Origin of the sequence: Chitinophaga sp. sic0106, assembly GCF_019219075.1 — a bacterium.
Classification (GTDB): domain Bacteria; phylum Bacteroidota; class Bacteroidia; order Chitinophagales; family Chitinophagaceae; genus Chitinophaga.
Genome location: NZ_JAHUWJ010000011.1, coordinates 173,015 through 229,436, shown reverse-complemented (window position 1 = coordinate 229,436; position 56,422 = coordinate 173,015). Strand labels below are relative to the sequence as shown.

Here is a 56,422-nt window from a genome sequence, read left to right as displayed (position 1 = left end):
GCCGCCAGCTTCCTTCAGATTCGCAGTCGCCCGCGACACCCTTGCTATTGGCTAACCCTTCCTACTACAAAGTGGGTTCGGGACTTGCACCCTATAGCAGATCGCCATGCCTGGCGCACACAAAAAAAACCGCCCCGGGAGTCCCGGGGCGGCTTATATAATATGCGTTGTGTTGCAAATTAGTGTTTTGCAGCAGTATCAACAGCAGCAGCAGCAGCTGAATCAACAGCAGCTTTAGCAGAATCAGCAGTTGCGTTAACAGCAGCGTTTGCAGCGTTAGCAGCAGAGTCGATAGCTTGAGTAGCTTCAGTAGCAGTAGAATCTACAGCTTTCTGCTCAGCGTTACCACCACAAGCAACTGCGAAAATACCGAAAGCGGCAACCAGGAAACCAAATTTAATTACGTTCTTCATCGTACAATAATTTAGGATGTTTTTTGAATGATTTAACCTTTATACCGGGATCACCCAAAAGGTAACCCAATGTTTTAAAAATTTTTTTTTCGGTACTTTGGGTTACCAAACGCCTTTTAACTGTATTAAGAGTGAAGCAAATTCAAGACATAGCAAAAGATAGGGATTTATTGCTGGGGTTGGCAAAAAGTGATGGTAAGTCATTGGAAATCATCTATTCAGATAATTTTCCGGTTGTATTACGCATGATTTTACAGCATAACGGAACCGAAGACGATGCCAAGGATGTATTCCAGGAAGCCATCATTATATTATATGAAAAGGCCTGTAAAGGAGACTTTACACTCACCAGCCGCCTGAAAACTTTCCTGTATTCTGTTTGCCGCCACCTCTGGCTCAAAAAACTACAGAGCAACCACGGCCTGTATGCCCTCCCGACGGAACTGGAGGAAATCATACCTGCCGAAGACATTGTAGACGACCACGAGGCTAAAGACGAACAGTTCCGTATCATGGAAAAAGCTATGGACAGCCTGGGGCAACCATGCAAAACTATTTTGGAAGATTATTACCTGCACAAACATTCCATGCAGGAAATAGCGGACAAATTTGGCTACACCAGCTCGGAAAACGCCAAAAACCAAAAGTACAAGTGCCTCATGCGACTCAAAAAAATGTTTTTCGATAAATACAATACATCATTATAAGCAGCAGCCATGAAAGAAGATATGTTTCTCATCAGTGAAATAGAGCGTTACCTCGAAGGGGAAATGACTGTGCAGGAGAAGGCTGCCTTTGATGAATTGCGTAGAACAAACCCACAGATCAACCGCCAGGTAGAAGAACACCAGCTCCTCATCCAGGAACTGGACCACCTCGGTAAACGTAAAGATCTGCAGGCCCAGATGGATCGCATCCACCAGCAACTGGATATGCCGGCCATCCGTACCACCGTTCAGGAAGCTACCCAGGCCAGCAAACGCGCCCGTATACGCCGCCGCACCATCGCCAACCTGGCAGCTGCCGCCTGTATTGCCCTGGTAACCTCCATTTCTACCATCGCAATTATTCAGAACAGCAGCCGAAACAAATCTACCGCCCAGTATGAAGACGTCAGACGCGTGCTGAACAACATCCAGCGCTCTCAAAACGCCCTCATCAACGATATTAAAGATAAAAATAAAGCACCCCTCAATCCAGGTACCTACGGCGGTACAGGTTTCGCTGTTTCCGGCAACGGTTACATCGTTACCAACCTCCACGTAGTGGCAGGTGCTGACTCCATCTACGTTCAAAATACCAAAGGCGACGCCTATAAAGCAGTCAGCGTATTTGAAGACATCTCCAGCGACCTGGCGGTGCTCAAAATTGCCGACAGCACCTTTAAAAGTCAGCCATTACCTTACGCCCTCAAACCTCAAAGTATCACCCTCGGTGAAGAAGTATTCACCATGGGCTACCCAAGGGATGAAATCGTTTATGGTAAAGGATATATTTCCGCCAAAACCGGCTTCAACGGCGACACCACCGCCTACCAGGTATCTATCCCGGTTAATCCGGGCAACAGCGGAGGCCCGCTCCTGGATGCCAAAGGTGATATCGTAGGTATTATCACCGGCAAACAAACCACCTCCGACGGTATCGCTTTCGCAGTGAAATCCGCCCACCTGAAACGCCTGCTGGATGAAATGCCGAAAGACAAGCAATCCAAAAAAGAATGGGCACATAAAAGTAAACTGGAAGGAATGAATCGTGTGGACCAGATCAAAAAAGTAGAAGAATTTGTATACCTTGTAAAAGTATACAACTGATAATTCGATAACTGAGTAATGAAAAATAAACGAAAAGGTCCTGCAACGTTGCAGGACCTTTTCGTTTATGTGTATCCGGTATATTCTTTAAAGCAACACGTTTCCGTAGTAATACATTTTATCAGGATTACGGTGGAATAAGTTTGCAGCCATTAACCTATAGCGGTAGCTGCATCAAAAAATCGTTGTGAAGCCGCTTCCAGAGAAGTTTTAAGCTCACCCTTCTGCATACCGGCTGCTGCCACTTTTAATTCCCGGCCCATTACAAATAATACTGTTTCATCAAAAGGACCTTTGGGTTTTGGAGGAATTTTAACCGGGCGTGGGCAAAGTTCATCTGTGAGCTGGGTAACAAACTTAGCGCCTGCACTACCACCCTTTTCCTGGGCCTGTGTAATCATATCACCAGCCACCGCTTTTGCAAATATCTCTTTCGAAGAGCCAATAGTTTGAACCGGACCACGGGGGATAATTACATCCCAGATAGCAGGATTATGCAGCGCCGCAAGTCCCAGCGCACCATATTTACGCACCACGTTCTCGATGGTCCATGGAACAGGTTCAGGATCTAAACGCATGGTGGTAAACTCACCATTCACAAAGTTGTGGGCTACTGATTCCAGCAAAGCGCTTTTTGAGGAGAAATCTAGGTTTGCCATTGTAGTATAATTTGGGGTATTGAAATAAATTCACCACCCAATTTGTCGGCATTAACATCTCCCAGGGAAACAAAATTTAAAAATATTTTCGCAATAACACCACTACCAGGATGAGGAAAAACAACCCGATCAGTACATAACCATACGGAAACCCTTTTGGTGCGGGCCCTTTCACAGCAGCAGCATCCCCAATCAATACCGCGGAAGCCCAATAATAGGGCAATTGCCGGTCCCGTTCCTGTCCATCCAGATAAGCCAGTTTGGCCTGTTGTAAAGCTATATCCTTAGGCATACCATGTGCCAGCGCATCGTGGAGCTTTTCTGTGAGTTCATATGTAGCATTGTTATCGATCTTCCACAGCGAGGTGATTACCGCCGGTATACCTGCCATGCTGAAGGCCCTGCCCAGGCTCAGCACCCCCTCTCCCCTGGCCAATTTCCCTGTACCTGACTCACAGGACGATAGTATGATCAGCGCGGTAACAGTGTCTTCCAATAACCCTATTTCAGGCAAACGCAAGCTGGTATCCGCCAGGTAAAGCACCGGCTCTGTACCTGCCGCGCTGGCATGGGTATACAACTGTACCACACTGCTGCGCGGTAACTGCTCCAGGAAATTATCCCGGTTAGCTTTGGTACCGGTTAAAACGCGTCCTTTATTATAGTCTTTCCGTATCCGGCCCACCGATGCTGCTGCACCAGGCAATGGCTGCAACTGTAAGTCCGCCGCATATTCCACCGGCGCTATTCCCAAAAAAGGATACACTGCCCTGCCCATGGCCCGCTGCTGCTTCAGCAAAGAACCAGCGGCATACGTGTAACTAAACGCATGCTTACGCAACAGGTAACTGTTATGCGCCAAAGTATCCGTTAACAAGGCTTCGAAGGGAATAAAATATTCATCACCGGAAATAATGACCCTTTTGCCTGGTAATTGCAGCGGCGCAAACAACTGCTTGTACACTTTGTATGACAACTCACGATAACGACTATACGCCGTTGTAGTAAATGCCCGCTGATCCATTGTTTCAAGCAAATCTTCCACGTCCTTTTTCACATAAGGCAATTTGTATAAACGTGCTCCCTGCACAGTAACCTGCAGCACGTATGCCAAGCTGTCGGCCATAAAATAGCTCACCAGCTCCTGATCCGCCGCCAGCAACTGCTTACGGATCAACGCAGGCGTGGCTGCGCTGGTATCATACTTATACCGGTAATATCCCGGGTGCCGCTGTTCCAACCCTGCAATAAACCGCTCCAACCCTTTCTCTTCCCGGAAAAGTTGTTGCGATGCCTCCTCGTATGCCGGCGTACCAGCCGTTTCCATGGCAAGCTGCTGCTGCATGGCATTCACGCGGATACGCAGTTGCTGCTCCTCCGCTGCCGCTGCCGCTGGCAACAGCCGGCGGGCACCTAACTCATTTAGTTTATCATTCAGCAATACGGCGCGACTCTTCTCAAAAAAATGGCAGGCTGCGTTAGCATCCTGCAGGAGGTAACTTACCTCTATCGCCTGCGCATACATCTTACGCGTGCGGTTACGCCAGTACAGCTGGGTCGGCTCCCCGGATTGTTTCCAGCGCATCAGGTCCACTGACAAGTCTGCAATCATAAACGTTTGTAACGCCGCCTTCCCCCATTGCTGCTCCCCGGTACTGCGGTAAATTTCCATTAACGATTCAGCCTTATTACTCAGCAGCGTGTATACGAAGTAGTTATTGTTTACCAGGCGAAGCCGGTCATAGCCGGGATTCGCAGTGATAGCCGGGTCCTTAAAGTTAACCGGCAGTGTAGTAAGTCCCAGCTGGTAGTTGACCAATGCCTCCCGGTACTTTTTAAGGTTCCAGCAGGCGGAGCCAATATTATTATATACACCTGCCAGCACATAGGGATCAGCCGATTTTATGGCAAACTGCACGCCTTGGCGGTAGCATTGCATGGCCTGCGCCGGCTGGTGGATGTCCAGGTAAAAATTACCCAGGTCGAGCGTATTCCTGGCACAGTCGCTCCAGCGGGCAGCTGCTTCATTCCAGCGCAGCACCTGGCGGTACCAGCGGACCGCTTCCTTTTCCTGCCTGAGTTTTCCACAAACCGCCGCATATACGGTATAACAAACTATTTTGTAGACTTCTGGTGTAGTGGGCGTGAGCATAGCGATGGCCTGGCGAATCACGCCACCGGCAGCGGTATCTTCCAGGGCAACCATGGCCTGTGCTTTCTGTGCCATCAGCGCTATTTCCGACAAACTATTCCTGACGCTATGCGCCACCCTGTAGCCCAGTTCGGCAATGTTTTTTGCCTGCTGGTATTGCCCGTTGTTGTAAAGTGAAAAGGCTGATCTTTCAAATGCCAGCAGTGCGATAGCTGTTTTCTCCGGAAAGCGGATACCTAAAAGGATGCAGCTGTCGAAATAATGATACGACTCCTCATAGAGATACAGCTTATCGTAAAACAGTCCCAGGTTGAAGTAGCTGTTGACCAGGAAAGGCTCCTGCCGGTCTTTGGCGGTGCTATTGACGGCAATGGCATCTTTCGTATAGGCAATAGCGTTATCCCACGATTGCTGCAGGTGATAAATATTTCCCATTCGGTGAACGATGCGTGCATACACGCTGTCTTTCACCTTATAACAACGTTTTTGTATGGCCAGCAAAGAATCCAGCTGATGAATTTTACTATTGTTGTCATCAGCACTTTGCTCCACCGCTATCACAGCCTGCATCAGGGTTTGACGGGCAGGGCACTGTGCGCCGGCATGGAAATAAGTAGCCAGGCAGCAGATTATCATCAGCTGCCTGCGCATCATCGCAATAGTATTTATCAGGTTATGCCTTATATACTACTGTTTAGTTGTGAATAATATATCTGCCTTCTTTTACTTTCTCTTTAATCATTTCGTTTTTTGATGCACTCACTTCCCTTGCGTTAAGGAAAGTTTCTTTCTTCAGCTGAGGAACATACATACTCACCGGACACATAGCCGCAATCCGCCCGGTGACTATAGCCGTAGCAAATGAGGAGCCTGATATGTAGCTGTTATTCAGCATCAGCGGTACCCTGAATTGCTGCATTCCATTTTCTGAAATATCCGCTTTCACACCAATATCCACATATCGCGAAGCGAAGTTTTGCGTAGGACTTACAGCCGTATCATTTACCGTGGTAGCCACTATTACGTTGCTGCCGATGTTATTAAAACAGGCCGGGTACATGTTATGTTTAGTGAGGTCGCGTAAGTCGGCCTCGCTGAGTCCTGCTTTAATGGCGCTATCATCAGCGGCGGCAGAGCGGTTACCTGCGGAGGTAATGAACAGGATTCCTTTTTGTGCCAGCACGGTGGTGATCATTGAATCCAGTGGCCGGTAAGGATTGGATTTGTACCCGCTGTAATAGCCCCAGGAGGCATTGATTATGTTAGCCTGGTGACTCACGGCGTAACCGATAGCACACATGGTACCAAACATATCTCCTTCTGCTTTTTGGTCGTGCGTTTTCAGGATCATCAGTTGGAGTGCGTTAGCGCTGTCCCGCTGGAATTCATTCAGGATAAACAGCGCGATGTGGCTACCATGGCGGCCCGGATGATCGTCTCTGACATCTGCATTATTGTTCGCAAAATTCCAACCCACCACATCATCTTTCATGCAGTTGCCATCATCATCGTTGTTATTGCCAGCCGTTTCAAGCGGGTTTTTCCAGGTGTAGCCAGCGTTCAGTAAGGCTTCATCCAGTCCGGTGTCAAGAATGGCTACCCGCACCGGTGTGCCTTTGTTGTTGAACCGGCGGGATACCATTTTTGTAATCTGTGCAGGCTCCTTAGCATCCCTGTCAGGAGGCATCTGGAAGATGAAATTCGGTGAATAGTAAGAAGAGGTGTCTTCGCCCTGACCTTGGGAGCCGGTACCGGTAGTAGTGCCGCCTCTTACCGGGTCAGCGAAAACGTAGGTTTCAATGCCGGGTGCATTCCAGAGTTCCACGGGCATGTCTGTACAGTTGGGGCATCCCTTTACCTGTATCTTCGTAGTATCGATACCGTAGTGGTGCATACTGTCTTTTATGCGGGTACGCTCCGCAGCAGTGGGGGTATGTTTAAAGATCAATACCAATTGGTTCTTGCGGTATGGTGGCGATGCATAGGCGCTATCCGTACGCGTAATTTTAGTAACAAGCACTGGTTCCTTACAGCGACGCAGCAAAAACAGTACAATGATAATCGCAATTATCAGCAATAGTAATAGCAGATTTCGAGGTTTCATGATTAAAGTTTGTTCAGCCAGTCGGTAGCGTATTTGCTGCCGGGCAGCTGGTTGTTCTTAACTTCCAGTAATAACTTTTTGGCGAGCTGTAAGTCTTCAGGGGTGCCGCGTTGTAACAATGCCAGTGCTTTGTAAAATGGTCCGGGGTTGGCATACAGCGGGATCTGTGTTAGCAGATCAAACTGCGCGATTGCCATATCATAACGTTTGGTAACAAGGTATACGATGCCAAGGTATTTGATGGCATCTGTTTTTACAGATGCGGTGTTGGTCAGCGTGGTGAATATTTTTTCGGCGGTATCATAGTCACCTTTATTATAGGCGGCAATACCGGTTTGCAGGCTATCGCCTTCACTGCTCATGGTCACACTTAGTTCACGCAGATTTTCTTTGATATAGCCGTCCGCAAGTTTTGACGGTGCTGGTGATTTGCTGAAATACAACCAGCCGGCAATTACCAGCAGCAGCAACGTGGCTGCTGCCGCCAGGTAGCGCCCAACGGGACGTTTAACCGCGACCATGCTCACCGGCATTTTTTTAAAAGCTGCCGCTTTATGTTGATGTACTTCTTCTTTTATTACGCTGCGGGCACTGAGGTAGAAAGCTACCTCCCGGGCAAATTCCTGGTCAGTAGTGCAGCGCTGTTCAAACGCCGCTTTTTCTTCCGGCCCTAATGCTCCGGTAAAGTAATCATCGATGTAATGTAGTTGCTCATTCATAACCAGGCATTTTTTCCCTTAATTTATCCAGGCATCGTCTTCTGCTTACTTTCACGACTTCAGCGGAGTTATAATGCAGCATGGCAGCAATTTCACGATCAGGGTATCCATCTTCAAACAGCAGCAACAGCTCTTTACATTTTTCACCAATTTCCGCCAGTTTTTGACGCAGGAGGGTATGGTTGTTATGGTCTATCAGCTGCTGCACCGCATTTCTGGCATTATCCGGAAGCATCATCATCATGCTGTCCAGGTCGTAGGTGTGATGAACCCGCTCTTTATTAGTCGCGCTTTTCCGTTTCAGGTCAACACATTTATTATAAAAAATCTGGGAAATATAAGTTTTGAGAGAGGCCCGGTGTTCAAATTTGCCGGCTACCACGTTGTCTATCACAGAAATAACTGCGTCGGAATAGGCGCTGGCACTGTCATCCATGGTCAGGTTATATTTACGTTCTCCCTCCCTGGTGAGATAGAAAAAAGAGGTATAGAGCAGTTCTTCAAAAGAACGTCTTGTGGGGCCGCCCAACTGTAAGCCTGCAAGGATTTCTGCGTCCCTGCTACTATTTACTGTTATGGGTATCATACAGGTTAATAAATAAAGAATTGGGGAAAACTAATATACGTAAAAAAAATTCATCAATGTTGTTTACCTCGGGTTTAATCTTTCGACTAATACTTATAGTTAACACAGTTTGTAACCCCAAAAACCTCCTTGTAGGTATAACCCCCAAAAAGAAAAGGGTGATCAATTCGCTTGATCACCCTTCTTATTTAAGCCTGTGGCCTTATTTCTTTATCCAGTTTTTATATTTATCTGTTATCCAGTACAGCAGGTCGTTGTTTTCCAGGCTGCGCATGGTTTCATATGAAGGATAGTTGTCACGCATAAAATGTTGCAGGGAATCGCCTGACAAACCAGTTACCCGACTAACCAAGGCAGGGGTATAACGGGAATCGATATACTTTTCTTTCTCCATGGTTTCGTAATTCTCTTTAAACTGGCGTTTTTGTTTTTCTTTTTTAGAGAATCGGGTAATCGGGCTGAACACTATCCCGGCACCTTCCGGCGTATTTCCCCCGGCAAGCGGCTTGTTGGGCAGGTCCAGCAGATAGCCGTATTGATCCCGGCGGGCCATGGAATCCAGCTGATATGGGGAATATTTAGCACTGATATCTACTCCTTTGAGGAATTTACTGGTCACCGTCATCCGGATATTGATGGTTTGACTGCCGGATGTGGCTGTTACCAGCACGGTATCCGATACATATCCTACAAATGTAACCGATAAGCGGTCGCCCCGGGAAGCATTAATACGGTAAAAGCCTCCCTGGTCCGTCACCGAGTGTTTGCCGGTAGTGAGGTTGGTAACAGTAGCGTACGGTAATACCAGCCTGTTTGTATCGGACACCACACCGGTTACTACCACCTGCGCCTGCACGAACTGCATGGTCAACATCAGCATACAGCCTAAGGCCAAAATGCGGGCAATTTGCTTTATCATCTATTAAGGTTTTAAATCCTGACGGTTATCTACTCCAATCAACATATCAGCTACTCCATATGTTCAGGTATATCTCTCTACAATATTACAGTTTTATGAAAAACAAAAATCCTTCCAGTCTGGTGACCGGAAGGATTTTTTATGCATGAAAATTTTGTTTGATTTTTTAATGACCTGCAGTACGTCGGCATCCACAAAACCGCACACCTCTTTATCCAGCGGTCACTTTAATGCGGGTATCAAACTGCTGCGATGCACCAGGGGCCAGTTCTACCAGGCCTAAACCATTGTTGAATGCATTAGGCGCACCACTCAGGTTTTCGATGGCGATACTTTTGCGATGCGGCGGTATATAGACCTGCAAAATCGGATACTGTGCGGAAGGATAGAAGCTGATACTGATATTCTTCACCGGATCGCGCAACACTGCCAGTGGCTGTGAAGCAGCAAAATCCAGCACGAAGGAATTATCCAGCTCCACTCCCTGCAGGCCTTTACCCGTTCTGAACTCGGTAAAAGGCAGCACTTTTCCTGTAGGGATCAGCTTCTCATCAAATTCTACAATCTGTTTGGAAGCAAAGGTGAGCACCAGCTGATCCACCGGCGTGCCGGTAGAAAAATACGGATGCCAGCCGTCCATCAGGGGCATCACTGCGTCACTTTTACTGGTTATAGTAGTGGTGATCTGCAGCTCATTATCCGGGTGCAGGGTATAAGTGGCCGTGCAATCGTAAGCAAACGGGAAACCTGCATCTTCCTGATTATAACTATATGCAAGGGTAACAGTAGCCTTTGCCTCATCCGCCTCCTGGGATACCACTTTAAAAGGAGCATTGTACAGCAGGCCGTGGATGGCATTTCCAGGAGCAATGGTTTTTTCCAGCGTATAGTCTTTACCGTTAAAGCTATACCGGGCATCCTTGATCCGGCAGGCGTACGGACTTAGTTTTACATTCTTGAAGCTGTTTTTAAGATCCTGCTGCATATCTGCCAGGTCTTTATAGCTGTCGATCAGGTTGAGGGTGTTATTGCCCTGTTTCACCTTAAACGTGTGCAATAAAGCACCATGTGCCGGAATAATTCCTACGGCAGTACCGCTTTTTCCGTCTGTCAATGCCACAATATCAAAACCACCTTCCTGTAATGAAAGTATACTAAATCTCATTGTTCCTGTTTTATTTGCATACAAAATAGTCAAAAAAATCAGATGGCGTTATTGATAATATTCTCCAGCCATTCCTGACGGCCGCTGGTCAGTTTAGGCTCACCGTTAGCTGCTGCGAAGTTGCGCAGGTCTTCCAGGGAGAGTTTACCGCTTTCAAATTCCAGGCCTTTACCGCTGTCGAAAGAAGCGTAACGGTCTTTACGGAATTGCTTATATGGAGAATTTGCCAGCACTTTTTCTGCGATAAGCGCCGCTCTTGCGAACGTATCGATACCGCCGATGTGTGCGTGGAAAATATCTTCGAGGTCAGTAGAGTTACGACGGGTTTTGGCATCGAAGTTAACACCACCACCTGCAAAGCCACCGGCTTCGAGGATGATGAGCATACTTTCGATGAGCTCATTCAGGTTCATCGGGAACTGGTCGGTATCCCAACCATTCTGCGCATCACCGCGGTTAGCATCGATGCTACCCAGCATACCTGCGTCAGCGGCTACCTGCAGCTCATGCTGGAAGGTATGGCCGGCGAGGGTGGCGTGGTTTACTTCGATATTGAGTTTGAAATCCTTATCCAGTCCGTACTGGCGCAGGAAACCGATTACGGTAGCGCTGTCGAAATCGTACTGGTGCTTGGTAGGTTCTGCTGGTTTAGGCTCGATGAAGAATGTACCTTTAAAGCCTTGTTTGCGGGCATAGTCGCGCGCCATACCGAGGAAGCGTGCCAGGTGTTCCTGTTCACGTTTCATGTTGGTGTTCAGCAGGGTCATATAACCTTCACGGCCACCCCAGAACACGTAGTTTTCGCCACCCAGTGCGATGGTAGCATCCAGTGAGTTTTTCACCTGTGCGCCCGCATAAGCCACCACTGCGAAGTCAGGGTTGGTAGCGGCACCATTCATATAGCGAGGGTTGCTGAAAACATTGGCGGTACCCCACAGCAGTTTTACACCGCTGGCGGACTGTTTTTCTTTTGCGTAAGCAACGATCTGCTGCATACGGCTTTCATATTCGGCAATGTTCGCACCTTCATCTACCAGGTCCACATCGTGGAAGCAGTAATAAGGTAAGCCCATTTTGGTAATGAACTCGAACGCGGCATCCATTTTATCTTTTGCGCTTTGTACAGCATCAGTGGCTACCAGCCATGGGAAGTTTTTAGTACCAGGACCAAACGGATCTCCACCGGTGCCACAGAAGGTATGCCAGTAGGAAACTGCAAATCGGAATAATTCCTTCATGGATTTGCCGGCAATAATTCTGTTTTCATCGTAATAACGGTAAGCCAGTGGATTGTCTGACTGTGGTCCTTCAAATTTGATCTTACCGATCCCTTTGAAGTATTCCTGGTTTCCAAGTGTAATGCTCATAACTATGTTAAATTTTAAAATTTACTTATTATCTGCCAGTTCTCCGAGTGAGAGACGCTGTTTGAGAGCGTAGAGCCACTGGCCATATGATTCGCGGTATTGTGATTGCAGTTTCGCCTCTGGCTCAATAACGGCCAGGCATTCCATTCCGCGGAAGGCATTCTGAAGATTGAAATACCCTGCTCCTACGGCTGCACCGCGGGCTGCCCCCTGGGCGCCATCTGTGTTATATAATTCTATTACTACGTTTGCGGTGTTAGCGAAGGCTTCGCGGAAGAGCGGACTAAGGAACATGTTTGCCTGTCCGGCACGCACGCGGTGAATGGAAGATCCCATTTCTGCCATGATATCCATGCCATAGTTCAGGCCAAAAACGATGCCTTCCTGAACGGCGCGCAGCATATGCTCCCTGCCGTGCAGGTTGAAGTCGAGCTGATTAACGGTGGCGCCTACACGCATATTGGCGAGTATTCTTTCGGCACCATTCCCAAACGGGAATACCTGTAGTCCGGCGGAACCGATGGGCGCTGTTGCTGCCAGCTCATTCATTTGCGGATAGCTGAGGTCCCCTACTACTGATTTCAGCCAGCTGTTGGCAATACCGGTACCATTGAGGCACATGAGCACGCCATTGCGTACGCCGCCGCCTTCGTTGTTTACATGCACAAAGGTATTCACCCTGCTCTGCTGATCGTAGGCATGCTGGTCGGTTACGGCATATACCACACCGGAGGTACCGGCGGTGGTAGCTGCTTCTCCCGGTTGCAGCACGTTCAGCGAAAATGCGTTGTTGGGCTGGTCACCGGCTCTGTAAGTCACCGGTGTACCTGCTGCGAGACCGAGTGTAGCGGCGGCGGCGGCAGTAAGGTTCCCCTGGTCACCGAAGGTAGGAACGATCTCTGATAACAGGGAAGCGTCAATATCATAGTGGTTCAGCAGGTCTGCCGCAATGCCCTGGGCGGTAAAGTCCCAGAAGGTACCTTCCGACAAGCCGGAGGCGGTGGTGCAGGCTTTACCGGTGAGTTTCATCCCAATGAAATCACCCGGCAGCATCACTTTATGGATACGTTCGAATACATGCGGTTCGTTTTCCTTTACCCAGCGCAGCTTGGAAGCGGTGAAGTTACCCGGAGAGTTGAGCAGGTGGGAAAGACAGTATTGCTCTCCCAGCTTATTAAAGGCCTGGCGGCCTATTTCCACGGCGCGACTATCACACCAGATAATAGCCGGACGCAGTACTTCCTGGTTTTTATCTACGCATACCAGTCCGTGCATCTGGTAGGCGATGCCGATACCTTTTACGGTAGCGGGTTCAAATGCAACTTGTTGTTGGAGGATTTTGGTGGCGTTGATGACTTCCTGCCACCAGCTTTCGGGGTCCTGTTCGGCCCAGCCGGCGTGAAGCACCTGCATGGGCATTTCACGGGAGGGACTGATGGCACTGGCCAGGCACTTACCACTATCAGCATCCAGCAATGCTGCCTTTATTGATGAAGATCCAATATCGTAGCCTATGAAATACATATCTTATTTTTTACAATGGGCAACAGGTTTCCGGTGAGGGGGTGTCGATAGCAGCGTGAAGAAAAGGGAGGGCTGACGCCTTCAGCGTCGGCCGGAGTGTAGGGCCGCGTGTATGCGGCCCTACGGCCTCCCTGCACTACTATGGACACCACCCTTGCGGATGTTATATCTCTCTATAAAAAAAACTACTACCAGTATACTGTGTAGAGTGCCATCAGGATACCGCAGATCAGTACAGCACCAACGGTAAAGCTAATGGACGGCTTGAACATGCTTGAATCGATGGCCAGCCCTTTAGGGTTATTTGCACTCTTAGGATCTGCCAGGGTAATGATGATCATACCGATTACACAGATTACAAACACAAGACCCATACGGTCGAGGAATGCCATTTCGTAAAGACCTGAGTCAGGATTCAGGATCGCCCAGCCGCTGTTGTAGAGGAACTGGAGGTCCATAAAGGCCGGCAGGAATTTGAAGAAGAAGGACAGCAGCAAACCGCCGATCATGGCGAATAACGCCGCGCTGCTGGTTGTGCGTTTCCAGAAGAAGCCAAGCGCAAACATGGCAAATACACCCGGCGATACGAATCCGGTATATTCCTGGATGAACTGGAAGCCTCCTTTTTTATCGATACCGAGGAAGTTGGAAATTACGATCGCGATCACCATGGTAACTACCACGGCTGCACGACCTACGTTTACAATCTTTTTCTCGTCCGCTTCCTTATTGAAGATTTTCTTATAAATATCCAGTGTGAAGATGGTAGAGATACTGTTGGCTTTACCTGCCAGTGAAGCTACTACTGCAGCTGTGAGCGCGGCGAAGGACAAGCCTTTCAGACCGGTAGGCAGCAGGTTTAACAGCACCGGATAAGCGTTATCCGCATTCAGGGAGCCATCTTTCAGCATTTCTGTCTGGAACTGCCCTTCTTTCCACAGCACGTAGGCTGCGATACCAGGCAATACCACGATGATAGGCATCAGGAGTTTCAGGAAACCTGCGAAGAGCAGACCGTTACGGGCTGTTTTGAGGTCCGCACCCAGCGCACGCTGTGTGATGTACTGGTTACAACCCCAATAGTTCAGGTTTACGATCCACATACCCCCTACGAGTACACTGAGCCCGGGTAGGTCGAGGTACTTGGGATTTTCCTTGTGGATGATCATGTGGAAATGGTCGTTGGCATGCTGCGTCATCAGCTTGAAACCGTTGAGTACGCCTTCGCTGCCGAATTGCTTGGATACCAGCTGGAGCGCCAGGTAGGTAGTAGCCAAACCTCCCAGGATGAGGAAGAACACCTGGATCACGTCCGTATACCCGATTACCTTCATACCTCCCAGCGTGATGATAATGGCAAACACCGCAAGGCATACCATACATACGTAGAAGTTAATACCGGAGATGGTAGTAATAGCCAGGGCTCCGAGGTACAGGATAGACGTCAGGTTTACCACCACGTACAGCAATAGCCAGAACACGGCCATGATGGTGGCCACCGTTTGGTTATACCGCTTCTCCAGGAACTGGGGCATGGTGTAAATCTTGTTCTTGAGGTAGATGGGCAGGAAGAATACAGCCACCACAATCAGGGTTGCTGCTGCCATCCACTCGTAGGTAGAAATTGCGAGCCCGATATTGAATCCGTTGCCGGACATACCGATAAATTGCTCAGCAGAAATGTTAGATGCAATAAGCGAAGCGCCAATTGCCCACCAGGTAAGAGATCCTTCCGCCAGGAAAAAGTCTTTTGAGTCTGTAGTGGCTTTCTTTTTCTTTGTGTAGATGTAATACCCATAGCCTGCTACGATGATAAAGTAGATCAGGAAAACAAGGTAGTCCATACCGCGAAGAGTGTGATTCATAACGTTCAAACGTGGTTGTTAAAATAAATAGCGGAACAATTTAGCAATTTAAATGTAATTTTTACCCTTACCTACGTGTTAAAAAAGTAAAAACCGCAGTAAATATTCCTGCGGTTTTTTTGCGGCTTCAAAACTATCATTTTCCACCACATATCAAAGGTCATTAACAAAAAATGCAACATTTGATACCCATATCATTTACTGAATGATACCTTTCAGCGCCACTGTATGGCCTTTGGCCGGATTTACCGTTACTGATTTTCCATTATACGTGACCGTTACCTTCCCACCGGTGGTGCTCTTAAGGCTTGCTGATTTCAACTGATGGTTTTGCCAGGCCATGGTAATTTCATACCCTCCACGGGCCTTTATACCACTTATGTTACCGGCAGCCCAGGCGGCGGGCAGGGCGGGTAATAATTCGATAGTACCGTCTCCGCTTTGCATCAGGGCCTCGGTGATGCCTGCGGCGCTGCCAAAGTTACCATCGATCTGGAAGGGCGGATGGTCGTCGAACAGGTTACTGTAGATAGATTTTTTAAACAGGGCCTGGATGTTTTCGTAGACTTTTTCCCCATCGCGAAGGCGGGCGTAGAAATTAATGATCCATGCACGCGACCAGCCCGTGTGTCCGCCACCGTGAGAGAGGCGGTAATCCAGCGTTTTACGGGCGCCGGCAAACAGGTCAGGGGTGGCGGTGTTAATCTGGTTGCCGGGATACAGGCTAAACAGGTGGGATATATGCCTGTGGCCGGGCTCGGCTTCTTCATAATCTTTAATCCATTCCATAATGCGGCCATCTTTGCCCAGGCGGGTAGGCGGCAGCTGGTTTACGACCTGCTGCATGCTGTCGGCAAATGACGGGTCTTTTCCCAGTATATGCGCTGCAGTGATATAGCGGGTCAGGAACTCGCGTATAATCTGGTTATCCATGGTAGGGCCATAGGTCAGGGATTGTCCTTTGCCGGTATTTGGGTCGACAAAAGAGTTTTCCGGGGAATACGCCGGCGCTGACACCTGGTATCCTTCGGGGCTCTTCACCAGGAAATCCTTGATGAACCGGGCATGGGATACCATTGCCGGATAGGCTGTATCAGCAAGGAATTTAATATTACGGTTGTAGTCGTAGTGATCCCAGAAATGCATCAGCGTCCAGGTGGTACCCATGGGGAAGGTGCCGTAATGCATTTCGTTTTGCAGCCCGGTTTTACCGAAGGCATCGGTGGCGTGGTGGAGGGTCCAGCCACGGGCGCCATACATTTTGGCGGCGGTGATTTCTCCCTCTGGCACTATGTTATTGATGAAGTTTACCAACGGAGATACGGTTTCCGGCAGGTTGCCGGTTTCTGCCTGCCAGTAGTTCATCTGCAGGTTGATGTTGGTATGGAAGTCCGACTGCCACGGTGCGTTGATATGATTATTCCAGATCCCCTGGAGGTTTGCCGGCAGCTTACCTGGTGCCCGTGAGGAGCCGATGAGCAGATAGCGGCCATACTGGAATAATAAAGTTGTGAGGTAGGGATCATACGCCCCTGCCTGTACTTTTTTCAGCAACTCGTCGGTAGGCAGGTTGTCGGTTTTGCCGGTAAGACTGAACTGCACACGGTTCATGAGCGCGGCATGGTCCTTTTGCTGGTCGGCCAGCAGCTGGGCGTATGCTGGCAGTGGCTTTGCAGCTGCTTTATCCAGCAAGGCTTTCGGGTCGATGCTATCATCAAAGGTCAGGTGAGTGAAATCGTAGTTGGTGGCAGCATCGATGACCAATACCAGGGAAGTAGCGTTGCTGACCTTCAGGCTGTCGTTTACGGCATGAATTTGCCCGCCCTGGTTAGTGACGGTCACCGATCCGGCAAATTTCATATGCTTGCCTTCAGGCCCCTGGTTCGGGTCTTTATCGTCAATCTGGCCGGTCAGGAGAATCCTGTGGGTCCCATCGGTGCGGGTGGTGCAGTCTTTATACTGATTGCCGGCGCCTTTGGAATCATCCGGCCTGGTAAGGAACAAGGTGGTATTGATAGTACCGCCTTTGCCGGCACTCAGCTTTATCACTATTTTATTTTCCGGGGCAGATGCGAAAACCTGCTGCGTATAGGTGACACCGTTACTACTGTAACTGCTCGTGATAACGCCGGTGGTGAGGTCGAGCTCCCGTTTATAGTTTGTGTAGTTGCTATTCCCATTCAGGAAGTTCACGTTCATGAAGGTTTGGTACGACCTGAAATTGCGCAGGAGCATATTTGAATTTTCTGCGGCCACAGCCAGCATGTTGGGTCTGGCGAGCTTTACGGCCTCCGCATTTTTGCCGGCGAAGAGGAGCTGCCTTACGGAATCGAGTACACGAAGACTGTTAGGATTAGCGTCGTTATAGTGGACACCGGCCCACAGGCTTTCCTCGTTTACCTGGATTGTTTCCGTTTGCGGATGGCTGTACACCATGGCGCCGAGTCGGCCGTTACCAACAGGCAGGGCCTCCATCCATTTGGTGGCGGGCTGCTTGTACCATAGCTTAAGGGGAAGTTTTTGTTGCGCGTACGTGGAACCGCTTGCCAATAGGGCAATCAATAATATCTTTTTCATGTGTGGCTAATAATATCTTGCTAACAAAATAGGCAAAATAAAAAGCCAGCGCAATAGGGAGTGAAAAGGGTATCAGGATGAGGGAGGATAGGATCAGAGGCGAGAGACCATCCCTGCCAGCACCTCTCCTACTTTAGCCCCAATGGCTACGCCCATTCCACCCATTCTCACCCCAAGTATCACATTAGGAGAATAATGTTGGATAATAGGCTGTTTAGTTTTACCAAATGCCATAATACCCGTCCAGCGGTCGGCTACGGTGAATGGTGTATCTGGCAAAATAACGGTGCGCAGTAATTCTTCCAGCTGATGTTGAATACGGTCGTTATACTGAAATTCTGTAGTAGATTCTCCTGAGAAGTCCAGCTGGCGGCCACCTCCGAAGAGTACACGTCCTTCTAACTCTCTGAAGTAATAGAATCCTTCTTCGAAATGAAAGATACCTTTGAAGCGGAGGTTGGGGATAGGGTTGGTGATGAGCACTTGTCCGCGACCGGGCATCAGTTCTTCCACATCGGGTAACAGTTGTTTGGTGAAAGCGTTGGTGCAGATGATCAATTTGCGTGCGGAGAAAATCAGTTCTTCTTTGAGAAGCGCATGTGGCACTACAACATTTACGCTTGTGCCCAAATCTTCTATTCGTGCAACGTCTGCACCTGTTTTAACTTCAACGCCTAAACGAAAACATAAATCAATTAGACTGCGCATCATTTTACCGCTGTGTAATTCTCCTTCGTAAGTATTGCTGACCACAGCTTTTACCACATTCCGGTTGAACCCGAATGCAGGGAGCTTATTGTCTGCCATGGTAAAAGCTTTTTGCGGGAAGAAGTTACCCAGAAGGTTATTAACGGTGTCCAGTTGCCCGAGCGCCCATTCGTCGTGGGAGGTGATGAGCTCATAGCTGCCATTTTCCGTGTAGCCGATCGCGTTATCACCTAAGCGCTGCCGCAGCAGTTGCAGCCCTTCGTAGCGGAGTTGTACCAGCTGCAGCACTTCTTGCTCCGGCATGGTTTGCAGGTCCGCCAGTATTTCTGTGAGGCTGCCGATGCAGGCAAAGCCTGCGTTTTTGGTACTGGCGCCGGTGGGCAGGATGGCCCTTTCCAGCACCAGTACCCGGGCATTTCCGTCCGCCTCTTTCAGACTGATGGCAGTGGATAATCCCACGATACCGCTGCCCACTATAATGTAATCGTATTGCAGCAGGCTTTGCTTCTCCCAATAGCTCAACATAATTACAGATTTATACAGTACCTACCGAGCCGCCATCCACGCGGAAAACGGCGCCGGTAATAAACGAGGCCTGATCGGAAGCCAGGAAGGCGACGATGCCGGCAGTTTCTTCCATGGTACCGGCGCGGCCAAGAGATTGATATGGCCGGTTGTCTTTCAGGAATTTGCGGGCGGCTTCCTCCTGACTGATGCCCGCATCTGCGGCCATTTTATCCAGCATATTATCCAGTAATGGCGTGCGGATAAAAGCCGGGGAAACGGTGTTTACCAGGATATTATCCTTTCCATAGTTCATGGATAAAGTTTTGGAATAGTTATTCAGTGCTGCTTTGGTGGCGTTATAGTGTCCCATCATCGGATCGGGCTGTACAGCATTTTCCGAAGAGATGTTGATAATCCGTCCGCCTTTTTCCTTCAGCATCACTGGAATTACGAGGTTGGTGAGTTCCACCACGCCAAAGAAATTGACTTCAAAGATATAGCGCCATTGGTCCAGCGTGATGTCGGCGATGGGTGCAAAGGTATCGATGGTGCCGGCGTTGTTCACGAGTATGTCGATACGGCCATAGCGGTGCAGGGCAGCCGCTACCAGTTGCTCCAGGTCTGCTTTTTGGGCCATATCGGCTGGTACGGCGGTAACATCGTAGCCTGCCAGGCGAAGGGTGGCGGCAGTGTCTTCTACTTCATCGGCGTTGCGGGCGCTGATCACCACTTTTGCACCTTCTTTGAGCAGGGATTCCGCGATGGCTTTGCCTATTCCTTTGCTGCCACCGGTAACGATGGCTACTTTTCCGTTTAACTTCAGATCCATTTTTTTCTTTTGAGAGATGATATTCTAAGCTACTGAAATTTTTCCTTTTAGAGGCCCCCTTGGGGGAAGCAGGGCACCCGCCCTGCTTCCCCACGGTATAGATAGTTATGAGCTGACCTAATTGTGATAAAATCAGCGTTAAGTGCAGGCCCTTCGGCCCTGCACTTAACGCTGTTAAAAACCAAAAGGGATTACCACTTTAAGCGGCAATCCCTTTTAATCAATCAGCAGTAAAAAAATCGTCTTACACGAGATAACCGAACAGGTTATCATCTTTATTAAGTTCAGTAAAGTTCAGGTTATACTTGCGGAAGTTGGCGATGAGTAGATCGTAATCTTCCTTTTTGCCCAGTTCAATGCCAATCAGTGCCGGACCTGCTTCCTTGTTATGCTTCTGGATGTATTCGAAGCGGGTAATATCATCGTTTGGACCGAGGACATGGTTCAGGAAGTCTTTCAGTGCTCCCGGGCGCTGTGCGAAACGTACAATAAAGTAGTGTTTCAGGCCTTCATACAGCAGGGATCTTTCTTTGATTTCCTGCATACGGTCGATGTCGTTGTTGCTACCGCTGATGACGCACACTACTTTTTTGCCACGGATTTCATCGGCAAAATCGTCGAGTGCGGCAATAGACAAGGCTCCTGCCGGTTCCACTACGATAGCGTCTTCGTTATATAATTTGAGGATGGTGGAGCAAACTTTACCTTCGTTTACGAGGTGCATTTTTTCCAGTACTTCCTTACATATTTCATAGTTGAGGGTGCCTACACGTTTTACGGCTGCGCCGTCCACAAATCTTTCGATATCGCCGAGGGTAACAGGGCTACCGTTTTCCAGTGCGCGGAGCATGGAGGGTGCACCTTCCGGCTCTACGCCGATAATACATGTATGAGGGCTGTAGGTCTGAAAATAAGTACCTACGCCGGCTGCGAGGCCGCCGCCGCCTACCGGTACAAACAGGAAGTCGATATGTTGCTGATCTTCCAGAATTTCCACGGCTACGGTTCCCTGGCCTTCGATAATTTTCGGGTTATCGAACGGCGGGATAAAGGTCATACCTTCTGCTTTGGTGAATACCTGTGCTTCTGCGGAGCAATCATCAAAGGTATCTCCTACCAGGCGTATTTCGATGTTATCGCCACCGAACATACGTACCTGTGTAACTTTTTGTTTAGGTGTAATGATAGGCATGAAAACCACGCCTTTAATATTCATTGCTTTACATGCATAGGCAAAGCCCTGTGCATGGTTACCGGCGCTGGCGCAGGTAACGCCTTTTGCCAGCAATTCGGCAGGAAGGCTGCTAATCAGGTTATATGCCCCACGCAATTTATAAGAACGTACAATTTGCATATCCTCTCTTTTCAGGTATACATCGCAGTTATAGCGGCGGGAGAGGGTTGCAGAATAAGTGAGCGGCGTGCGGTTAACAACTGGTTTAAGTTTCACAGCCGCATCCAGTATATTTAGCGGGCTGACGCCCAGGGAAGTATTGGTGGACATAAAATAGAAAAGATTTGAAAACAGGTTGCGGAAAGTTCCGCAACCTGTTATATGATATTAGGCGTTGTTAGGGCGCAGTTTGCGTACTGCTGCACCTGCCTGCCACATTTCGCTTTCGCGCAGTTCTTTCAGTTCTTCGTTCAGTTTCTCGCGGTAGTCAGCGGTACTGTTGGAAGCGATAGAACGTGCTGCTTCTTTACCTTCAGCAACTGATTGATACAGTTCGTCGAATACAGGCTGGGTAGCTGCTTTGAACTTCTTCCACCAGTCGAGCGCACCGCGCTGAGCAGTAGTAGAGCAGTTAGCATACATCCAGTCCATACCGTTTTCTGCTACCAGTGGCATCAGAGACTGTGTCAGCTCTTCAACAGTTTCGTTGAATGCTTCAGATGGAGAGTGACCGTTTTTACGCAGTGTTTCGTATTGAGCAGCGAAGATACCCTGGATACAACCCATCAGGGAACCACGTTCGCCGGTGAGGTCAGAGAATACTTCTTTTTTGAAATCTGTTTCGAACAGGTAGCCGGAACCAACGCCGATACCCAGTGCTACTACGCGTTCTTTAGCGCGACCAGTTGCATCCTGGAAGATAGCGTAGCTGGAGTTCAGACCCTGACCAGCCAGGAACAGGCGGCGCAGGGAAGTACCAGAACCTTTAGGAGCTACGAGGATCACATCTACGTCAGCAGGAGGAACGATGCCGGTCTGCTCTTTGTAAGTGATACCAAAACCATGAGAGAAGTACAGTGCTTTACCTGGAGTCAGGTGTTTTTTCAGCGTAGGCCACAGGGTGATCTGACCAGCATCAGACAGGAGGAACTGAATAATAGTACCTTTCGCAGCTGCTTCTTCAATGTCAAACAGTGTTTCGCCTGGTACCCAGCCGTCAGCAACAGCTTTATCCCAGGTTGCAGAGTTTTTACGTTGACCAACGATAACGTTGAAGCCGTTATCTTTCAGGTTCAGTGCCTGGCCTGGGCCTTGCACACCGTAACCGATAACTGCAATCACTTCGTTTTTCAGCACTTCCCTAGCTTTTTCCATAGGGAATTCTTCTCTGGTTACTACTTCTTCGAGTACGCCGCCAAAATTGATGGTTGCCATGTTGTGTTTTTTTTTGCATTGGCCTACAGCTACTGCGGGAGGCCAGGTGTGAAATTGTGAATGAATATTATTTTTTCCGATTAATAGCTGGCTACTGATTTATCCAGTTCTTTGAGATGTTCATGGAAACGACGGCTCCACTTGACAATCGCTACGCGCCCGCTCTTAGTATATTCTATCAGTCCATACGGCTCCAGCTTCTTGATGAAATCTGTCAGCTCCTGCTGATGTCCTGTTTTTTCTATTACGAAATAATCGGCAGTGATAGTGAGGATACGCGCGTTATTCTCGCGGATCAGCTTCTCTACATCTCCTGCGGTATGCAGTGCTTTGGTAGAGATTTTATAGAGTGCCAGCTCCTGGTATACCACCTCATCTTCTTCGTGTACAAATGCACGGTGAATCTCAATCAGTCGCTCAATCTGGCCAACTACCTTGTCCAGTTTTTCGCGTGTAGACAATACCGTTATAACGAATTTGAATACGCCAGGGATTTCTGTTTCAGCAGTGGTGAGACTGGTGATGTTGATCCCGCGACGGGTGAATATGATGGTGATACGGTTGGTGATACCAATACGATCCTCTGTATATACCGTAACTGTATATTCCTTTTGCATAATGTTGTTGTGAATTTCTGATAAACAATACGGGTGTTACTGCGGGTACTACTCCAGGCGGATAGTGGAGACCGGTGCTCCTGCAGGTACCATGGGGAATACGTTGTCTTCTTTTTCCACCACTACTTCCAGCAGATAAGCGCCTTTGTGTGCGAGCATCTCGTCAATTGCTGCGGCGAGATCTTCCCTTGCTGTAACTTTTTTGCCAGGGATAAAGAATCCTTTGGCAATCTGTATAAAATCAGGATTCACCATTTCGGTGGAGGAATATCTTTTATCAAAGAACAGTTGCTGCCACTGCCTTACCATTCCCAGGAAGTTGTTGTTCAGGATCACCATTTTGCAGCCGATTTGTGACTGATAAATGGTACCCAGCTCCTGTAAAGTCATCTGGAAACAGCCATCACCTACTACAGCGATTACTTCTTTTTCCGGAGCTCCCATTTTGGCGCCCATGGCGGCAGGGATGGAGAAGCCCATGGTACCCATACCACCGGAAGTGATATTGGTATTTGGATTTTTGAAGCGGTAGTAGCGGGAAGCGATCATCTGGTGTTGACCAACGTCTGTTACCAGGATGGCTTCGCCATTTGTTTTTTCGGAGATGAGACGTACGGTTTCTGCCATCTTGATCTCACCGGATTCCGGATAAAGTTCGCGGTGCTGTACCTTATCATATTCTTTTTTATGGCCGAAGCGGAACTCTTCGAGCCAGGCGTCGTGCTTTGCCGGCATTACCAGCTGTGAAAGGGCGCTGAGCGCTTCTTTCGCATCTGCCAGGATGGCGATGTCAGCAGGAATGATTTTATTGATTTCGGCGGCATCGATTTCGATGTGTATCACTTTCGCCTGTTTAACGAAGGTGGTAACGTCGCCGGTTACACGATCATCGAAGCGCATACCTACTGCGATTACGAGGTCGCATTCGCAGGTGAGCATATTAGGTGCGTAGTTACCGTGCATTCCTAACAATCCACCGTACAGCGGGTGGTCCACCGGAACGGCGGAGAGGCCCAGCAGTGTGGAGGCGATAGGAATCTGTGCTTTTTCTGCCAGTGATAACAATTCATTTTCTGCACCGGAGAGTAATACGCCGTGGCCACAGAAGATGTAAGGTTTTTTAGCGCTGTTGATCAGTGCTGCGGCAGCGGTAACGGCTTCATTATCCAGTTCAGGTACCGGTTGGTAGCTGCGGATAAATTCGCATTTATTGTATTCGAATTCGAAGGTACCTACCTGGGCATTCTTGGTGATATCTACCAGCACAGGGCCTGGGCGGCCGCTGCGGGCGATATAGAATGCTTTGGCGATGGCGCCTGGAATGTCTTCCTGGCGGGTGACCTGTATATTCCATTTAGTGATGGGCATGGTGATGCCGATCACGTCTGTTTCCTGAAAAGCGTCGGTACCGAGTAAGGTTGCTGCCACCTGACCGGTGATGCAGACCATAGGGGTACTGTCCATATAAGCATCTGCCAGGCCTGTTACCAGGTTGGTAGCGCCGGGGCCGGAGGTAGCGAAGGCTACACCTACTTTGCCGGAAGCGCGGGAATACCCTTGCGCGGCGTGCGTAGCACCTTGTTCGTGCCTCACCAGGATATGATGCACCTGGTCCTGGAAGTCGTACAGGGCGTCATAGATTGGCATGATTGCACCACCGGGGTAACCGAAGATGGTTTCTACCCCTTCAGCGATCAGGGAGCGGATAACCGCTTCTGAACCGGTGATTACAGGTTTAACGGCTGACCGCTTATCTGCCTCTGTCTCAGGCTTCATCGGTAACACATCCTTCTGTTGCATTTTTTACAAGTTTTGCGTACTTAAATAAGATTCCGTTGGATGCTTTCAATGCAGGCTGTATCCAGCTGGCGCGGCGTGCGGCCAGTTCTTCATCGCTCACTTCTACATTGATGGTATTGTTCACTGCATCTATTTCAATGATATCGTTGTCCTGAACGAGTGCGATGGTACCACCTTCAAAGGCTTCAGGGGTGATATGCCCTACTACGAAGCCGTGGGTACCGCCGGAGAAGCGGCCATCGGTGATCAGTGCCACGCTTTTACCGAGGCCTACGCCCATGATAGCGGAGGTTGGTTTCAGCATTTCCGGCATGCCTGGTGCACCTTTAGGGCCTACCTGGCGAATTACTACTACATCGCCTGATTTTACGCGGCCTGACTGGATACCGGCGATGAGTTCGAACTCACCATCGAATACGCGGGCAGGGCCTTTGAATTTCTCACCTTCTTTACCGGTGATTTTGGCAACGGAGCCTTGGGTGGCGAGGTTACCGTATAATACCTGGATATGACCGGTTGCTTTGAGCGGTTTCTCCAGTGGAACAATGATATCCTGGGAGCTGAAGTCGATATCGGCGATTGACTCCAGGTTTTCAGCGATGGTTTTACCTGTTACGGTGAGGCAATGGCCATGGAGGCGACCGGCTTTCAGCAGGTATTTCATTACCAGAGGTACACCACCGATGTTGTGAAGATCTTCCATGAGGTATTTACCACTTGGTTTCAGATCTGCGATCAGTGGGGTGGTGTCGCTGAGGCGTTGGAAATCTTCCAGTGTAACGCTTACACCTACGGATTTAGCAACGGCGATGAGGTGGATGACAGCGTTGGTACTTCCACCCAGTGCGATAACGACGGTGATAGCATTTTCGAATGCTTCTTTGGTCATGATATCGCGTGGTTTAATATCTTTTTCGAGGAGCAGGCGGATGAATTTACCAGCTGCCTGGCATTCGTCCTTTTTTTCCTGGCTCAGCGCGGGGTTGGATGAGCTGTAAGGCAGGCTCATACCGAGTGCTTCAGCGGCGGAAGACATGGTATTAGCGGTATACATACCGCCACAGGCGCCGGCGCCAGGGCAGGCATTGTGTACGATGCCTTTAAAGTCTTCTTCAGCAATGGTACCAGCCATTTTCTGGCCCAGTGCTTCGAAGGCGGAGATGATGTTGAGGTCCTGACCTTTCCATTTACCTGGAGCGGTAGTACCACCGTAGATCATGATACCTGGGCGGTTGAGGCGGCCCATGGCCATGAGAGAGCCAGGCATATTTTTATCGCAGCCCGGCACGGTGATTACAGCATCATAATACTGTGCACCAACAACAGTTTCAATAGAGTCAGCAATCAGATCGCGGCTAACGAGGGAGTAACGCATACCCGGGGTACCGTTGCTAATACCGTCGCTCACGCCAATGGTGTGGAAGCTGAGGCCTACCAGGTCATTTGCCCAGACGGCGGCTTTCACCACTTTTGCGAGGTCATTCAGGTGCATATTACAGGGATTGCCATCATAGCCCATGCTTACCACGCCCACCTGAGCTTTTTTCAGATCTTCGTCTGTCAGCCCGATAGCATGCAGCTGCGCCTGAGCAGCTGGTTGCGTAGGATCCTGGGTGATCGTTTTGCTGTACTTGTTCAATTCCATTGCTGTTGTTTTGTTAGTGTAGATTACCAACGGTTTATAGTAATCCTATTTTAAAAGTTGGTTTAAAATTAGAAGGTGAAAGTGTGATAGTCAAACTAAGAATTCATCTAATACCGGTCTTCAAATTTGGCCTTCTTGCCCGCAAACCCTTATTGGACAGGGATTTTCACTTTTCGGTTTTACGGTCTTCAAAAAAAACAGAAGGCATTCAGTACGAATTATAAAGCTAATTACATTGACTGAAGTACAGTTAACAGTATGAGGCCGTTAAAACTCCGGTGTGTTCATACTCAATGCCTTCTGTAGAGAGATTTATGCTAATTGTTCAGCGCGTTCGAATTCTTTTTCCAGCACTTTAGCTTTATAAGCCTGCTGGAGCAGTTTACCGAGGGATTGCGCCCATGGTTTGCCGAAAGGCTGACCATCCAGGGAATCCAGACCTACTACTTCTGCAGCGGTACCGCAGAACCAGGCTGCGTCAGCTGTTTTCAGTTCGTCGATGGTAAAGAGTTTTTCTTCGAGCGGGATGTTCAGTTCGTGGCAGAGTTCAATTACGGTAGCGCGGGTGATACCGGGGAGGATGGAGCCTAATGGCGGTGTGAATACCTTGCCGTCTTTTTCAAAGAAGACGTTGGCACCAGGGCCTTCAGCAACGTATCCTGCCTGATCCAGGAGCAGTCCTTCGTCGTAGCCTTTGTCTTTTGCTTCCTGGGAGGCGAGTATCGAGTTTACGTACAGGCCTGCTGATTTGGATTCGATTTTGAATGCTTTCGGATTCGGACGCTCAAAGGAGGAGGTCATGATCTTCAGCAGTTTTTCACCGAGGTAAGCACCCCATTCCCATGCGCAGATGAGGATATGTGCTTCAGACGCACCTTTCAATGTCATGTTTGGCGGACAGAAAACCAGTGGTCTGATGTACGCTTCTTCCATGTTATTCAGCTCCAACACCTTGTAAGTAGCTTCGATGAGTTCTTCATTCGTCCATTTGAACGGGATGTGGATTAATTCGCAGGAGCGACGGAGACGGTCGTAGTGTTCTTTGGCCTTGAAGATTTTTACTTCACCGCTAGCGGTTTTATAGGCGCGGATGCCTTCAAAAACTGCGTATCCATAGTGGAGAGACTGGCCGTACAGGTCTATTTTAGATTCGGCTGCTTTACGGTATTCACCGTCGAGGAAAAGAATGGTGTTGTCGTTGTAATAGCTATACATAAAATTGAAATTATTAGCATCGTCAAATATGATCCCAAAAAAAAAGCCTTCCTCTTTGCGGAGGAAGGCGTATTTAAGTGTGTTATATGCACGTGGACCTATCCTCCGAAATGGTGGCTAATAATGACAACGACAATAATCACGACCTTCGTGATAGCCCAGTTCAACTGTGCTACGATGTGATTAAGTTTTATATTGTCTTTATTTACCCACATGGAGGCTAGTGATATTTTTTTCTATCGATACAAAAGTATGGGTGGTTAAAATAAAAAACAACAAAGTGTCAAATATTTCGTCAAAAATTAATTGCTATAAGGGTTTTTGAAAATATTCAAAAAAGAAGTCAATTTGTTAGGCACATTCTAAACAAATCACAAAATCGGTAGACATATAGCAGTAGTTTTTTTGTGTAAAACTGACCTTAATTTCTCATTTCGGGGCTTTTGCTGCGTCAAAACCCCGGCATCGGGCACGCCTCTACGCCCCCTGGCCCTAAACCGGGCGACCTTTTGAGGAACCTCATGAAAGCAGAGCGATGGCTATGGCGGTATTTGCATGCGGCTGTTGCCTGGTGGCGGCTAAAAACAGGAAAGCCGTTCCCTGAGCGGAAACGGCTTTAAAATAGCTTCATTTCTTTTGTTCACTTTTCTAAACCTGTTCACTGACGAGCAAGCATTTGTTGATGATAGCCTGCAATACATCTTGTTTTTCGATCAACCGCTGTAATAGTATCAGCTGGTTTTTTGCGCGATCAAAATTGTTTGTCGGATACTTGATTGGGTAGTAGATGTCACCATTGAGATAATCGGTGAGGAATCGTATACCTTGCATGTAGATCATGAACTTTCCAGCGAAGAACAGTTGTTCTTTTTCCACCGTTGTTAAGGTGCCGCCTATTTCTCCAAGGTATCCCTGCATGAGTGCTTCGAAATACGCTTCTCGAATAACGATCTGGCTGAAATCTCTTTCCTCTTCTGAAACAGGGCAAACATAAGTTCTGATCATGTCGCCAAGGTCGGAGATAATTTTACCGGGCATCAGTGTATCCAGGTCGCAAACACATATACCTTCGAATGTATCCTTGTTGAGTAATACGTTGTTGATCTTGGTATCGTGGTGCATCAGATGGTCCCTGAATTCCGGATTTGTTTTCAGCTGCTCGTACGTTACTGCGATGTCGGAGTAGCGGAGGAATTCTTCAATCATCTCTTCTGCTGCTGCTTTCCTGTCTTCGGCGGCGTTGCGGATGGCTTCCTGAAAAGCGGCGTAACGCAGCGTAAGATTGTGAAAGTTTGGAATAGAAGCTTTAAACGGTTTCAGGTCGATGCCCGTAAGGTAATTAGCCAGGCGTCCAAATTGTTTGGCTGCCTCATAAGCCTGCTTCGGGTTATCTGCCTGATCCACCGTCACGGAATCGGCAATAAAGGGAATCATTCGCCAGTATTCGTTGTCCATCACATACAGCTCATCGCCATTTACGGTGGGGATAGGCGTGATGAACAGATACCCCGGATGATGAATTGCCAGATAATCAGCTGCCATTCTTTGATTTGCGGCGATAATTCCTGGTTCCCTGAATACGTTCACGTTGATTTTTTGTAGAACGTACCGCTTGCCATCCTCTTTCTTTTCGAGCAGAAAAGTGTTGTTGATGTGTCCTGATCCAAATCGTCGGACATTTAATCCTTCAGGCTCAAGTCCGAAAGCCTGAAGGATTAGCTTGTTGGGCATTATTTCCATAAATTGTTGGGATATGCTCCTTTGGCAACCAGCTCATTGAGGCTAGCCTGTACGCCTGGTGCATCCTCTTTGTAGGTTACACCAAACCACTGAGCACTGGTTGGCAGCACTTTCACTTTACCCTTGCCGCGTTTGATGAACTCATCGGCTACAATAGGAATGAAAAATTCTGCTTTTGGATTGCTCCGACTGTTCTCCAGGAACTCATAAAACAGGTCCTGGCTTAAGTCGAATACGCTGGGATCAAAGCCCCAGAAGTTCATAGACACCGGTGTTTCAGCAGAAAGCGGATGTTTGCTGCCATCAGCTTCTTCATAAACGATAACGCCGTTGTCGGAATAGATTTTTGTACGCTCGTTGATGGCCGACAGGAAGCCTGCACCATCCACTGCGCAAACGCCGCGGGATACAGAACCGTGCTCACTGATAGTTTTGCCCAGTTCATAGCCCACTACGCTGTATATATCGGCTTTTGCCTCCCCTTTCAGGAAATCAGCCATTTTCACGAATGCATCTGCACCATAAAAGTCATCGGCGTTAATTACCGCAAATGGCTCGTTGATGGCCTCTTTTGCACATAAGATCGCATGTGCCGTACCCCAGGGCTTGGTTCTGTCGGCAGGTACTTCATACTTGCCAATATAAGAATCCATATCCTGGAACACGTAATCTGTAGCCACACGGCCTTTCAGCTTAGGCTCAAATATCTCTTTGAATTCTTTTTCAAAGCTCTCGCGGATGATAAATACTATTTTACCAAATCCTGCGCGTATTGCATCATAAATAGAGTAATCAATGATAGTTTCACCGCTGGGGCCAAATTGCTGGATTTGCTTCAAACTGCCATAACGACTGGCCATACCGGCCGCCAAAATCAATAAAGTCGGTTGCATTTGTTTGTTTTAGATTTATAGTTTTCAATTATTTACCTGAAATAATCGGCGCTAAATTTAATCAATACTTCCTATTTTCACAGTTTCTTTTTGTGTTTAACACATATTTCAAAGACTAATTTAATAAGGAACAATGAAGAGACTGATCTTGCTCGGTGCCTGCGTCCTGCAGCTTTGCGTGAACGCAAACGCACAACAGAAAACGAATCCGGCCGACATCCAGGAAAAAATGCAGTGGTTTGCCGATGCGAAACTGGGCATCTTTATCCACTGGGGTATTTATTCCGTTAAAGGTGTTGACGAATCCTGGTCGTTCCACAACAAGAAAATTTCCTATCCTGATTATATGGCTCAGCTAAAAGGATTTACTGCTGAGAAATATAATCCCCGCGAATGGGCCGACCTGATCAAGGAATCCGGCGCCAGATATGCAGTGATGACTACCAAACACCATGATGGCGTGGCGCTCTGGGATAGTAAATTAAGCAAACTGGATGTGGTAAACAGTACACCGGCAAAAAGAGATGTGCTCACGCCCCTCTACGCCGAATTGCGCCGCGATAGCATCAAATGTGGTGCCTATTTTTCATTGATCGACTGGTCGCACCCTAATTATCCGGGCTTTTTGAAAGATAGCAGCCGCTATGACGCCAGGAAAGATCCGGCCAGATGGCAGAAATTCCTGTCGTTCTACGAAGGCCAGATGGCAGAAGTAATGAATAACTTCAACCCCGATCTGTGGTGGTTCGATGGCGATTGGGAACATTCCGCCGAAGAATGGGAAGCCCAGAAAATGCGTACCATGCTCACCACCCACAACCCTAAAACCATTATCAATGGCCGCCTCCAGGGTTATGGCGATTATGATACACCAGAGCAGAACTTCCCGGTGAGCCGCCCTGCGTACCATTGGTGGGAACTCTGCATGACCATCAACAACAACTGGGGCTACCAGCCACAGGATACCAACTGGAAAACACCTTTCGAAATCATCACCATATTCGTAGATGCGGTGAGCAACGGCGGTAACCTCCTGCTGGACATCGGTCCAAAAGCAGATGGTACTATCCCGGCAGAGCAGGTACACGTGCTGAAAGAGCTGGGTGCCTGGAACAAGAAGAATGGCGAAGCGGTGTTCAACACCATCGGAGGCCTGCCACTGGGGCACTTCTACGGTCCTACTACCCTCTCCAAAGATTCTGCTACCCTCTACCTGTTCCTCCCTGGTAAAACCAGTGGCCAGGTAGTGATCAAAGGGCTTGACAATAAAATACAGGATATTTCCGTAGTTGGGAACGGTACCAAACTGCAACATAAAGTTGTAGGTAAAATCTCCTGGAGCCCTGTACCAGGACTGGTTTACATTGATGTACCAGAGAATGTACAGGATAAATATGTGACCGTACTGAAAGTAAAGCTGGATAAACCAGTGAAGCTGTACAGAGGTAAAGGTGGATTCCTTAGCGGAGAATAAGATAATTTTTGCTGCCACCATTGGTGTCAGCTGTGGGGTTCCGCGCTGTGCGCGTATTCCCGATAACAGAAAAGGCGCAAGGGTAACTCCCTTGCGCCTTTTCTGTATTTTCGCAATTATGCCGGATTATAGTAAAATAACGCTTGACACCATTCGCACATCTGCCATGCCGGCGGCCATCAGTGCGGCCATGCTGCGGCTGGATCAGCTGCACCCGGAGATTTCAGGCAACAAGTGGTTTAAGTTAAAATATAATCTGGAAGATGCCAGCGCCGCCGGGAAAAGCGCCATCGTAACCTTTGGGGGAGCCTACTCCAACCATATTGCAGCCACAGCAGCTGCTTGTAGAGACGCTGGCCTGCGCGCCATCGGCATTATTCGCGGTGAGGAAATGCGGCCCGACAGCAACGCGACCCTGCGCCTGGCCACGGCCAACGGTATGGAGTTACGGTTTGTATCCCGGGAAACCTACAAAGTTATTCAGCAACCTGCAAACCCGCTATACCAGGCGCTGGCGCAGGAAGGATTCGTGATACCGGAGGGTGGGCACAATGCCGCAGGTGCCAAGGGCTGCGAAGATATACTCCGGCTGCATCCAACATCTCCCTATACCCATATCCTATGTGCCGTAGGCACAGGCACCACACTGGCAGGGATCATTAACAGCGCGGCCCGGCATCAGCAGGTGCTGGGGATCAGCGTACTCAAAGGTGCCGCATACCTGCAGCAGGAAATAACCACCCTCCTGCTTCCCGGGCATACCGCCTCCTGGCAGCTGCTAACGGAGCACCACGGTGGCGGCTATGGCAAGTTCACCAGCGAACAGCTGACCACCATGAACGAATTTTATCAGGAAACCCGCATCCCCACGGATATCATTTACACAGGAAAACTTATTCAGGCATTTAATACTTTGTTAAAAACAAATTATTTCCCGGATGGCAGTAATGTGCTATTAATCCATACTGGTGGCCTTCAGGGCAACAGTTCCGTGGTGCCGGGCACGCTCGCTTTTTAAAAAGTGTTCGTTATATTTGACGGGTAGTGTATTTTTGCCAACTTTAAGAGATAGGGTTATTCAAGTATGAAGCAGATCGTGCAATTTTCAATTGCTTTTGGAATATTTATTTTGACAACCATCGGGGTGAGCGCGCAGAGCCAGGAAGAAATGATGCCACCGGTATTACCGGAGTTCTCTGCCATCATCAAAACCGGCAAAATATCCCTGGACTGGATTTCAGGATTTCGGGATGTGAAAGAAATTGGCGTACAGCGCTCGCTGGATAGCGTCATTAACTTCAGCACCATCGGGTATGGCAATAAAGATACGCGCGGCACCTTTCAGGATAACAAACCCCTGCCAGGCACAAACTACTACCGACTGCTGGTAGTATTCAACAATGGCCGTTTCTTCTACACTAAAACAATACTGGCGCAAACCGACAGCTCCTTCCGGGCCGACATGAAACTCCAGTACGCCGATATCAAGGACGCCGCCAGAGGTCTCCGCAGCAAAGAGCAGGAAAACAGAGAACCGGAAAGAGTGGTTTGGCACCCTTCCAACTATATTTACACCACTGCGGATGGAAATGTGAACATACGCCTGCCGGAAGCGCCGAAGAAAAATTATAGCGTTAAATTCTACGAAACCAACGGCGCTTTTATTTTCGATATTGAAAAGGTGAAATTACCATTTCTGATGCTGGAAAAAGCTATTTTCCTACATGCAGGCTGGTTTAACTTTGAGTTGTTTGAGGATGGGAAGCTGAAGGAGAAATGGAACTTCTTTATACCACTCAATTATAAGATGTAATTTTTTTTATAGGAGATGGAAAGCCGGCCTGGGCCGGCTTTTTTTGTGATGGTAGAAAAATAAGTCGTTATAATTAGGGCTCACTCAAACCGATGATACAGTATTTCCTTTCCATACTAGTAGTTTACTAAGAGCAATGAGTATTAAATATGGTATTTACTCCGTAAAAATTCAGGAGTCTCATACGGCATAATTTTAATAATGCTTACGTCTGCAAATTTGATATCAGAAAGTGGAATACAATGCTTAATGGTATGAAAAATTCTTCGTTGGTCTGAGATCATTAACTCCACGGGATGCATTTCTGATCTGGGCCTTGGCGATGGTAATAGATCAGGGTGCTTCTTATGAATTATGTTTGCCAAAAATTTTATTTTAAAGGCCGGCAATAACCGGCCTCATAAATTGATTAATTATTGTAATCATAAAACTGGCTGTCGCATATAAGTGGTTGCTCATCGTCAGGAAAATACCAGTCCAGAGTTTTATAAAATGCGTCCATCACATATTTCCCTTGTGGATTCTTTACGCCAGTTATCATTGATGCGTAAAAGCGGTGCTTATGATGGTGCTCAGTTGTATCATATTTGACAAAGTCTTGGTTACGGGGCATGAACCAATTATTAAATAATCGGTGTCTGGCCTGCGCAAGTCCATCATTGTTATCGCAGATGTATACAATCGAAGCATCTGGATGCTTTGCAAGAAACTGTATTAAAATGCATTGTATTGTTGGAGAAACCAAGCGATCCTTTGGATTTCTACCTCCGTTTAACTTTGGAGGCTGTCGGCTAATTTTTAACATTTTAACCGGCACCTCATTCTGGTCATAATCCATCAGCATGAAGTCTGTATAATGCAAACTATACAATACGAACGAATTTGTGCAAAACATTGAACTATCAATGTCTCCACTTATTGAGTAAGTCCTCTGGGCCTTCATAACCGTCAGATTTAATAAAGCTTAAGTCAGTAAATTTGATATCAGTCAACATAGACAGCGGTATACAATTTGCTACTGCATGATCTATTCTTCGCATATCCCAGATGGCTTGTTCAAAAAGCGTCATCTCCTCGCGCGGGCGTGGCAAGGGCATGGGGGTTGGTTTCCTATTGGAATGCACTTCTTTCATAAACAATGTTTTTAGTAGTTAAAAATTATTTTACGCGTAATTGATTCAGATGGGTCATGCGTCAAACGGGGTCAGATGATTGCTGCCAGTAAAGCTGCAATCCGACTTAGTCGTATTTTTCTCCAGGGTTGTGGAGATGATAGTGTTGCTGTATTGGGTGTAACATAATACATAAACAATGTTATTTTTTCATATCCCGAAATAACAAAGAAAGTTCAATAGCAGTTGTTAATAACTTGTTAATACATAATATTTATATCATTGATTTTAAATTGATTATAACACAATCAAGTTGACATTCTGGGAGTTATTTTGATAATATTAATAGTGCAAAAAAAGGATGCCGGACGTTTATGCCTGTAGTTTTTCCACGGCCACCTTCGGTGTCCGTGTGGTGGTGCCGCGCTGCGCGCGGCTGCCAGCATTAAGGCAAGTAAAGTAAAATGTGAAATCAGCAGCAGTAGCAACTTTCAGGGTAGCTGCTTTCAGGAAAATATGGCACAAAAATATTGCAGGAGGCCCATGAAGGCCTGGCAGGCCAGCAATACTGCAAGTAAGATAATATGTAGAATCAGTAGCAGTAGCCGCTTTCCGCGAAGCATCTCCCGGGAAAATATAGCAGAAGAAATATTACAGCAGTGCCGTTACGGTGCAACAAACGGTGCATTAACATCTCCCTAAATAAAAAAACAGCATGATAAACCAGTTACGGTAAAGTAAAACACGCCCCAATAGCTACACGAGATCCGCATTAAACACATCCGCAAAATGCTTTGCCAGGCGGACTTTCACCTCTTCTACATCCACTTCACGGCCCAGCTCCTGGCTTAAAGTAGCCACCTGCTTGTCCTGTATGCCGCAAGGGATAATATTCCCGAAATAAGAAAGCGGCGTATTCACATTCAGCGCAAAACCATGCATAGTCACCCAACGGCTGCAACGCACGCCCATAGCGCAAATCTTACGCGCCCTACCTTTCACGTCAGGGTCCAGCCACACACCGGTTTCTCCTGGTGAACGGTCGCCGGTAACGCCATAATCGCCAATGGTGCGGATAATGACTTCTTCCAGCAAACGCAGATATTTACCTATATCAGTGAAGAAATTTTCGAGGTCGATGATGGGATAGCCTACAATCTGGCCAGGACCATGGAAAGTAATATCCCCGCCCCGATTGGTACTCACAAAGCCAATTCCTTTTTCTTCCAGTTGCTCTTCCGTAAGCAGCAGGTTTTCCAGGTGGCCGCTTTTACCAAGGGTATAAACGGGCGGGTGCTCGCAAAAAAGCAGGTAGTTGGTAGTAGGTTTAGGGCTCACATCGCCTGCCTTCGACTTGATGTCCACATTCGCTTTCAGCAGCTGCTCCTGGTAGTCCCATGCCTGCTGATAATCAATCTTACCAAGATCCTTTACTACAATCTGTTGCTTACTCATAGCTTTTGCCTTTATCCCCTGGTTTTTAGCCCGCAAAGATACGTACCTTTGCAAAAATTTGAATCAATGGCTGAAGAATTGCTGGAACTGGAAGATGAGCTGGAAAACGGTGATGGCAGCGAGGAACTTTACGAAAAAATCAATATGGTAGTGGATAAAGGCCAGGAGCCTGTCCGTATTGATAAGTTCCTTACCGCCCGTATTGAAGGCGCCACCCGCAATAAAATACAACAGGCCCTGGACGGGGAAATGGTACTGGTAAACGATAAACCGGCAAAATCCAATTATAAAATCCGCCCGCTGGACCGCATTGTCGTGTTCTCCAACAAGAGCCCGGAAAGCACGGAAGTGGTTCCGGAGAATATGCCGTTGAATATCGTGTATGAAGATGATGATGTAATGGTGATCGATAAACCCGCCGGCATGGTGGTACACCCTGGCTGTGGCAACTATACCGGTACGCTGGTCAATGGCCTGTCGTGGTACCTGGGCGATAAAACCCAGGCCACAGAGCCCGCCCTGCCCCGCTTTGGGCTCGTACACCGCATCGATAAAAATACTACCGGACTGCTGGTGGTCGCTAAATCCGACAAGGCTATGAGCGACCTGGCCAAACAGTTTTTTGACCATACCGTACACCGCCGTTATATGGCCCTCGTTTGGGGCGACCTGAAAGAAGACGAAGGCACCGTAGTAGCCCACGTAGGCCGCCACCAGCGCTTCCGTAAGATCATGGACGCCTACCCGGATGGTGAATACGGAAAAGAAGCCATCACCCACTACCGCGTGCTCGAACGCTTCAACTACGTAACCCTGGTGGAATGCCGCCTCGAAACCGGCCGTACCCACCAGATCAGGGTGCATATGCAACACATCGGTCACTCACTGTTTAATGATGATACCTACGGCGGCGACCGCATTGTAAAAGGTACCGTTTTCGCTAAATACAAACAGTTTGTGGAAAACTGCTTCGAGATAATGCCCCGTCATGCCCTGCATGCACAACAACTGGGCTTTATCCACCCTCGCACCCGCAAACAGATGTACTTCGAAAGTCAGCTTCCGGCCGACTTCACCGCAGTGCTGGAAAAATGGAAACGATATACCACTGCAAGGCCACTCGAAGAAAAAGAGCAGCCCGGACAAAAATGGGAAGACTAAACACAATAAAATAATCTGTCGCCCCGATACCCCGCGGGGCGACGTTTCTAAGCTATCCTACCTATAAATACTTTTTTCTTAATATTATTTCCTGCAATCACATAATTTTTTTTCATAATTTAGGCGCCAGATATTTACCCATGTCCCAAACATGAGAGACCTATACGCTCCTAATCGTCCAAACTATTTCAAACTACTACCCCTGCTGGTGGTAATACTTTTTATTTTTCTTCCCGGAATAAGCCGTGCCCAGGTATTCACCGAAAGCTCCACCTGTGTGAACGACAGCGTGTATTTTTCCATGGTCAACAGCACCGGCGTGGATTCCATGAAATGGTACTTTGGTGATCCCGGCAGCGGTAATATGGATTCCTCAGCGTACCGGAGGGCCTGGCATATCTATCGCGCTACCGGCACCTACAATGTTACCCTGGTGGCTTATCGTGCAGGCGTGCCCACCACCACCCAGCAACCTATTACCATCGTTACACCGGTGATTTATGATTTTGGTGCGCAGGATGTAACCCTCTGCGAAGGCGGAAGCATGCTCATAGCAGGGCCGGTAATTCCCGGTGCTAACTATCTGTGGCAGGATAGCTCTACACAATCCTCTATCCTGGCGGATACCAGCGCTACCTATAAACTGAAAATAGACGGCTGCCTGATTCCCGATTCGGTAAATATCTTCTTTACTCCCATCCCTGAAATAGATCTGGGTCCTGACCTCGTGTTATGTACCAACGAAAATATTCAGCTGGATGCTACCGCACAAAACTGCACTTACCTCTGGAATGACGGCACCACGGAACCTACCCTGGACGTGCGCACCAGCGGAACATACTCCGTAACGATATTGCCGGAAGGATGCCCTTCCATGTTTTTCCAGAAAACAGTGACTTTCTTCGGACCTGAATATCCGTTTTCATTAGGAGCGGATACGTTATTATGTCCGGGAGAATCAGTTACCCTGGCGCCAAATATTCCCGAGGCTACCAACTGGCTCTGGAGCAATGGGGCTACCACCCCGTCTGTAACCGTGCAGGGGGAAGGTCCTGTGTGGGCGCTCGTGGAAATCAACAATACCTGCAGCGTAGTGGACACTATTCTACTGGACTACAACCGTTTACGTCAGATCAACCTGGGGAGCGACACGACCATCTGCCAGGGAAACTTCCTGGTACTAACTGCTGATTTTGGCAATGGGGTGTATACCTGGCAGGATAATTCCGATCAGGCCACTTATTATGTGACCAAGCCAGGCAGCTATTATGTACACGCTAAAATTGGCCGCTGCGAATCCTGGGATACCATTACCGTAACGTTTACGGATACACTACGTGCTAACCTGGGTATGGATACCATCTTATGCCGTGGAGAGGCTTATACCCTTTACCCTCGCGGCGCAGGAGCTAATTACAAATGGCAGGACAGCACCAGCGTACCTTTCTATACTGTTACCAGGGCAGGCTTATACAGTGTTTCAGGATATAATGAATGTGGCCCAACGGTAGATTCCGTGGTGGTGAACTATAAAGAATGTAGCTGTACCATGTACTTCCCCAACGCCTTTACGCCTAATGGTGATGGGCGAAATGATTACTTCCGGCCGGTGTATAAATGCCCGGTGAACCAGTTTCAGATGAGTATTTATAATCGCTGGGGGGAACGGATTTTCTATACTACCGATCCACAAGTGGGCTGGAGAGGAACTTTCCAGGGGGAGCCTGTGCAGATGGCTACCTACGTTTATATTGTAGATTACGTGGATGGCAACTCTATGACGCCGGTACATATGACCGGCGCCGTTAGTGTGGTATATTAATTTCCACTGTTAAAATTGTGGAATTTAGCGATAAAAGCCGCAGTTTCTCTCTTTTTGAAGGCTACATCCCAGGAACCGGCGTACGTTACCAGTGCAGGAATCAGCAGGTCGTTCACCTTGGTCATTTGCACATTCATTTGTACGTTAAAGTCGAACAGCATGGTTTTGTACGACAGCGCATACTTCCTTCCCACAATTTCAAAATTCTCTTTATTGAACCAGGTGATCAGTTCATCGATCACGATTTCCGCTTTATCGAGGCGGCTCAGTCCAGCTTTCGCTTTGGCGGTGAAAACATAGCAGGGAATACCGTTTACATAGTTTTCTGATTTTATGGAGAAGTCGTAGTAGCGCATAACGTCGCTGCTAAAGATGGCTACTTTGTTACCTACGATCGGTACACCACGAATAGGTTTTCCGGGGTTGAATATGAGTTGTTTCAACTGGGCCTTATGTTTGGCGAGTGAGCCATTGGAGCGCTCGGGCGCGTTACCGTTTTCATCCACGCATACGGTGCCGGTGGTGAAAAACAGGTTGGCATACAGTTCGGCGGTGTAATAATTGTAATTCCCTTTGCGGTCGTAGAAGTCGCCGGTTACCTTTTCCTCCTCCACTTTCATGGTGCGGCAGCGACCTTTCATTTGCTGGGTGGTGGTACTTTTGAGGGAGGCTTGTACCTGGCCTTTTTTATCGAATATGCGGATATCGTTTTCTCCGTTGAAGCCTACGATGTGGAGGTTTCGGAAGGCTCTGTAAAAGGTGGTATCATCTTCTACGCGTTTGATGAAGCTGTTTACATCAAAGCCAATCTTTTGTGCGGCCACGGTTACTTCGTCCAGGTTGATGGTCATGCCCCGGTAGTGGGCGGTGTCCTGGGCTTTGAGGGTAAGCATGCAGGTGCATGCTATAACGGTAACGGCTATACTTTTCAGATATCTGGACATGCTGCAATTTAAGGAAATGCGGCAAGTAACAAAGAGAAAGCTGGCAAAAGCGCTTTGTGGGCGCTCTTACCAGCTTAGTAATTGTCTGTTATCTGAATCAGCCTGGTAATTTACCGGCTACATACATTTGTTCAAGCGTTGGCTGAGCAGCACCACCTTTGCTTTCGAGGGTGACTGCGAACATCTGTACTTTGTCGGTCACCTTCATTTTCTGCAGCAGTTTGGCGGTATCGCCCATTTCAAACACACCCATATCTATTGGCTTACCATCTACGATAGCCCAGAGTTGGTATTGTTTGTCGGCCGCAGGTTCAGGCAGGTTGTTCACCTTCAGGTAAACCTGTTTGTTTTGTGTGTTCCAGAATACGGTGGCTACCGCATCAGGTTTGAGTTTGGTACCTGGCATGTTCACTTTGAGCACGGCAGGATCTTCCATTACGTTGAGTGTTTGTTCCAGTTCATCGAGTCGGGCCTTGTACTTGTCGTTGGTGGACTGGATGGAGTTCTGGGACAGCATGAGGGCCTGGTATTTGTCTTTGTAGTCACGGAAGTCTTTCCACTTTTTATAGTAGAAAAAGTTCATGATAACACTGCCGATGAGCAGGACGAAAGCTGCGGCGGCAACGACTTTCCAGGAGAGTCGCTTTTCTTCGGTTAATGTTTCTTCCATTAGGGTTGCTTTGGGATGCTGCGGCATGGTGGAGGACAGAACAGTTTGCTCCGTGCCGTTAGCTTCAAGGTTATTGATTTGGTTTAGTAAGCTGGCTTTAATGGCATTATCAGGGGTGAGGTCCTGTGCCGCGACATAGTATTCGAGGGATTTCCTGTACTCTTCCACAGCGGCCAATACTTCCGGGAACTGTATCATAGCGGCTTCCAGCTCCCGAACTTCCGGTTCGGTGGCCATGCCTGCAACATACAGTTCAATGATGCCGGACGATATGACTTTTTGTGCGTCCACTATTGTTCTTTTTTTAGATTACTTGTCGATGTTTTTTACAAATTGTTTCAGCTGGTTGAGAGCTGTGCGCATACGTGTTTTGACTGTGCCCAGCGGGATATCCAGCACGCGGGCAATTTCTTCCTGGGTACAGCCTTTATAGTACGCTAAATCAATAAGGTTTCGTTGGTCTTTGCTCAGGTGTTCGAGCACTTTGGAGAAGCCGAGATGATCAACCTGCATGTGTACCACCAGGGGCTCGTTTTTAACATGTACGTCATCCGTGATATTCTGGATTTTTTGGTCCAGCTTATGGGATTTAGAGCGTAGTACATCGATGGCGGTATTGCGGCAGATGTTCAGCATCCAGGTGAACAGGCGACCGCGCTCTTCATCATATTGGTCAATATTTTTCCAGATTTTAAGGAATACGTCCTGGAGCACGTCACCGGCGAGGGCGCGGTCGTTCAGCACTTTGACCACTACGCCATATAAAGTGGAGGAGTACTGGTCATAGAGGTAGCTGAAGATTTTCTGGTTACGGCTACGTAAGCCATCTACCAGTTCCTGCTCGGTATATGTTGAAGACGAGTCCAAAAAAATGGATATAATTATTACGATGAATAAAAATTAAACAATGCACACGCACGATGATCAGGTGCTGATCAGACAACAAGGTTGTGAATAACAAAAGTGAAGTATCTTATAATGGTGTAACGCGGGGTTGTATTATTAAAGCAATATACGCAATTCTTTGAACTTTCAAAATCCTACTGATTCAATTCTACTACCTGGTATATTTCGGCCTGGCTGGGAGCGCCTGTGGTGCCGGTGGGTTCCAGGGTAACAACAAATGTTTGCGGAGTGGTAGCTGTTTTCAGGTGTTGTATTTTGCCGTTGGAGGAAGGGCTGATCTCCAGGATACCTGCATCCGCGGGTTTACCATCGGTGATGGTGCGCAGGTGGTATTGTTTACCTTCCGGCGGCATGGGGAGTCGCCAGTTGATAAGGTATACTGCTTTGGAGGCCGGGTTCCAGCCAATGGTAACCGCACCATCCGGGTGAGCTCCATAGCCATTTGCTTTGATCCAGATAACGTTTGGATCTTTGATCAGTTTTTTATCTTCTTCGCTTTCCTGCAGGCTGGCGGTTTGATTGGACTCCAGTTCTTTATCTGCCGTAATTTGCTTTTGTGCCGCAATGAGTTGTTCGTACCGGGCTTTATAATCGTTGGAATCCGAAGCAAAAAAGAAAGTGATGCCCACACTGACAAGGAATACTCCGATAGCGGCGGCGGCAACGATTTTCCAGCGCCGTTCATTTTTATTCCTGTTGGCAGTGTTCATTTTTACCACTGGTGTAGATACGGGTGGCTGCGGTACCGGATTGTTCAGTCTGAGCTCCTGGGGAAGAATCAGTTCACCTTCGGGCGTACTTTCATTGCGGATGATGAGCATCAACCTGGCTTTGATTTCCGGTGGCGGGGTGACTGCATAACATTTCACAAACTCTTCTTTCTGAAACTGCAGGTCTTCTACAATTTCTTTTACTTCTGGGTATTGCAGGGCGATTGCTTCCACTTCCGCGACTTCATCGTCTGGGAGGAGGCCATATACGTAACTTTCCAGGACACCTGATGATATGTAATGGTTTATGTCCACGTAGATTACAATTGATGTTTTAAAATCCCTCTTAATTGCATTATAGCGTTGCGCATCCGGGTTTTGACGGTGCCGAGCGGTATATCAAGTGCTTTGGATATTTCTTCCTGGGTGCAGCCTTTATAGTATGCCAGATCAATGATGGTTCGTTGTTCTTTCTGGAGTCGTTCAACTGCTTTGCTAAGGCCCAGATGATCTACCTGGAGATAAACGGCGAGCGATGGTTCATTCAGGAGCGCGAGGTTATCAACGTCGGTAATTTTCTGGTCGAGTTTATAGGCTTTGGATCGGAGGCTGTCGATGGCGGTATTCCTGGCGATGTTCAACATCCAGGTAAAGAGGCGGCCCTTAGTAGCGTCGTATTTATCGATACTTCGCCAGATCTTCACAAATACCTCCTGCAGCACGTCGCCGGCGGTGGATTCATCTGCGATGACCTTAAGGGCCACACCATATAATGCGGGGGAATAATGGTCGTACAAATAGCTGAAAATCTTTTCATTCCTCGCTTTGAGGCCCTGAACGAGTTCAGCTTCCGTGTATGTAGATGCAGCGGCCAAAAGGATATGGATGTTAAACTTTGATGGATGTTGGTTGATAAGTCCAAAATAAAGGGATTATTTTACATTACAAAATAATTTCCTATTTAGGAAATGACATTTTGTAATCTACCCTAACCTTTCCTTTGGTGATATCATCCAGTTTACTTTTTAACATTCTGCGTTTCAATGGCTTCAGGTGATCGATGAACAGGACGCCGTCGATATGGTCGTATTCATGCTGGATCACGCGGGCGGTAACGCCGGTGAATGTTTTCTGTTGTGGCTGGAAGTTTTCGTCTACGTAGCTGAGGGTCACGGATTCGGGTCTGTCCACATCTTCCCTTACTTTAGGGATGCTGAGGCAGCCTTCGTTATACGGCCATTCTTTACCACCAGTTTCAACGATATGTGCGTTGATAAATACTTCTTTGATTCCTTCATCGCCCGGGTAGTCGTTCTTTTCATCATCTTCCAGGTTATCGATAATCTGTTTGCTGTCGACCACAAACAGGCGGATGGCTTTGTTAATCTGAGGAGCGGCAATACCTACGCCATTGGAAGCGTACATGGTTTGCCACATGTTAGCGATCAATTCCTTTAACTCGGGATAATCCGGGGTAATATCTTCTGCGACCTTTCTCAGTACCGGATGTCCGTAAGCTACTATTGGCAATATCATGATTGTTGTGACTTGGTTTAAAATGCGAATTTAAGTGATTTTTCGGGGAAACCTTCCTGTACCAGCGGGTTTGCTTCCACCTCGCTTTGTTGGTGCGAGGTATTGGTTCCGTGCTATGAATGATTTGGAGCGGTTCTCCTTTTTTGTTTTTAGGGAGATGAATGGCTACAGTCGCTGTAAATACTCCTGTAAAATGATGGTAGCACTGATTTCATCTACCAGGGCTTTATTTTGACGGTCTTTTTTCTTCAGTCCGCTATCAATCATACTCTGGAAAGCCATTTTGGAAGTAAAGCGCTCATCTATTTTTACGATAGGGAGATCCGGAAAGTTCTTTTTAAGGATGCGGATGCATTCGGTCACCAGTGCGGTGGCATCGGTGGCATTTCCATCCAGGTTTTTAGGCTCTCCTATCACGATTTGCTCTACTGCTTCGGCAGCAAAATATTTTTTCAGATATGGGATCAGTTCATGTGTGCCCACTGTGGTGAGGCCACTGGCAATCAGTTTCAGCGGATCAGTCACCGCTAAACCTGTTCTTTTTTTCCCATAATCTATGGCCATTATACGCGGCATATTCTCTTTTCTATTTAGTTAAGCCAGCACGAGCATATCGGCGATGGCAAAAACGGCAAATACCACACTGGCAATCCCGTTGGTGGTCATAAACATAATATTGATGCGGCTCAGGTCATTTGGTTTTACCAGCATATGCTGTGATACCAGCATGATCATAAATACGGCGGCGCCGATCCAGTACAACCAATGAAAATGGCCATAAATACCGATGGTGATCACCAGTCCGGCCGCAATCACATGCAATACTTCAGAAAAATGTAAGGCTCCACGCAGTCCCAGCCAGGCAGGAATAGAGTTCAGACGCTGACTTTTATCAAAATCCTCGTCCTGCAGGGAGTAGATGATATCAAAACCGGATACCCAGCAGAGCACCAGGCAGGATACCAGTACCGGCAATACAGCAAACTGGCCTGTAACCGCCAGATACGCACCGATAGGCGCCAGGGACAGGCCCACGCCCAATACCATATGGCATAATGCCGTAAAACGCTTGGTATAGCTATATCCCAGTACTACCAGCAAGGCTACCGGCGACAGGAAGAAGCAAACCGGATTGATAAACCAGGTGGTAGCTACAAAAAGTACGCAGTTGGCGATAATAAAGGCCATTGCATTCTTTTTGGAGATGATGCCGGCAGGAATTTCCCTTTTGGCAGTGCGGGGATTTAGCTTGTCGATATCCACGTCCAGCCAGCGGTTAAATGCCATGGCGGCGCTGCGGGCAAATACCATGCAAAGGATCACCAACCCGAAGGTGAGCCAGTTAAAGGCGCCCCCACCGATGGTTACCGCCATACAATACCCGATCAATGCAAACGGCATGGCAAAGATGGTATGGGCAAACTTTACCAGTGACAGATACTTATTAATAGTCGTATACATATTTAAATAATATAATTTAATGGTTGTTCCTGAGCTTCACAAAGATATCCCAAACAACAATACCGGTAGTCACCGAAATGTTCAGGGAGTGTTTCATGCCCAGTTGGGGGATCTCGATGCAGCCGTCTACCACTTTCATCACTTCCCCATCTACCCCGCTCACTTCATTACCAAACACCAGGGCCAGGGGCTGATCGGTGGGAGGCGTAAATTTATCCAGTGCTACACTATTGACTGCCTGTTCGATGGCCATTACCTGGTAGCCGGCATCGCGGAGGCTGATCACCGCTTCCATAGTGGTGGTGGCATACTGCCATTCTACCGTTTCGGTGGCGCCGAGGGCTGTTTTGTTAATATCCCGGTGCGGGGGAACGGGCGTATAGCCACAGAGTATGATCCCCTGGATCAAAAAGGCGTCGGCTGTACGAAAAACGGAGCCTACGTTATGCATACTCCGGATGTTATCCAGCACCAATACGATGGGCGTTTTATCGGCGGCTTTGAATTCATCCACCGTTTTACGGCCCAGTTCATCCATACTTAGTTTTCTCATTACCTGCAAAGATAACATGATGGGTTGAGTTTTATATATTTGCGCCATGGCAAAAAGCAAATCGGCAGAAACCCCGCTTATGCAACAGCACAATGCCATCAAGGAAAAATATCCTGATGCTGTGCTCCTGTTCCGTGTGGGTGACTTTTACGAAACATTCAACGAAGACGCGGTGATAGCCGCACAAGTGCTTGGCATTGTATTGACCAAAAGGGCAAACGGCTCTTCCAATGGCGACCTTGCAGGGTTCCCGCATCATGCGCTGGATACCTACCTTCATAAACTGGTAAAAGCCGGCTACCGCGTAGCGGTATGCGACCAGCTGGAAGACCCTAAAACTGCTAAAGGCATTGTAAAACGCGGTGTAACCGAGCTGGTAACACCCGGTGTAGCCGTAAATGATAAGATACTGGAAAACTCCAGCAACAACTTCCTGGCGGCCGTTCACTTTGGCGGTGACGTTACGGGGGTATCCTTCCTGGATATCTCTACCGGGGAATTTTTTGTGGCAGAAGGCAGTATTGAATATGTGGATAAACTCCTGCAAAGCTTCCGCCCTGCGGAGGTCCTCTTTGCGCGCCAGCAACAAAAAAACTTTAAAGCCACCTTCGGTACCCGGTTTTATACCTATACGCTGGAGGAATGGATATTTACCAGCACCTATGCGGCTGAAATCCTGCTGAAGCAATTTCAGACACATTCCCTGAAAGGCTTTGGTGTGGAAGGCATGCCAGCAGCCGTGGTGGCGGCCGGTGCCACTCTGCACTATCTGAAAGATACCGAGCACCCGAACCTGCAGCATATCACACGTATGCAGCGCATCAACCAGGAAGATTTCCTGTGGATGGACCGCTTCACCGTGCGTAACCTGGAACTGCTCAACAGCAGTGTGGAAAACGGTCATACCCTGCTCAAAACACTGGACAACACCGTGACACCCATGGGTGCCCGCCTGCTTAAGCGCTGGCTGGTATTCCCGCTCCGCCATAAGGACCGCATCAACGAACGCCTGGACACGGTAGAATACCTGATCAAAGAAACTGACCTGGCCAATGGCTTGCAGCAGCACCTGCAGCAAACCGGCGACCTGGAAAGGCTGGTATCTAAAATACCCCTGAAAAAAATTAATCCGCGGGAAGTGATGCAGCTCGCAAGGGCATTGCAACAGGTGGAAGCAGTGAAAGGTATACTTGGCAGTAACACCAACGACTACCTGCAACGCCTCAACGAAAAACTGGACGTATGCGCCCCTATCATGAACCGTATCCTTAACGAGATGATGGAAACCCCACCAGTACTGGTGAACAAGGGTGGTGTGATCAGGGACGGCGTAAACGCAGAGCTGGATGAGCTGCGTGGCATTGCGACCAAAGGCAAGGATTATCTGTTGCAGATCCAGCAGAAAGAATCTGAAGCAACGGGTATTCCGAGCTTAAAGATTGCCTTTAACAACGTTTTCGGTTACTATCTCGAAGTAACTAACACGCATAAAAATAAAGTACCGGCAACGTGGATACGTAAGCAAACGCTGGCCAACGCAGAGCGCTATATTACCCCGGAGCTGAAGGAGTACGAAGAAAAGATTGTTGGCGCCGAGGATAAAATACTGGCGCTGGAAACGCGCCTGTTCGACGAGCTGCTGGCATCCCTGCAGCCGTTTATAGAACCGATGCAGCAGGATGCACATATTTTTGCGCGGCTGGATTGCCTCCTTTGCTTTGCGCACAACGCCGTGCAGTACAAATACCGCCGTCCGGAAATCAATGATGGCTTTGAGCTGAAGATTACCGAAGGGCGACATCCGGTGATAGAACGGGGCCTCCCTCCGGGTGAATCCTATGTCTCCAATGATATTATCCTGGACCAGGAAACACAGCAGATTATTATTCTTACGGGACCGAACATGAGTGGTAAATCCGCGCTGCTCCGCCAAACGGCGCTCATCACTTTGATGGCGCATATGGGCAGCTTTGTACCGGCCACCCGTGCTGAGATTGGTCTGACGGATAAAATCTTTACCCGTGTGGGTGCCTCAGATAACCTGAGCGGTGGTGAATCAACCTTCATGGTGGAGATGAATGAAACGGCGAGCATTATCAACAGCATTACCCCGAGAAGCCTGGTAATACTGGATGAGATTGGTCGTGGTACGAGCACCTACGACGGTATTTCAATTGCCTGGAGCATTGTGGAATACCTGCATGATATGAGCGGGCACCAGCCTAAAACACTGTTTGCGACGCACTATCATGAGCTGAATGAGCTGGAGAACAAGCATGCCCGCGTGAAGAACTTCCACATTACCAACATGGAAAGTGGCAATAAAATCATCTTCCTGCGCAAGCTGGCGCCGGGTGGTAGTCGCCATAGCTTTGGTATTCACGTAGCCAGGATGGCCGGCATGCCACCGGAGCTGATTAACCGTGCCAACGAGGTACTGGCACAGCTGGAGGAAAAGCATATCGACGGCGCGTTGCAGCAGCAGGTGAAAAATCTCTCTACTCCTACTCAAAAACTACAGTTAAATATATTTGATGCGCACAGTGATACGTTTCAGGGGATACGGGAGAAGCTGGAGCGGGTGGATATTAACCGGCTTACGCCGGTGGAGGCTTTGCTTAAGCTGAGTGAGATAAAAGAAATGATTGGATAATTTTTTACGGGTGCCTACGGCGCCCGTTTTTTTGCAGGAAGGGCCACGGCGCTCGCCTGTTGTAACAAAAAGTAAAGCCTCCGACATGCGGAGGCTTTACTTTTTCACTCTTTACTGTACTATCTAATCAATTCACTTGATTACTTATTGCATATCCCACCATACGCGGCCGGTGTACTGGTTTACATCATTACCGTATTCGCCGGTTTTCTGCATTTCAGTAACGGCATCGCGCCAGTTCTGGGTTTGTTCTACCACAGTTGGCTGCGGCAGTGCCCAACGGCGAGGGATGGTTACGGTAGAACCGTTGGAAACCATTGGTTCATAGGCCATGATGGAGCTTCCAACTTTAGGCACACCCGTACGTTTCCATGAACCCCATGCTTCCCAAGGAGATTTGAAGTAATTCAGGAACAGCTGAATCTGGATTTTTTCCAGGTCTGTAGCCTGATCGCCGGTGAGTTGGATGTTTGGATTATTTACATATGCATTCACTGCATTCTGATCCAGCTCTGCGTAGTCAAGAATATTAGCGATACGGCCCATATTATCATAAGCAGAGATGGAGGCTTTGATACCGTTGGTGTACCAGGTGGCGGCATCTTGTCCGGTGATGATACCGCGAACAGCCAGTTCTGCAATCATGAAGCATTGCTCCGCATAAGTGAGGATTGGCTGGGTGTACTGGCCAGGAGAAGCGATACCTTCCGCACCGGTTGCAAACAGGCGACGCTGTAAGTTAGATACGGTATCCATTCTTCTTTTAACGATGGTTTCCTGACCATTTACATTAAACTTCATTTCGTAGTTACGAACGGTGAAGTAGTTGGCATAGTTTACATCATTACGTTTATCAGGAGATGCAGGAGCACCTACATAACGTACACCACTATACGTAGCTGTTTGAGGGAACACACCACCAGCTTTGAGGCTGTCGAATGCTTCTTTGGTATAGCTATTCTTTTCGAAGAACAGACCCAGGCGAGGGTCACTGTTGTTCTGCATGAAGTCCAGTACATTCTTGGTAGCCACTAATGATACGCTACCGGTCATTTCCCAGTTACCTGCCTGACCGAAGGCATTAGCCCCGGAAACAAACTTCCATTCATCACCATTACCAGTGAATAAACCTGCCGGGCTGGCCATTACTTCCTGGATGATAGTAGTTGCTTTGGTAGCATTTCTTTTCATCAGGCGCATAGCGATTTTCATACGCAGTACGTTGGCTGCGGCCGCCCAGTTACCAGCTCGTCCGGAATAGAAGATATCGAACGACGATGCAGCCTGCTGGTTCGGCAGTTTGCTGGTGATAGCTGTGATGGATTGTTTCAGTTCAGCATCCCAGATATCGAACAGTTGTTCCTGTGTGTCATAAGTTGGCGTGAAAGTACCACCGTAACGGGCACCAAAAGCCTTGGTGTACGGGATGCTACCATTAGCATCGGATACTCTCCATGCCGAATATACTTTCATGATGCGGGCAATAGCACCTACTTCAGCGAAGTTAGGTCTGGTTGCTTCCGGCATTCTGGCAATAACGGTATCGATATCTACCAGGTTTGGAGCAATATTTTTGTAGAACGCCTGGTAGAAGTCATTTGTGTTGGATGGATTGAACAGACGACCGATGGTAGAACCAGGTTGTGGCGCACCAAACTGCATCCACTGCATTTGATACTGGTAGCAGTCGTAGAACCAATCGAAGTCGCGGTCAACAATGCTTTTACCTGGCAGTGACAGCAGCAGTTCAGGAGATGTGGTTGGACTCACCTGAGGGTTTTGGTTAATATCCTCAAATCCTTTTGTACAGGAAGCCAGAGACAGGCCTAACATTGCCGCTCCAAATCCCAGTTTATATATTGATTTCATAATAATCTTGTTTGGTTAATACAGCTTGATTAGAATCCGATCTGAATGGTAGCACCGAAGTTACGGATGAACGGTACGGCACCGTATTCAGAGAAGGCGTAGGTAGCGTTGTTACGTACAGCTTCCGGATTGATATTCAGTGGCAGGTTATTGAACAGGTAACCCAGGTTGCGGCCTACGAGTGAAACACGCAGACTTTGCATTTTCCAGCGGTTAACCAGTTCGGTTGGCAGTGAGTAGCCGATGTTTACTTCGCGGAGTGCAACATAAGAAGCGTCGAACACGGAAGCCTCACGGATACCGATACCCCAGTCACCAACCATGCTATAATATTGGAATGCGCTGAGCGGTTTTACATAACCTTTGTCATATGCTTCCTGGTAGCTCATGCCACCGATGTTCACTTCCTGACCGTTCATGTTTACAGTAGTACCGTCGGACAATACACCATTAGGGATGATACCGTCGTTTCTCTTAGTTCCAGTACCGTCAGTCCACTCAAGACCACCATGAGCAGCATCGCGACCAAATTCGGTGTTAGCAGTGTTACCACGACCAGTACCATATTGGTGAGAGGCAGAGAAGAAGTCGCCGCCGATACGTGCCTGTACGAGGATACCCAGTGACCAGTTTTTATAGTTGAACTGGTTCTGCAGACCCAGGTTCCAATCAGGCTGAATGTTACCTACTACTGCGAAACCGCGTTGGTATTGTGCAGGGAAGTCGGCACCGGCAGGGTTCAGGTTGATGATAGGCTGACCGGCTGCGTTGCGGGTATAACCATAATCAGTTATCAGGTCACCATAAGCACCACCTACGTTAGCTACTGCTTTTACGCCCTGATCTTCTCCAAGGGTGAAAGTAGAAACACCTTCTACCAGTTCCAGAATTTTGTTTTTGTTACGGCTTGCGTTCAGGGTTACATCCCAGGTGAAGTCACCTTTCTGGATTGGTGTACCGTTGATCGCTAATTCCAGACCTCTGTTGAGCATTCTACCAGCATTTACGTAGCGGCTGGAAACACCACTTTCGTTGGTAACTGCGAGCGGGATGATCTGGTTGTTAACCACAGTACGATACCATGCCGCATCGATACCGAGTCTGTTGTTGAAGAAACGAACGTTTGCACCGAACTCCCAGCTTTTAGAGATAGAAGGCTTCAGTGCCATGTTTGGTAACTGTCCGTTTGGATAGAAGGTGATCAGTGGTAATGCAGAGCCACTGTTCATACCAGACCAGTTAGATGAGTTGTAGTAACCGGAGTTGATGGTATATGGATCAGTATCACTACCCACCATGGCAAAAGATCCACGGAGTTTACCATAAGTAATCCAGGAAGGCATCACTTCTTTCAGGGTTTGGGTGAATTCCCAGGCAGTACTTACAGAAGGATAGAAGTAGCTGTTGGAAGTGTTACCCAGGCTGCCTTTAGGATAAGTCAGTGCGGATGACCAGTCGTTACGGCCGGTTACATCGAGGAACAATTCGTTGTTGTAGCTGAAGCTGGCAGCGAAGAACGCAGAATTGATACGTTTGCGCAGCAGTGGAGCGTTGTTGAACTGTACCACACCGATACTATTGGTCAGGTCGTACATGAAAGGAATACGGAGACCATTGCTGGAGTAGTTATTGTATTGTTTACCGATACCGCTGTTCCAGGTTTCAGTACCTAAAGTCAGTACGGAACCATCAAAACGTTTGCCCAGTTTTGGTGTAATCTGTGCGAGGCCGGTGAAGGTATATTGTGTTTTGTTCACACCAGCTTCGCCGTAGTAACCATCGGAACCGGTGAAGTTAGCGGAAGTACCTACTTCTTTACGTTCATCAGCAGAAGTTTCGTTGGAGAAGTTGGACTTCAGGATGAATTTCAGCCAGTCGGTAGCAGTTACATTCACTGCCACGTTACCCATGAAGAGGTTTTCTCTGCGGGTCCAGCTGTTGTAAGCCATTTGGTACCAGTAGTCAGCACCCAGGTTGGTGGACAGGTTGGCACGGCCACCGTTAGGTCCGAGGTAGTTAGCTGGCTGATTCCAGTAACCAGGATTATAGTTACGTGGGAATACATACACCCATTTACGACCAACGTTATAGCTGGTGTAATCACCACCCTGACGGTCAGGGTTCAGTGTTTTTGAGTTGGCATAGGTTACGCCCAGGTCAGCACTAATTACCTTAGAGATAGTCTGGGAACCTTTGAAGGAGATACTGTTTCTACCGAAGCTATTGTTAGGAGAAACAGAGTTATTATCCAGGTGGGAGTAAGAGAGACGGAAAGTTCCTTTCTCATTACCACCTTCCATAGCTACGTTTGTATTGAAGTATTTACCGGTTTGATAAAGGTCAGTTACGTTATCCGGTTGCGGAACAAATTTAGCGGTGGTACCATTTTGCAGCGTTACATCACGACCATCCATTACAGGACCGAAGGAGTAGCCACCCATGGTGTTATCATACACACCGTCCATACCCTGGCCATAAGTATTCTGCAGGTCGATCGGACCGCGGTATACTTTTTCCATCTGGGCGGTTTGGCTAACGTTTACACCAATACCTTTTCTGGCCACACCTTTTTTTGTGGTGATCAGGATAGCACCGTTGATAGCGCGGGAACCATAAAGGGCTGTAGCAGCAGCACCTTTCAACACGGATACTGACTCATAGTCATCCGGGTTGAGGTTTTTGAGCACGTTACCAAAGTTTACGTCGTTGGCAGTAACATCGTTTTCGAAGATTACTCCATCCACTACGAAGATTGGCTGATCTTTACCAGTAAGGCTTTTAGCACCACGGAGTACGATACGTGGGGCAGCTTGCGGACCACCGGCAGCGCTGGAGATGTCCACACCGGCAACTTTACCCTGGAGGGCAGCAACCGGGTTTACCTGGTTAGATTTGGCGATGTCGTTACCTTTCAGTTCGGTGATAGCGTAACCCAGTTTACGGGATTCGCGTTTCATACCCATGGCGGTAACAACTACCTCATTTAAGTTCTTATTGTCTTCTTTCAGCACGATAGAGATTGTGCTTTGGTTACCTACGGCTACTGTCTGGACAGCATATCCAATGTAGGATAATTCCAGGGTAGCTTCAGGGGTAACCTGAATTTTGAAGGAACCATCCGCGGCAGACATGGTGCCGTTGGAGGTGCCTTTTTCTTTCACTGTTACACCAGGCAACAGTGTTCCTTTTTCATCTTTTACGGTACCCGTAACAGCTTTTTTATTTTGCGCCAGTGCGGTAATAGCGCAGCATAAGAAAAGCAACGTGGCGAGAAGAAGTGATCTTCGCATAGCTTCCTTTTGGTTTAATTTATAACAAGTGAGTCAGTCACATAAGCATGAAAACGGCTACTTATACAGGTAGTTGGCCATCCCTAAAATGGATAGGTTCACAGTTAGCATTTTTGGTTTCCGTCCCTTAAAAAAAGATTGTTTTTCGCGTGCCTAATCAGTTTCCGTGTTGTTACAGTCGCATGATATTTTCCGTATGTAATTCCTTCGTCTGGTCTGAATCTGAGTAAATCGTTTTACTAAAACGTTTTAGCATCATTTTCATAAAAAAAACCTGTAAAGTGCCAGCTCACAAATTTTCAATTTCACTTACAAGTTTTATCGCCATATGCGAAAAAATAACAAATCAAACATAGGCATATTTACGAGATTGTCAAAAAAGAATTAACATTTTTTTTATTTTCTGTTAACGGCTTGTTATTGGTGCGAAAATAATATCTCATCCTAACAAAATAATATTATTCTGGATTTTGTGTAAAATTTACGTGATGGGAGCGGATTTGGAGGGATCATTTTTTATGGAATAATTTTTTAATGACACCTTCGGTGTCATTGCGAGGGGTCCGCGCTGACGCGCGGAAGGTTGTTATTTTAAACCTGCTAATATGGAGTGGGAAAATGTGCTCAACGTCGTACTTATTATAGTGTAGCCTTGACAGCCCTGATGCGCGCGAAGTTATTGGACCAAGGATAGCAGCCCACAGCTATTGGGTGAATGAGCGGCAGCCACTAAAAAGGGCCGCGCTTACGCGCGGCCCCGGGGATAACAGTTATTAAGGCACAGTTTAGTAGTTATAGTCATTCCTGTAATAAGTAACTCCTCTCTTATCAGCAGGTACCCAGAAGATTGGCGTAATGTAATTGTCTTCCGCTTTTACCTTCAGGTAGTTATCCGTATTAGTTTGTAATTCGGAATTCGGATACCTAATTCTTTCTGCCACAGGCTTCATTACTTTACCGCCCAGCGTAAACGGCTCCAGTTTAGGATGGCGTGTACGACGCAATTCCGTAAACAACTCGTAAGCGCCAGGCAGGTTCATATGGATATACTTCTGTTGCATCAGTATCTCCATTTTATCTTCTTCAGTGGCTGCCGCCGTAAATTTAGCCCGCACCGTAGCTGCATAAATATCTACTTCTGCGGCAAGCGGTTTTGCCGGATGCAGCACGCTTGTTGGTTCATACGTACTCAAACCGTTTACCCAATACCAGTAAGCGGTAGAATGTTTCACGGCATCTTCGATATGCTCCGCAGCAGTTTTACCTGTTGTACCTAAGCCCTTCAGCGCAATTTCTGCCAGCAACAAATCCATCTCTCCCAAAGTCATCCAATTGCCCGGCTGGGTATTACGATGAAAGGTAGCATGGTTGTACATGGACATGGCATTGCTGGCCAGGGAACTGGTCAGGTTATCGGCATAGGCATAGTAGCGGTCGCCGGCAACATAAGCCGCTTCCTGTGCATCTGCATTCATGGAAGCTCCACGGTAGTCCTTCCATTTAGTTGGCATGGCAATTACCGGCAAACGCGGATCATCGATACCTGGCTCGTAGGCATTGGTACCAAAATTCATCCGCTTGAGAATGGTGTTAGGTACGAAAGTAGCAAAGGCGTTTTCATACCAACCTCTCTCCCATGTACCGCCTGACAATGGATTAGCTACGTGTGGCATCTGCCAAACCATATCAGCACTGAGTCGCGGCTTTGCCAGTTCCTCTGCCAATACCTGCTTTGCCAGCGTAGGGTTTACACCTGCAATACGAACCGCATATCTGATACGCAGCATACTACAATACTGTACCCACATATTGATATCGCCTTTTGCGGCAAAATCCTGACGTGTGAAATCTCCTTTTTCTGAAGACGACAGCTGGTTATATAAAGTAGGTAAGGTATCTGCGATGCTTTTCAGCTCACCCATTACAAACTCATAAGTTTTAGCCGGATCATCATATTTAGGAAAAAATACGCCGGAAGTACCTTTCCAGGCGTCTGTAAATGGAATGGCATTTACCAGATCCACCAGTTTAAGCGCGCCATAATCTCTCACAATGGTTGTGAGTTTAATATAAAGCATTGCTTCATTTTTCAGTTCCGCAGGCGTAGTGGCATACAGGTCCAGCATAGCACCGTAGTTGCGGGTGTTCACGAAAAATGTTTTGAAGTAATCCACCAATGCCGCATCAGAAAATCCGTTACCGGTAGTCAGGTCGTCGTAGGTGGTATACCAGGTATAACGGGAAGTCACATACCGCTGTGCAATCTGTGAGTAACCCGGAACACCGGTACCACTGTTTAACTGATAATACCATTCGCCATAATCGCCCACGTATAGCTTCCAGCCATACAGCGCTGCGGTAAACATGCCCGGAAATTTCTCATCAGTAGGAGGATTTGGTTTTTCCGGATCTGCAAATTGCTGTTCCAGTTCTTTCTGGCACGACATGATTGACAAAGCCAGGCAAGCACTGATAATTATTTTAGAGAAACTGAATTTCATATTTCACAATTTTTGCTAATTAGAAACTAACATTCAAACCGAGGCTGAAAGTGCGTACGGATGGGTAGA

46 protein-coding genes (1 of these 46 only partly in view) are annotated in these 56,422 nt (G+C 47.9%); 8 read left to right on the top strand and 38 right to left on the bottom strand.

The window, feature by feature from the left end; genetic code table 11:
- Window positions 1-179: 179 nt before the first annotated feature.
- Window positions 180-413, bottom strand: a complete 234-nt coding sequence (locus KW844_RS17815) for a hypothetical protein (RefSeq protein ID WP_073083736.1) — start codon at window positions 411-413, stop codon at window positions 180-182.
- A gap of 131 nt (window positions 414-544) precedes the next feature.
- Here KW844_RS17815 and KW844_RS17810 point away from each other — a divergent pair, with 131 nt between their 5' ends.
- A complete protein-coding gene (locus KW844_RS17810) occupies window positions 545-1,120 on the top strand; it encodes a sigma-70 family RNA polymerase sigma factor (protein WP_218378127.1) in 576 nt (191 codons plus the stop codon).
- A 9-nt stretch (window positions 1,121-1,129) separates the two neighbouring features.
- Window positions 1,130-2,224 (top strand): S1C family serine protease, encoded by a 1,095-nt coding sequence (locus KW844_RS17805; RefSeq protein WP_218378126.1) that lies wholly within the window; start codon window positions 1,130-1,132, stop codon window positions 2,222-2,224.
- A gap of 152 nt (window positions 2,225-2,376) precedes the next feature.
- On the opposite strand, the gene KW844_RS17800 is transcribed toward KW844_RS17805, so the two are convergent.
- The 21 genes from KW844_RS17800 to KW844_RS17700 form a co-directional block, all read right to left on the bottom strand.
- The gene (locus KW844_RS17800; RefSeq protein WP_218378125.1) at window positions 2,377-2,883 is read right to left on the bottom strand and encodes a hypothetical protein; all 507 of its coding nucleotides are present in this window, start codon (window positions 2,881-2,883) and stop codon (window positions 2,377-2,379) included.
- A 76-nt stretch (window positions 2,884-2,959) separates the two neighbouring features.
- Window positions 2,960-5,689 (bottom strand): CHAT domain-containing protein, encoded by a 2,730-nt coding sequence (locus tag KW844_RS17795; protein ID WP_218378124.1) that lies wholly within the window; start codon window positions 5,687-5,689, stop codon window positions 2,960-2,962.
- A gap of 40 nt (window positions 5,690-5,729) precedes the next feature.
- On the bottom strand, window positions 5,730-7,139 hold the full coding sequence (locus tag KW844_RS17790; RefSeq protein WP_218378123.1) for a S8 family serine peptidase: 1,410 nt from the start codon (window positions 7,137-7,139) through the stop codon (window positions 5,730-5,732).
- A 2-nt stretch (window positions 7,140-7,141) separates the two neighbouring features.
- Complete coding sequence (locus tag KW844_RS17785) at window positions 7,142-7,858, bottom strand: hypothetical protein (RefSeq protein ID WP_218378122.1); 717 nt, start codon at window positions 7,856-7,858, stop codon at window positions 7,142-7,144.
- The gene (locus tag KW844_RS17780) at window positions 7,851-8,444 is read right to left on the bottom strand and encodes an RNA polymerase sigma factor (RefSeq protein WP_218378121.1); all 594 of its coding nucleotides are present in this window, start codon (window positions 8,442-8,444) and stop codon (window positions 7,851-7,853) included. The genes KW844_RS17785 and KW844_RS17780 overlap by 8 nt, the downstream gene beginning before the upstream one ends.
- Before the next feature lie 202 nt (window positions 8,445-8,646).
- Window positions 8,647-9,363 carry a carboxypeptidase-like regulatory domain-containing protein gene (locus tag KW844_RS17775; protein ID WP_218378120.1) on the bottom strand — a complete coding sequence of 239 codons (717 nt, stop codon included), beginning with the start codon at window positions 9,361-9,363 and terminating at the stop codon, window positions 8,647-8,649.
- 211 nt (window positions 9,364-9,574) lie between these two features.
- Window positions 9,575-10,528, bottom strand: coding sequence for an aldose 1-epimerase (locus KW844_RS17770; RefSeq protein WP_218378119.1), 954 nt, complete (start codon window positions 10,526-10,528; stop codon window positions 9,575-9,577).
- Window positions 10,529-10,566: 38 nt separating this feature from the next.
- The gene (gene xylA / locus KW844_RS17765) at window positions 10,567-11,895 is read right to left on the bottom strand and encodes a xylose isomerase (RefSeq protein WP_218378118.1); all 1,329 of its coding nucleotides are present in this window, start codon (window positions 11,893-11,895) and stop codon (window positions 10,567-10,569) included.
- Window positions 11,896-11,916: 21 nt separating this feature from the next.
- Window positions 11,917-13,419: a xylulokinase gene (locus KW844_RS17760; RefSeq protein WP_218378117.1), complete on the bottom strand. Its 1,503-nt coding sequence runs from the start codon at window positions 13,417-13,419 to the stop codon at window positions 11,917-11,919.
- A gap of 188 nt (window positions 13,420-13,607) precedes the next feature.
- Window positions 13,608-15,284 carry a sodium/sugar symporter gene (locus KW844_RS17755; RefSeq protein ID WP_218378116.1) on the bottom strand — a complete coding sequence of 559 codons (1,677 nt, stop codon included), beginning with the start codon at window positions 15,282-15,284 and terminating at the stop codon, window positions 13,608-13,610.
- Between the two features lie 198 nt (window positions 15,285-15,482).
- The gene (locus KW844_RS17750) at window positions 15,483-17,861 is read right to left on the bottom strand and encodes a glycoside hydrolase N-terminal domain-containing protein (RefSeq protein WP_218378115.1); all 2,379 of its coding nucleotides are present in this window, start codon (window positions 17,859-17,861) and stop codon (window positions 15,483-15,485) included.
- A gap of 93 nt (window positions 17,862-17,954) precedes the next feature.
- On the bottom strand, window positions 17,955-19,094 hold the full coding sequence (locus KW844_RS17745) for an FAD-binding oxidoreductase (protein WP_218378114.1): 1,140 nt from the start codon (window positions 19,092-19,094) through the stop codon (window positions 17,955-17,957).
- Between the two features lie 10 nt (window positions 19,095-19,104).
- Window positions 19,105-19,905, bottom strand: a complete 801-nt coding sequence (locus tag KW844_RS17740) for an SDR family NAD(P)-dependent oxidoreductase (RefSeq protein WP_218378113.1) — start codon at window positions 19,903-19,905, stop codon at window positions 19,105-19,107.
- A 244-nt stretch (window positions 19,906-20,149) separates the two neighbouring features.
- Window positions 20,150-21,409: a threonine ammonia-lyase IlvA gene (gene ilvA, locus KW844_RS17735; RefSeq protein WP_218378112.1), complete on the bottom strand. Its 1,260-nt coding sequence runs from the start codon at window positions 21,407-21,409 to the stop codon at window positions 20,150-20,152.
- Window positions 21,410-21,466: 57 nt separating this feature from the next.
- Complete coding sequence (gene ilvC / locus KW844_RS17730) at window positions 21,467-22,513, bottom strand: ketol-acid reductoisomerase (RefSeq protein ID WP_218378111.1); 1,047 nt, start codon at window positions 22,511-22,513, stop codon at window positions 21,467-21,469.
- Window positions 22,514-22,593: 80 nt separating this feature from the next.
- Window positions 22,594-23,130, bottom strand: coding sequence for an acetolactate synthase small subunit (gene ilvN / locus KW844_RS17725; RefSeq protein ID WP_218378110.1), 537 nt, complete (start codon window positions 23,128-23,130; stop codon window positions 22,594-22,596).
- Between the two features lie 48 nt (window positions 23,131-23,178).
- The gene (gene ilvB, locus KW844_RS17720; RefSeq protein ID WP_370626498.1) at window positions 23,179-24,930 is read right to left on the bottom strand and encodes a biosynthetic-type acetolactate synthase large subunit; all 1,752 of its coding nucleotides are present in this window, start codon (window positions 24,928-24,930) and stop codon (window positions 23,179-23,181) included.
- Complete coding sequence (gene ilvD, locus KW844_RS17715) at window positions 24,896-26,575, bottom strand: dihydroxy-acid dehydratase (RefSeq protein WP_218378109.1); 1,680 nt, start codon at window positions 26,573-26,575, stop codon at window positions 24,896-24,898. Before ilvD ends, ilvB begins: the two co-directional genes overlap by 35 nt.
- A 312-nt stretch (window positions 26,576-26,887) precedes the next feature.
- Window positions 26,888-27,790: a branched-chain amino acid transaminase gene (locus KW844_RS17710; RefSeq protein WP_218378108.1), complete on the bottom strand. Its 903-nt coding sequence runs from the start codon at window positions 27,788-27,790 to the stop codon at window positions 26,888-26,890.
- Between the two features lie 648 nt (window positions 27,791-28,438).
- Window positions 28,439-29,521 carry a phosphotransferase enzyme family protein gene (locus KW844_RS17705; RefSeq protein WP_218378107.1) on the bottom strand — a complete coding sequence of 361 codons (1,083 nt, stop codon included), beginning with the start codon at window positions 29,519-29,521 and terminating at the stop codon, window positions 28,439-28,441.
- A complete protein-coding gene (locus KW844_RS17700) occupies window positions 29,521-30,423 on the bottom strand; it encodes a sugar phosphate nucleotidyltransferase (RefSeq protein WP_218378106.1) in 903 nt (300 codons plus the stop codon). Before KW844_RS17700 ends, KW844_RS17705 begins: the two co-directional genes overlap by 1 nt.
- Window positions 30,424-30,556: 133 nt before the next feature.
- Between KW844_RS17700 and KW844_RS17695 the strand changes: the two genes are divergently transcribed.
- The 3 genes from KW844_RS17695 (at window position 30,557) to KW844_RS17685 (ending at window position 33,710) form a co-directional block, all read left to right on the top strand.
- Window positions 30,557-31,897: an alpha-L-fucosidase gene (locus KW844_RS17695; protein ID WP_218378105.1), complete on the top strand. Its 1,341-nt coding sequence runs from the start codon at window positions 30,557-30,559 to the stop codon at window positions 31,895-31,897.
- A 118-nt stretch (window positions 31,898-32,015) separates the two neighbouring features.
- On the top strand, window positions 32,016-32,915 hold the full coding sequence (locus KW844_RS17690) for a 1-aminocyclopropane-1-carboxylate deaminase/D-cysteine desulfhydrase (RefSeq protein ID WP_218378104.1): 900 nt from the start codon (window positions 32,016-32,018) through the stop codon (window positions 32,913-32,915).
- A 66-nt stretch (window positions 32,916-32,981) separates the two neighbouring features.
- Complete coding sequence (locus KW844_RS17685) at window positions 32,982-33,710, top strand: hypothetical protein (protein WP_218378103.1); 729 nt, start codon at window positions 32,982-32,984, stop codon at window positions 33,708-33,710.
- Between the two features lie 409 nt (window positions 33,711-34,119).
- Here the strand turns inward: KW844_RS17685 and KW844_RS17680 are convergent, their stop codons facing one another.
- From KW844_RS17680 to lipB, 3 genes are all read right to left on the bottom strand, one after another.
- Window positions 34,120-34,554, bottom strand: a complete 435-nt coding sequence (locus tag KW844_RS17680) for a DUF6169 family protein (protein WP_218378102.1) — start codon at window positions 34,552-34,554, stop codon at window positions 34,120-34,122.
- Between the two features lie 58 nt (window positions 34,555-34,612).
- Window positions 34,613-34,843, bottom strand: coding sequence for a hypothetical protein (locus tag KW844_RS17675; RefSeq protein ID WP_218378101.1), 231 nt, complete (start codon window positions 34,841-34,843; stop codon window positions 34,613-34,615).
- 735 nt (window positions 34,844-35,578) lie between these two features.
- Window positions 35,579-36,277: a lipoyl(octanoyl) transferase LipB gene (gene lipB, locus KW844_RS17670; RefSeq protein ID WP_218378100.1), complete on the bottom strand. Its 699-nt coding sequence runs from the start codon at window positions 36,275-36,277 to the stop codon at window positions 35,579-35,581.
- Between the two features lie 66 nt (window positions 36,278-36,343).
- Between lipB and KW844_RS17665 the strand changes: the two genes are divergently transcribed.
- Both KW844_RS17665 and KW844_RS17660 read left to right on the top strand, forming a co-directional pair.
- Window positions 36,344-37,438 (top strand): RluA family pseudouridine synthase, encoded by a 1,095-nt coding sequence (locus tag KW844_RS17665; RefSeq protein ID WP_218378099.1) that lies wholly within the window; start codon window positions 36,344-36,346, stop codon window positions 37,436-37,438.
- Window positions 37,439-37,589: 151 nt separating this feature from the next.
- Window positions 37,590-39,260: a gliding motility-associated C-terminal domain-containing protein gene (locus tag KW844_RS17660; protein WP_218378098.1), complete on the top strand. Its 1,671-nt coding sequence runs from the start codon at window positions 37,590-37,592 to the stop codon at window positions 39,258-39,260.
- Here KW844_RS17660 and KW844_RS17655 read toward each other — a convergent pair.
- The 9 genes from KW844_RS17655 to KW844_RS17615 all read right to left on the bottom strand — a co-directional run bounded on the left by KW844_RS17655 (window position 39,257) and on the right by KW844_RS17615 (window position 46,040).
- Window positions 39,257-40,204, bottom strand: coding sequence for a hypothetical protein (locus KW844_RS17655; RefSeq protein ID WP_218378097.1), 948 nt, complete (start codon window positions 40,202-40,204; stop codon window positions 39,257-39,259). The two genes, KW844_RS17660 and KW844_RS17655, sit on opposite strands and share 4 nt — an antisense overlap.
- 97 nt (window positions 40,205-40,301) lie before the next feature.
- Window positions 40,302-41,165 carry an anti-sigma factor gene (locus tag KW844_RS17650; RefSeq protein ID WP_218378096.1) on the bottom strand — a complete coding sequence of 288 codons (864 nt, stop codon included), beginning with the start codon at window positions 41,163-41,165 and terminating at the stop codon, window positions 40,302-40,304.
- 18 nt (window positions 41,166-41,183) lie between these two features.
- Window positions 41,184-41,741 (bottom strand): RNA polymerase sigma factor, encoded by a 558-nt coding sequence (locus tag KW844_RS17645; RefSeq protein ID WP_218378095.1) that lies wholly within the window; start codon window positions 41,739-41,741, stop codon window positions 41,184-41,186.
- Between the two features lie 173 nt (window positions 41,742-41,914).
- The gene (locus KW844_RS17640; RefSeq protein WP_218378094.1) at window positions 41,915-42,805 is read right to left on the bottom strand and encodes an anti-sigma factor; all 891 of its coding nucleotides are present in this window, start codon (window positions 42,803-42,805) and stop codon (window positions 41,915-41,917) included.
- Between the two features lie 5 nt (window positions 42,806-42,810).
- Complete coding sequence (locus KW844_RS17635; RefSeq protein ID WP_218378093.1) at window positions 42,811-43,365, bottom strand: RNA polymerase sigma factor; 555 nt, start codon at window positions 43,363-43,365, stop codon at window positions 42,811-42,813.
- An 82-nt stretch (window positions 43,366-43,447) separates the two neighbouring features.
- Entirely contained in the window at window positions 43,448-44,026 is a 579-nt protein-coding gene (def, locus tag KW844_RS17630; RefSeq protein ID WP_218378092.1) for a peptide deformylase, read from the bottom strand.
- A gap of 165 nt (window positions 44,027-44,191) precedes the next feature.
- The gene (gene ruvX / locus KW844_RS17625; RefSeq protein WP_218378091.1) at window positions 44,192-44,602 is read right to left on the bottom strand and encodes a Holliday junction resolvase RuvX; all 411 of its coding nucleotides are present in this window, start codon (window positions 44,600-44,602) and stop codon (window positions 44,192-44,194) included.
- A gap of 18 nt (window positions 44,603-44,620) precedes the next feature.
- A complete protein-coding gene (locus KW844_RS17620; RefSeq protein WP_218378090.1) occupies window positions 44,621-45,487 on the bottom strand; it encodes a UbiA-like polyprenyltransferase in 867 nt (288 codons plus the stop codon).
- Between the two features lie 16 nt (window positions 45,488-45,503).
- A complete protein-coding gene (locus KW844_RS17615) occupies window positions 45,504-46,040 on the bottom strand; it encodes an RNA methyltransferase (protein WP_370626497.1) in 537 nt (178 codons plus the stop codon).
- A 79-nt stretch (window positions 46,041-46,119) separates the two neighbouring features.
- Between KW844_RS17615 and mutS the strand changes: the two genes are divergently transcribed.
- The gene (gene mutS, locus KW844_RS17610) at window positions 46,120-48,693 is read left to right on the top strand and encodes a DNA mismatch repair protein MutS (protein WP_255578502.1); all 2,574 of its coding nucleotides are present in this window, start codon (window positions 46,120-46,122) and stop codon (window positions 48,691-48,693) included.
- A gap of 144 nt (window positions 48,694-48,837) precedes the next feature.
- Here the strand turns inward: mutS and KW844_RS17605 are convergent, their stop codons facing one another.
- From KW844_RS17605 to KW844_RS17590, 4 genes are all read right to left on the bottom strand, one after another.
- Entirely contained in the window at window positions 48,838-50,562 is a 1,725-nt protein-coding gene (locus KW844_RS17605; protein ID WP_218378088.1) for a SusD/RagB family nutrient-binding outer membrane lipoprotein, read from the bottom strand.
- Window positions 50,563-50,591: 29 nt separating this feature from the next.
- Window positions 50,592-53,852, bottom strand: a complete 3,261-nt coding sequence (locus tag KW844_RS17600; protein WP_218378087.1) for a SusC/RagA family TonB-linked outer membrane protein — start codon at window positions 53,850-53,852, stop codon at window positions 50,592-50,594.
- A gap of 785 nt (window positions 53,853-54,637) precedes the next feature.
- Window positions 54,638-56,353: a SusD/RagB family nutrient-binding outer membrane lipoprotein gene (locus KW844_RS17595; RefSeq protein WP_218378086.1), complete on the bottom strand. Its 1,716-nt coding sequence runs from the start codon at window positions 56,351-56,353 to the stop codon at window positions 54,638-54,640.
- A 19-nt stretch (window positions 56,354-56,372) separates the two neighbouring features.
- Window positions 56,373-56,422, bottom strand: partial view of a SusC/RagA family TonB-linked outer membrane protein gene (locus KW844_RS17590; protein ID WP_218378085.1) — the 3' end only. It continues 3,238 nt past the right edge of the window; 50 of the gene's 3,288 nt are visible here — the last part of the coding sequence; its start codon lies beyond the right edge, outside the window — the gene reads right to left on this strand; the stop codon is at window positions 56,373-56,375.

What these genes read in the sequence shown, in the direction of transcription:
- KW844_RS17815 (WP_073083736.1), bottom strand. Translation starts at nt 413, where the DNA reads ATGAAGAACGTAATTAAATTTGGTTTCCTGGTTGCCGCTTTCGGTATT.
- KW844_RS17805 (WP_218378126.1), top strand. Translation starts at nt 1,130, where the DNA reads ATGAAAGAAGATATGTTTCTCATCAGTGAAATAGAGCGTTACCTCGAA.
- KW844_RS17800 (WP_218378125.1), bottom strand. Translation starts at nt 2,883, where the DNA reads ATGGCAAACCTAGATTTCTCCTCAAAAAGCGCTTTGCTGGAATCAGTA.
- KW844_RS17795 (WP_218378124.1), bottom strand. Translation starts at nt 5,689, where the DNA reads ATGATGCGCAGGCAGCTGATGATAATCTGCTGCCTGGCTACTTATTTC.
- KW844_RS17790 (WP_218378123.1), bottom strand. Translation starts at nt 7,139, where the DNA reads ATGAAACCTCGAAATCTGCTATTACTATTGCTGATAATTGCGATTATC.
- KW844_RS17785 (WP_218378122.1), bottom strand. Translation starts at nt 7,858, where the DNA reads ATGAATGAGCAACTACATTACATCGATGATTACTTTACCGGAGCATTA.
- KW844_RS17780 (WP_218378121.1), bottom strand. Translation starts at nt 8,444, where the DNA reads ATGATACCCATAACAGTAAATAGTAGCAGGGACGCAGAAATCCTTGCA.
- KW844_RS17775 (WP_218378120.1), bottom strand. Translation starts at nt 9,363, where the DNA reads ATGATAAAGCAAATTGCCCGCATTTTGGCCTTAGGCTGTATGCTGATG.
- KW844_RS17770 (WP_218378119.1), bottom strand. Translation starts at nt 10,528, where the DNA reads ATGAGATTTAGTATACTTTCATTACAGGAAGGTGGTTTTGATATTGTG.
- xylA (WP_218378118.1), bottom strand. Translation starts at nt 11,895, where the DNA reads ATGAGCATTACACTTGGAAACCAGGAATACTTCAAAGGGATCGGTAAG.
- KW844_RS17760 (WP_218378117.1), bottom strand. Translation starts at nt 13,419, where the DNA reads ATGTATTTCATAGGCTACGATATTGGATCTTCATCAATAAAGGCAGCA.
- KW844_RS17755 (WP_218378116.1), bottom strand. Translation starts at nt 15,284, where the DNA reads ATGAATCACACTCTTCGCGGTATGGACTACCTTGTTTTCCTGATCTAC.
- KW844_RS17750 (WP_218378115.1), bottom strand. Translation starts at nt 17,861, where the DNA reads ATGAAAAAGATATTATTGATTGCCCTATTGGCAAGCGGTTCCACGTAC.
- KW844_RS17745 (WP_218378114.1), bottom strand. Translation starts at nt 19,094, where the DNA reads ATGTTGAGCTATTGGGAGAAGCAAAGCCTGCTGCAATACGATTACATT.
- KW844_RS17740 (WP_218378113.1), bottom strand. Translation starts at nt 19,905, where the DNA reads ATGGATCTGAAGTTAAACGGAAAAGTAGCCATCGTTACCGGTGGCAGC.
- ilvA (WP_218378112.1), bottom strand. Translation starts at nt 21,409, where the DNA reads ATGTCCACCAATACTTCCCTGGGCGTCAGCCCGCTAAATATACTGGAT.
- ilvC (WP_218378111.1), bottom strand. Translation starts at nt 22,513, where the DNA reads ATGGCAACCATCAATTTTGGCGGCGTACTCGAAGAAGTAGTAACCAGA.
- ilvN (WP_218378110.1), bottom strand. Translation starts at nt 23,130, where the DNA reads ATGCAAAAGGAATATACAGTTACGGTATATACAGAGGATCGTATTGGT.
- ilvB (WP_370626498.1), bottom strand. Translation starts at nt 24,930, where the DNA reads ATGCAACAGAAGGATGTGTTACCGATGAAGCCTGAGACAGAGGCAGAT.
- ilvD (WP_218378109.1), bottom strand. Translation starts at nt 26,575, where the DNA reads ATGGAATTGAACAAGTACAGCAAAACGATCACCCAGGATCCTACGCAA.
- KW844_RS17710 (WP_218378108.1), bottom strand. Translation starts at nt 27,790, where the DNA reads ATGTATAGCTATTACAACGACAACACCATTCTTTTCCTCGACGGTGAA.
- KW844_RS17705 (WP_218378107.1), bottom strand. Translation starts at nt 29,521, where the DNA reads ATGCCCAACAAGCTAATCCTTCAGGCTTTCGGACTTGAGCCTGAAGGA.
- KW844_RS17700 (WP_218378106.1), bottom strand. Translation starts at nt 30,423, where the DNA reads ATGCAACCGACTTTATTGATTTTGGCGGCCGGTATGGCCAGTCGTTAT.
- KW844_RS17695 (WP_218378105.1), top strand. Translation starts at nt 30,557, where the DNA reads ATGAAGAGACTGATCTTGCTCGGTGCCTGCGTCCTGCAGCTTTGCGTG.
- KW844_RS17690 (WP_218378104.1), top strand. Translation starts at nt 32,016, where the DNA reads ATGCCGGATTATAGTAAAATAACGCTTGACACCATTCGCACATCTGCC.
- KW844_RS17685 (WP_218378103.1), top strand. Translation starts at nt 32,982, where the DNA reads ATGAAGCAGATCGTGCAATTTTCAATTGCTTTTGGAATATTTATTTTG.
- KW844_RS17680 (WP_218378102.1), bottom strand. Translation starts at nt 34,554, where the DNA reads ATGCTGATGGATTATGACCAGAATGAGGTGCCGGTTAAAATGTTAAAA.
- KW844_RS17675 (WP_218378101.1), bottom strand. Translation starts at nt 34,843, where the DNA reads ATGAAAGAAGTGCATTCCAATAGGAAACCAACCCCCATGCCCTTGCCA.
- lipB (WP_218378100.1), bottom strand. Translation starts at nt 36,277, where the DNA reads ATGAGTAAGCAACAGATTGTAGTAAAGGATCTTGGTAAGATTGATTAT.
- KW844_RS17665 (WP_218378099.1), top strand. Translation starts at nt 36,344, where the DNA reads ATGGCTGAAGAATTGCTGGAACTGGAAGATGAGCTGGAAAACGGTGAT.
- KW844_RS17660 (WP_218378098.1), top strand. Translation starts at nt 37,590, where the DNA reads ATGAGAGACCTATACGCTCCTAATCGTCCAAACTATTTCAAACTACTA.
- KW844_RS17655 (WP_218378097.1), bottom strand. Translation starts at nt 40,204, where the DNA reads ATGTCCAGATATCTGAAAAGTATAGCCGTTACCGTTATAGCATGCACC.
- def (WP_218378092.1), bottom strand. Translation starts at nt 44,026, where the DNA reads ATGATATTGCCAATAGTAGCTTACGGACATCCGGTACTGAGAAAGGTC.
- ruvX (WP_218378091.1), bottom strand. Translation starts at nt 44,602, where the DNA reads ATGCCGCGTATAATGGCCATAGATTATGGGAAAAAAAGAACAGGTTTA.
- KW844_RS17620 (WP_218378090.1), bottom strand. Translation starts at nt 45,487, where the DNA reads ATGTATACGACTATTAATAAGTATCTGTCACTGGTAAAGTTTGCCCAT.
- KW844_RS17615 (WP_370626497.1), bottom strand. Translation starts at nt 46,040, where the DNA reads ATGAGAAAACTAAGTATGGATGAACTGGGCCGTAAAACGGTGGATGAA.
- mutS (WP_255578502.1), top strand. Translation starts at nt 46,120, where the DNA reads ATGCAACAGCACAATGCCATCAAGGAAAAATATCCTGATGCTGTGCTC.
- KW844_RS17605 (WP_218378088.1), bottom strand. Translation starts at nt 50,562, where the DNA reads ATGAAATCAATATATAAACTGGGATTTGGAGCGGCAATGTTAGGCCTG.
- KW844_RS17600 (WP_218378087.1), bottom strand. Translation starts at nt 53,852, where the DNA reads ATGCGAAGATCACTTCTTCTCGCCACGTTGCTTTTCTTATGCTGCGCT.
- KW844_RS17595 (WP_218378086.1), bottom strand. Translation starts at nt 56,353, where the DNA reads ATGAAATTCAGTTTCTCTAAAATAATTATCAGTGCTTGCCTGGCTTTG.